Source organism: uncultured Pseudoteredinibacter sp., assembly GCF_947500695.1.
Taxonomy (GTDB): Bacteria; Pseudomonadota; Gammaproteobacteria; order Pseudomonadales; family Cellvibrionaceae; genus Pseudoteredinibacter.
The window spans coordinates 345454-403124 of record NZ_CANMSS010000004.1 but is presented as its reverse complement, the minus strand read 5'-3'; the positions used below and the strand labels follow the sequence as shown (position 1 = coordinate 403124).

The 57671-nt window shown below is 44.0% G+C and carries 48 protein-coding genes (1 of these 48 running past the window's edge); 19 read left to right on the top strand and 29 right to left on the bottom strand.

Features of this window, described 5'->3' with window-relative positions; all coding sequences use genetic code 11:
* The 3 genes from Q1A08_RS10510 to Q1A08_RS10500 form a co-directional block, all read right to left on the bottom strand.
* Window positions 1-1350 carry the 5' portion of a sensor domain-containing diguanylate cyclase gene (locus Q1A08_RS10510; protein ID WP_299772573.1) on the bottom strand. 219 nt of this gene lie to the left of the window's left edge, so the window shows 1350 of its 1569 coding nt (coding positions 1-1350); its start codon is at window positions 1348-1350; its stop codon lies off the left edge, out of view.
* Window positions 1351-1755: 405 nt separating this feature from the next.
* Window positions 1756-3135, bottom strand: coding sequence for a hypothetical protein (locus tag Q1A08_RS10505; RefSeq protein ID WP_299772571.1), 1380 nt, complete (start codon window positions 3133-3135; stop codon window positions 1756-1758).
* A gap of 2354 nt (window positions 3136-5489) precedes the next feature.
* Window positions 5490-5693: a hypothetical protein gene (locus Q1A08_RS10500; RefSeq protein WP_299772569.1), complete on the bottom strand. Its 204-nt coding sequence runs from the start codon at window positions 5691-5693 to the stop codon at window positions 5490-5492.
* Between the two features lie 535 nt (window positions 5694-6228).
* On the opposite strand from Q1A08_RS10500, the gene Q1A08_RS10495 reads away from it, so the two are divergent.
* Window positions 6229-8682 carry a hypothetical protein gene (locus Q1A08_RS10495; protein ID WP_299772568.1) on the top strand — a complete coding sequence of 818 codons (2454 nt, stop codon included), beginning with the start codon at window positions 6229-6231 and terminating at the stop codon, window positions 8680-8682.
* A gap of 864 nt (window positions 8683-9546) precedes the next feature.
* Entirely contained in the window at window positions 9547-10113 is a 567-nt protein-coding gene (locus Q1A08_RS10490; protein ID WP_299772566.1) for a hypothetical protein, read from the top strand.
* Here the strand turns inward: Q1A08_RS10490 and Q1A08_RS10485 are convergent.
* Both Q1A08_RS10485 and Q1A08_RS10480 read right to left on the bottom strand, forming a co-directional pair.
* Window positions 10110-10484 (bottom strand): hypothetical protein, encoded by a 375-nt coding sequence (locus Q1A08_RS10485; RefSeq protein ID WP_299772564.1) that lies wholly within the window; start codon window positions 10482-10484, stop codon window positions 10110-10112. The two genes, Q1A08_RS10490 and Q1A08_RS10485, sit on opposite strands and share 4 nt — an antisense overlap.
* 53 nt (window positions 10485-10537) lie before the next feature.
* Window positions 10538-10921, bottom strand: coding sequence for a hypothetical protein (locus Q1A08_RS10480; protein WP_299772562.1), 384 nt, complete (start codon window positions 10919-10921; stop codon window positions 10538-10540).
* A gap of 67 nt (window positions 10922-10988) precedes the next feature.
* On the opposite strand from Q1A08_RS10480, the gene Q1A08_RS10475 reads away from it, so the two are divergent.
* Window positions 10989-11222 carry a hypothetical protein gene (locus tag Q1A08_RS10475; RefSeq protein WP_299772560.1) on the top strand — a complete coding sequence of 78 codons (234 nt, stop codon included), beginning with the start codon at window positions 10989-10991 and terminating at the stop codon, window positions 11220-11222.
* Window positions 11223-11399: 177 nt separating this feature from the next.
* On the opposite strand, the gene Q1A08_RS10470 is transcribed toward Q1A08_RS10475, so the two are convergent.
* On the bottom strand, window positions 11400-12044 hold the full coding sequence (locus Q1A08_RS10470; protein WP_299772559.1) for a hypothetical protein: 645 nt from the start codon (window positions 12042-12044) through the stop codon (window positions 11400-11402).
* A gap of 1101 nt (window positions 12045-13145) precedes the next feature.
* On the opposite strand from Q1A08_RS10470, the gene Q1A08_RS10465 reads away from it, so the two are divergent.
* The 5 genes from Q1A08_RS10465 to Q1A08_RS10445 all read left to right on the top strand — a co-directional run bounded on the left by Q1A08_RS10465 (window position 13146) and on the right by Q1A08_RS10445 (window position 18855).
* Window positions 13146-14021 carry a hypothetical protein gene (locus Q1A08_RS10465; RefSeq protein ID WP_299772557.1) on the top strand — a complete coding sequence of 292 codons (876 nt, stop codon included), beginning with the start codon at window positions 13146-13148 and terminating at the stop codon, window positions 14019-14021.
* A 522-nt stretch (window positions 14022-14543) separates the two neighbouring features.
* Window positions 14544-15632, top strand: coding sequence for a formylglycine-generating enzyme family protein (locus Q1A08_RS10460; protein WP_299772555.1), 1089 nt, complete (start codon window positions 14544-14546; stop codon window positions 15630-15632).
* Between the two features lie 9 nt (window positions 15633-15641).
* Window positions 15642-16469, top strand: a complete 828-nt coding sequence (locus tag Q1A08_RS10455; protein ID WP_299772553.1) for a hypothetical protein — start codon at window positions 15642-15644, stop codon at window positions 16467-16469.
* A 713-nt stretch (window positions 16470-17182) separates the two neighbouring features.
* Window positions 17183-17602, top strand: coding sequence for a hypothetical protein (locus Q1A08_RS10450; RefSeq protein WP_299772551.1), 420 nt, complete (start codon window positions 17183-17185; stop codon window positions 17600-17602).
* Window positions 17603-17754: 152 nt separating this feature from the next.
* Window positions 17755-18855 (top strand): AI-2E family transporter, encoded by a 1101-nt coding sequence (locus Q1A08_RS10445; RefSeq protein WP_299772549.1) that lies wholly within the window; start codon window positions 17755-17757, stop codon window positions 18853-18855.
* Here Q1A08_RS10445 and Q1A08_RS10440 read toward each other — a convergent pair whose 3' ends face one another.
* Entirely contained in the window at window positions 18856-19416 is a 561-nt protein-coding gene (locus tag Q1A08_RS10440) for a TMEM175 family protein (protein ID WP_299772547.1), read from the bottom strand.
* 76 nt (window positions 19417-19492) lie between these two features.
* The gene (locus tag Q1A08_RS10435; protein WP_299772545.1) at window positions 19493-20560 is read right to left on the bottom strand and encodes an AraC family transcriptional regulator; all 1068 of its coding nucleotides are present in this window, start codon (window positions 20558-20560) and stop codon (window positions 19493-19495) included.
* Window positions 20561-20639: 79 nt separating this feature from the next.
* On the opposite strand from Q1A08_RS10435, the gene Q1A08_RS10430 reads away from it, so the two are divergent.
* Window positions 20640-22427, top strand: a complete 1788-nt coding sequence (locus Q1A08_RS10430; protein ID WP_299772543.1) for an acyl-CoA dehydrogenase C-terminal domain-containing protein — start codon at window positions 20640-20642, stop codon at window positions 22425-22427.
* A gap of 96 nt (window positions 22428-22523) precedes the next feature.
* On the opposite strand, the gene Q1A08_RS10425 is transcribed toward Q1A08_RS10430, so the two are convergent.
* Genes Q1A08_RS10425 through Q1A08_RS21505 form a run of 3 tightly spaced genes read right to left on the bottom strand, consistent with a single transcriptional unit; the run spans window position 22524 to window position 25265 of the window.
* Window positions 22524-23912, bottom strand: a complete 1389-nt coding sequence (locus Q1A08_RS10425) for a glycosyltransferase family 39 protein (RefSeq protein WP_299772541.1) — start codon at window positions 23910-23912, stop codon at window positions 22524-22526.
* A complete protein-coding gene (locus Q1A08_RS10420; protein ID WP_299772539.1) occupies window positions 23912-24919 on the bottom strand; it encodes a glycosyltransferase family 2 protein in 1008 nt (335 codons plus the stop codon). The genes Q1A08_RS10425 and Q1A08_RS10420 overlap by 1 nt, the downstream gene beginning before the upstream one ends.
* Window positions 24912-25265: a GtrA family protein gene (locus Q1A08_RS21505; RefSeq protein ID WP_363323523.1), complete on the bottom strand. Its 354-nt coding sequence runs from the start codon at window positions 25263-25265 to the stop codon at window positions 24912-24914. The genes Q1A08_RS10420 and Q1A08_RS21505 overlap by 8 nt, the downstream gene beginning before the upstream one ends.
* 216 nt (window positions 25266-25481) lie before the next feature.
* On the opposite strand from Q1A08_RS21505, the gene Q1A08_RS10415 reads away from it, so the two are divergent.
* From Q1A08_RS10415 to Q1A08_RS10395, 5 genes are all read left to right on the top strand, one after another.
* Complete coding sequence (locus Q1A08_RS10415) at window positions 25482-26162, top strand: response regulator transcription factor (RefSeq protein WP_299772537.1); 681 nt, start codon at window positions 25482-25484, stop codon at window positions 26160-26162.
* A gap of 238 nt (window positions 26163-26400) precedes the next feature.
* Window positions 26401-27378 (top strand): HAMP domain-containing sensor histidine kinase, encoded by a 978-nt coding sequence (locus tag Q1A08_RS10410; protein ID WP_299772536.1) that lies wholly within the window; start codon window positions 26401-26403, stop codon window positions 27376-27378.
* Between the two features lie 78 nt (window positions 27379-27456).
* On the top strand, window positions 27457-29256 hold the full coding sequence (locus tag Q1A08_RS10405) for a phosphoenolpyruvate carboxykinase (GTP) (RefSeq protein ID WP_299772534.1): 1800 nt from the start codon (window positions 27457-27459) through the stop codon (window positions 29254-29256).
* A 1-nt stretch (window position 29257) separates the two neighbouring features.
* Window positions 29258-29815: a cytochrome b gene (locus Q1A08_RS10400; protein WP_299772531.1), complete on the top strand. Its 558-nt coding sequence runs from the start codon at window positions 29258-29260 to the stop codon at window positions 29813-29815.
* Between the two features lie 15 nt (window positions 29816-29830).
* Window positions 29831-30301, top strand: coding sequence for a hypothetical protein (locus Q1A08_RS10395; protein WP_299772529.1), 471 nt, complete (start codon window positions 29831-29833; stop codon window positions 30299-30301).
* On the opposite strand, the gene Q1A08_RS10390 is transcribed toward Q1A08_RS10395, so the two are convergent.
* The 11 genes from Q1A08_RS10390 to Q1A08_RS10340 form a co-directional block, all read right to left on the bottom strand.
* The gene (locus Q1A08_RS10390) at window positions 30298-31458 is read right to left on the bottom strand and encodes an alpha/beta fold hydrolase (RefSeq protein ID WP_299772527.1); all 1161 of its coding nucleotides are present in this window, start codon (window positions 31456-31458) and stop codon (window positions 30298-30300) included. The genes Q1A08_RS10395 and Q1A08_RS10390 overlap by 4 nt on opposite strands.
* Window positions 31459-31540: 82 nt before the next feature.
* Complete coding sequence (locus tag Q1A08_RS10385) at window positions 31541-31939, bottom strand: DoxX family protein (protein WP_299772525.1); 399 nt, start codon at window positions 31937-31939, stop codon at window positions 31541-31543.
* 30 nt (window positions 31940-31969) lie between these two features.
* Entirely contained in the window at window positions 31970-32971 is a 1002-nt protein-coding gene (locus tag Q1A08_RS10380; RefSeq protein ID WP_299772523.1) for a YncE family protein, read from the bottom strand.
* A 2-nt stretch (window positions 32972-32973) separates the two neighbouring features.
* Complete coding sequence (locus tag Q1A08_RS10375; RefSeq protein WP_299772521.1) at window positions 32974-34056, bottom strand: L-dopachrome tautomerase-related protein; 1083 nt, start codon at window positions 34054-34056, stop codon at window positions 32974-32976.
* An 18-nt stretch (window positions 34057-34074) separates the two neighbouring features.
* Entirely contained in the window at window positions 34075-35037 is a 963-nt protein-coding gene (locus Q1A08_RS10370) for a tripartite tricarboxylate transporter substrate-binding protein (protein ID WP_299772519.1), read from the bottom strand.
* A 7-nt stretch (window positions 35038-35044) separates the two neighbouring features.
* A complete protein-coding gene (locus Q1A08_RS10365; RefSeq protein ID WP_299772517.1) occupies window positions 35045-36556 on the bottom strand; it encodes a hypothetical protein in 1512 nt (503 codons plus the stop codon).
* 57 nt (window positions 36557-36613) lie between these two features.
* Entirely contained in the window at window positions 36614-38809 is a 2196-nt protein-coding gene (locus Q1A08_RS10360; protein WP_299772515.1) for a TonB-dependent receptor, read from the bottom strand.
* Window positions 38810-39023: 214 nt separating this feature from the next.
* Window positions 39024-40400, bottom strand: a complete 1377-nt coding sequence (locus Q1A08_RS10355) for an MFS transporter (RefSeq protein WP_299772513.1) — start codon at window positions 40398-40400, stop codon at window positions 39024-39026.
* Window positions 40393-41226, bottom strand: coding sequence for a fumarylacetoacetate hydrolase family protein (locus Q1A08_RS10350; RefSeq protein ID WP_299772511.1), 834 nt, complete (start codon window positions 41224-41226; stop codon window positions 40393-40395). The genes Q1A08_RS10355 and Q1A08_RS10350 overlap by 8 nt, the downstream gene beginning before the upstream one ends.
* 9 nt (window positions 41227-41235) lie before the next feature.
* Complete coding sequence (locus tag Q1A08_RS10345; RefSeq protein WP_299772509.1) at window positions 41236-41826, bottom strand: hypothetical protein; 591 nt, start codon at window positions 41824-41826, stop codon at window positions 41236-41238.
* 50 nt (window positions 41827-41876) lie between these two features.
* The gene (locus tag Q1A08_RS10340) at window positions 41877-43079 is read right to left on the bottom strand and encodes a M24 family metallopeptidase (protein ID WP_299772507.1); all 1203 of its coding nucleotides are present in this window, start codon (window positions 43077-43079) and stop codon (window positions 41877-41879) included.
* Between the two features lie 207 nt (window positions 43080-43286).
* On the opposite strand from Q1A08_RS10340, the gene Q1A08_RS10335 reads away from it, so the two are divergent.
* Entirely contained in the window at window positions 43287-44234 is a 948-nt protein-coding gene (locus tag Q1A08_RS10335) for a D-2-hydroxyacid dehydrogenase (protein WP_299772505.1), read from the top strand.
* A gap of 32 nt (window positions 44235-44266) precedes the next feature.
* On the opposite strand, the gene Q1A08_RS10330 is transcribed toward Q1A08_RS10335, so the two are convergent.
* The 3 genes from Q1A08_RS10330 to Q1A08_RS10320 are packed head-to-tail and all read right to left on the bottom strand — an operon-like array spanning window position 44267 to window position 46434.
* Window positions 44267-45070, bottom strand: coding sequence for a metal-dependent hydrolase (locus Q1A08_RS10330; RefSeq protein WP_299772503.1), 804 nt, complete (start codon window positions 45068-45070; stop codon window positions 44267-44269).
* 10 nt (window positions 45071-45080) lie between these two features.
* A complete protein-coding gene (locus tag Q1A08_RS10325; protein ID WP_299772501.1) occupies window positions 45081-46031 on the bottom strand; it encodes an MBL fold metallo-hydrolase in 951 nt (316 codons plus the stop codon).
* 10 nt (window positions 46032-46041) lie between these two features.
* Window positions 46042-46434: a hypothetical protein gene (locus Q1A08_RS10320; RefSeq protein ID WP_299772499.1), complete on the bottom strand. Its 393-nt coding sequence runs from the start codon at window positions 46432-46434 to the stop codon at window positions 46042-46044.
* A 177-nt stretch (window positions 46435-46611) separates the two neighbouring features.
* Between Q1A08_RS10320 and Q1A08_RS10315 the strand changes: the two genes are divergently transcribed.
* Window positions 46612-47274: a response regulator transcription factor gene (locus tag Q1A08_RS10315; RefSeq protein ID WP_299772498.1), complete on the top strand. Its 663-nt coding sequence runs from the start codon at window positions 46612-46614 to the stop codon at window positions 47272-47274.
* A complete protein-coding gene (locus Q1A08_RS10310) occupies window positions 47264-48532 on the top strand; it encodes a HAMP domain-containing sensor histidine kinase (protein WP_299772496.1) in 1269 nt (422 codons plus the stop codon). Before Q1A08_RS10315 ends, Q1A08_RS10310 begins: the two co-directional genes overlap by 11 nt.
* Here the strand turns inward: Q1A08_RS10310 and Q1A08_RS10305 are convergent.
* The 4 genes from Q1A08_RS10305 to Q1A08_RS10290 all read right to left on the bottom strand — a co-directional run bounded on the left by Q1A08_RS10305 (window position 48518) and on the right by Q1A08_RS10290 (window position 54796).
* The gene (locus Q1A08_RS10305; RefSeq protein ID WP_299772612.1) at window positions 48518-49267 is read right to left on the bottom strand and encodes a class II aldolase/adducin family protein; all 750 of its coding nucleotides are present in this window, start codon (window positions 49265-49267) and stop codon (window positions 48518-48520) included. The genes Q1A08_RS10310 and Q1A08_RS10305 overlap by 15 nt on opposite strands.
* Window positions 49268-49326: 59 nt before the next feature.
* Window positions 49327-50949: a 2-oxo acid dehydrogenase subunit E2 gene (locus Q1A08_RS10300; protein WP_299772494.1), complete on the bottom strand. Its 1623-nt coding sequence runs from the start codon at window positions 50947-50949 to the stop codon at window positions 49327-49329.
* An 11-nt stretch (window positions 50950-50960) separates the two neighbouring features.
* Window positions 50961-53627, bottom strand: coding sequence for a pyruvate dehydrogenase (acetyl-transferring), homodimeric type (aceE, locus tag Q1A08_RS10295; protein ID WP_299772492.1), 2667 nt, complete (start codon window positions 53625-53627; stop codon window positions 50961-50963).
* A gap of 140 nt (window positions 53628-53767) precedes the next feature.
* Window positions 53768-54796, bottom strand: coding sequence for an AraC family transcriptional regulator (locus tag Q1A08_RS10290; protein ID WP_299772490.1), 1029 nt, complete (start codon window positions 54794-54796; stop codon window positions 53768-53770).
* 208 nt (window positions 54797-55004) lie between these two features.
* Here Q1A08_RS10290 and Q1A08_RS10285 point away from each other — a divergent pair, with 208 nt between their 5' ends.
* Window positions 55005-55445, top strand: a complete 441-nt coding sequence (locus tag Q1A08_RS10285; protein WP_299772488.1) for a nuclear transport factor 2 family protein — start codon at window positions 55005-55007, stop codon at window positions 55443-55445.
* A gap of 23 nt (window positions 55446-55468) precedes the next feature.
* Window positions 55469-57604 carry a malate synthase G gene (locus Q1A08_RS10280; protein ID WP_299772486.1) on the top strand — a complete coding sequence of 712 codons (2136 nt, stop codon included), beginning with the start codon at window positions 55469-55471 and terminating at the stop codon, window positions 57602-57604.
* Window positions 57605-57671 lie beyond the last annotated feature (67 nt).

Genomic DNA, 57671 nt, shown 5'->3' with positions numbered 1-57671 from the left:
CTTCACCACATCATCTTCATCTGAATCAATAAAAGCCAGTACAAACTCATCGCCACCCCAGCGAGAACAAATATCATCTTTTCTAACACCAGATTTCAAATTATTAGCGACGTGCTTAAGAATTTTGTCTCCGGAATCGTGTCCATATACATCGTTTATAGGTTTAAACCCGTCTAAATCCATCAACACCAATGAGAATTTTTCTCTTTTATCTATGAGCTTTTGTAACTTGACCTCAGCCGACTGACGATTTTCAAGACCCGTTAACTGGTCAAAATTTGCGAGCATATCAAGTTCCCGTATGCGTAACCTAGATTGTGTAATATCATGCATAGAAAACTGGTAATAATTGCGCCCATTGTCATCAACACTGCTTGAACACACTAAATAAACCCAGACATCATCAATATCATTTTGTGATAGGATTTTTAGCTCTCCATTAAAGGGGCCCTTACCAGCGATGACTTCGTGAATGTTCTTTATGAATTCTGTTTTCCCATCAAAAAGTTCACACATAAGGTCTCCATATCTTTCCTTCTTCGGCAAGCCTGCCTTAAACATAAGATGGTCAAAGGCAGGGTTTGCTAGAATAATGGAGCTACTTTCATCAATAAGAACTGTCGCAGCAGAAGAGTTTTCAAATATCATGCGAAATCTTCGCCCCAGCTGCTCCACTTCCTTTCTAAGTACAATTTCTCGATCAATTTGAGATTCCGCGCGGCTCAACAGAAAATTAGCATCCTCAGTTAACGTTCCCAATTCACTAAGCTTATGAAACTTTGGAGTACTAACCCGCTCTTTGGTACCGGGCTCGATTTTATGCAACTGGCGTTGAATATTGATGATCGGTTTAGCGATTACAATGTATGAAATGGCGGTTACCACGACAATTATCGTCACACTTATTATAAATATGATTAGAACATTTCTAGTTGCAATACTATTAGCGCGACTAAGGATGTAGTCATAATTTATAATAATGTCTACTTCACCAATCTTTTTTTCACCTTCAAATGGTGAAAAAACAGGAAATGAAACGGGCGATCTTTCCACATCAAAATCATCAGATGACACCCGGAAACTATCACTACTTAAGGATGCATCTCGAATGATCGCATTGCTGACCAAGCCATTTATCACTTCGTTGCCAAGTTCACTATCCTTTAAATATGCAGCGATTGACGCCGTAGGAGCCACTGTATTATTTAGCTCGCTCACCGATTCCAGCGCACGCGCCTGGGCCTCAGCATGACTAATTTTTAGAAAGACATAGATAGCAACCAGCCCAACGGAGAAAGCGGTAACCGTTGTTATAAAGACCAAGCGAGAAGTAATACTGCTACTGTTCATCAAATCTATACACGACTTTAAGTTCACTATTTAGGTATTGTTTATCTATATACGCAATCGCATCTGAATTTTCTGCGACGAAACTTGCTACCGCGGCAGAATCATTCAATTGAATTGGTGGGCGAGTTCTCCCTGTAAACCTTACGCGAGACCAATATGCATTTACCCTAGCCAAGGTCATCCCTGTTAGCCTCTCGTAGAACTTCTGCTTCAATCTTGTCACCCCATTATCGACAGGGTTCGCTCTACTTCCATCGGAATAGGCTCTATACCGCCCCATAAATAGGTCAATAACCTGAGATTTGTTCATTGAGTCCACCGTGTTCTTCTTGTTAACGATCACCACAATATCCGCGCGTAACGCAAACGGGAAAAGTAGTGCCATCAAGATACATAGTGATCTAATCAAAACGTAAACCCTAAGGTAACAAAAAGTGTATTTACGCTTTCCGCGCTTGAGTTACGCTGCTTCTGAAACCACAGGGTTCCGCCGGAGTCAGCTATCCTGGTATGATCTATTTGAACCTTTAACGCCATATTTTCTTTTAGGTCATAGCGCCAGCCTATAGAGAGTGTTGTTTGATCCGCCGCATAAGCTGTGAGGGAGTCATCAACCCCTTGGATTGCAAGTCCGTATGCGGCTTGCAGTTTAGCGAATTGCTCAGACAGCTCAGCGCCCACTAATGATGACTGACCCAGCGGGCTATTAGAATCAGAGAGCAGAGTGCTAACACCAGAGCTGTCAAATGTCTCCGGCTCAGTATTAATACTGGCCAGCACTGCGTAGAAAGTAGACTTTCCAACCATGTAAGTAGTACTGATAAATCCTGACTGGATGTCTGGCATTACCGCACTTTCAGATTCAATTTGAGAGACTTCTGCCGAAAGGCCAAATTGAAGCCAATGGTAACTAGCACTAATGGAACTATAGTCCCCACTTTTGCCGTCCATACTGACCTTATCAAGAGCGAGGCTGGAATCGTCCCATAGAACTCCATTGGGTAATAATTCTGGAATTGCAAAACCAAGGCCACGGTTAACGGCGGCGGCACCCACTTGATTGGCTCCGCTAGCGACATTATTGATCGCTGCCGCGATCGGGGCATAGGTTTTTGGGTTACTGCTGAATTCGAACAGAGTATGTTTGACAACAAACGACCAATTTAAGGTACTCCAATCAAAGGAGAGACCTCGAATATTTTTAGTCTTCACTACTTCCAAAAATTCGCCGAGCGACGCCTCACTTTGGCTTTTCCCGTAGAATATCCGTGTATGCGAGTTTCCGCCCAATAAGCGAGATGTATAAGTGAGATCCAAACCATCCAGGTTTCGGTGTGGAATAACTCCGTAAACTTCGTTTGGCGTCACAGCCCAGGGGTACGCAAAATTGATATCCCTGTACTCAGACAATGCAAACAAATCTAATGGTGTTCGTCCGGCGCGAACCTCCCATTGCGGAGTAATCTTATACTTGAAAAAAGCTTGAGACAGGTATTTATCAAAGTTCGTTTTTGTACGATCTTTAATAACTGCCTGAAAAGTCGAGGACAATTTATCGCTCGCGGTAACATCAATTTGCAAGCCCAAATTGGATATTGCTTTAAGATCCCAATCACCACCACCGACACCGTCGTTGTAACTTACATCGTTTCGATATTTGTAGGTGTCTGACGTAGAAGTGGTTACACCAATAACCCCAAAACCACTAAACTCGATCATCTCCTGGGCGTTGGTTACTTGTGTGAGTAAAAGCCCTAAGACAAAAAAATGCGGTAACTTAATCATAGGTCTCTACATAATTTTTGAGTTGGCAAAATCCACTCTAATTATAGACCTTCCATGATCACCAATAATTTAAAATTAATAGTTCATTGACATAGAATAAGTAATGATCGCATTGACTAAGTTACGTACTTTCTACATCGTCATTAATACTAATCCAGCAAGCATTTCTAAACCGTCATCTCACCATATAGCACAATAGTGAATATGTTATAGGCTTTTTATATACCACTCTATTAGACTTTCATATATTACTTACGTGATAGTCAATACCATATCTATTAGTGTTGTGCTTGATAAAAGCGGTATTAAACCTTCCCATAAATGCTATAAATACCACACTTATTAGAGCTTACAGCACCAGACAAGCACAAACACTCTGCTCACCTTGACCTTCATTTTTTACGAAGGAGCTGAGACTAAAATACAAGTTTCAGTAGCTTTATAATTTGTTAAAACCTGTCACTCATTGTCACGGGCTAACAACTCTATTCGATCTAAGTGATCATCGAACATATTAATTAAAAAGAGAATTCAACTCATTCGCACTTACCGCAAGATGGCCAGCCACCCTCCATGCCAAAAGCACTTGTTTTACTGAGTTTTTTGCGCTGTCAGAGACCCTAACAACACTTCGATTAGCGTCTTCAACAACGAAAGTAACACTTCGCTATAGTTGCCTTCGCTGGCCGCTTCAATTGCAGCATTTAAAGCCAATGACAACCTGCCCCGCCATACTAACGCTTATACCCAAACTCAATGACGTAGCCATACAATTCAGTTATCGGCGGCATTACTAATAGTTTAGATCAAAATTTGTATTTCTGGTATTTTTGACACTACATAATTCACAAGCGAACACTAAATATAAGTCGCAGAATGAAAGCAACAAGTTAAACATCGATATTTTAAGGAGTGACTTTTAGGCGATTGTTGACCAAGCCCTGAAATTAAAAACCATAACCAAAACAAATTGTCCGACTCATCGAACGGGATTAGATTTTATCTTGAAGATGCGTTACAACGAAAAACAGATCAACAAACAGGACACTTACTTATAAGCGCCAGCTAACACTAACAAAAGCAACTGGCGATCTATCATAGACAGGCTACCTAATTCTATCTACTGATTAGTTTGTACTAGAGTCAATCACAACCGATCCTTAAGGCGGAGAATTAGCTTGATTAGCACGCTAATTAAAAAACTCCGATCACGGCTAACCTAAGCAAACCAAAGTTGGGGACTTTTTCTTGGGAACAGCCGAAGTGCCGGCGAGTGTTTTAAAACATGATTCAAACTGAGCAGCAGCCACCATGAATACCTCGGGCTCTATATTTGGGCGCAGCAATATCGCTGCGGCCGGTAAAAGCTAGGAGATTGGCGTGCTGCTCAGATAGCGGCGCTAGGCCAATGAAGGTGGGTTTCCTTTATATTATTCACTCTAGATGGTACAAATTAACCCATATTATTTAGAATCAACGGTAATCCGACCGTTTAGCGGATAAAATGTAGACAGTCCAACATCTACACATATTAGCTCCCTACCCTCATCAATAAAGATCATTTCATCGTCGACAGAGACAATATTATCAAACAGGGTAATTGAGTAACGAAATTTAACCCCTACATACTTTTTATTTAACACCCTGGCTTTTCCCAACTCATAATTAGCAAGGCCATACTTACTGTATGCCTCTATCATACTAGCCCTGTATGTTTCAAAGTTGTATAGCGTCTTAAAACTCTCCCTCCTGCAATCATATATTGCTTTCCACTCATTCGATTTTACTCGGTCCAAAATGGCGGCCGCAAATTGCTGATACCTTTCAGTATCCGCACGAGCGGAAAGAGACAGAAAAAGAGACCAAAATAGCCCTATATAAATAATTCTCAACAAAATTACTCGTTATATATACTTCAGGGTTAAGTCATCAACCGAATTCCAGGGGAACAAACGGGGCACCCACCTATAACAACCACCCAATACTAACACAAGCAACTTACGATCAGGCATAGACAAGCTACCTAACTTTATCAACTGATTAGATTGTACTAGAGTCGAGCACAACTGGTCCTTAAGGCGGAGGACTAACTTGATTAGCACGATAATTGAAAAACTCCTCTCACGGCTAACCTAAGTAAACCAAAGTTGAGGGATTTTTTCCTGAGAGAACAAACGGGACACCCATCTATAATTATCACCCAGTGCGGCCACAAGCAACTGGCGATCGACCGTAGACAGCTTAGCTGAGCCTATCTACAGATCAGGTTGTATTAGAGTCGATCTCAATTGACCCTTAAGGTGCGAAATTAATTTGATGGCACGATAAGTTTGGAAAGTTCGCTCACAGACAAACTAAGCAAACCAAAGTCGGGGGTGCTTGATAACGGCTAAAACGCTGGCGAGCGTATTAAAGCGAAATTCAAACAGGGTAGCGGCTGTCATTATTTCATCAGACTCTATATCTAGACGCTGCATTATCGCAGGGCCAGTAAAACCCGGAGATTGGCCTAGCTCTTTACTAGCGGAGCTAAGCCACTGAAAGCGGGGGTCCTTCATATTTACTTTATATTTGATAGACAAGATGACTATTTAAAAAGTAATAGCCATCAGTTATATTGACACCTTCACCAAAACCTAGACAATGGGCAAAAACATAGTCCGCCCCATTCTCATAATTTGCAAACCGGAAAATGGAATTTTTATGTTAAGGATAATCGCTCTACTTTACTTGATCATATGTTCCAGCTATCTATCAGCTCAGAGTATAGACCCCAGTATTTTTTGTACAGCAAATGCTGATAAAATAGACAATGAGGATTGTAAGCATCTAGTTAACTTCGCCAACCATTTGTACAACGATAAAGACTACTCTCAAACTAGGTGGAAGGACGGAAACATAGATCGATGGCACGAAGTTACCTTAGAAGGAAAGAGGGTAGTTAGAATTACAGCTAATTTTCCGGAGGGTGATGAAAATAGTTGCTACATACGAGACGGCTTTCCTGAAAGCCTAACAAAACTTCAACACTTAAGATCTCTACTTCTGCCATCCTGTCAAATTAACGATGAATTCCCCGATGAATTCTATAACATGAAGCAACTTGAATCTTTAAACCTAGAAAATACGGGCATAACCGGAATTATAAATTCTAAGATTCAGAACTTATCTACTTTATCTCTTTTAAAGTGCAATGAATGCAAACTCCAGGGCCAAATCCCTCAAGAATTACTCTCTTTGCCTAATATTCAAGAGATTAATCTCAGCGGAAACCAACTCGAAGGTGCAATACCAGATTTACCAATTAGCGAAAACAAACTTGAGTTTCTTTTCCTAAACGACAACCTACTTTCAGGTTCGCTACCTAAAAATACCGGAAGCTTAAAAGGCTTAGAGCTAAAAAATAACAACCTAAGCGGAAACATAACAACTATATATAGCAGAGCAGCTAATACAGTTAAAAGTTTAAGTTGGGCAGACCTTTCGAATAACAATTTCAGCGGCGAACTTCCAAGAGACCTATTTAACCTAAGCTCCTTATCAAGGATAGATTTATCCAACAATTTGTTTGTCGGTACTATTCCAAATATATTAGCTGAAAACAGCAACCTCACTACAGTAACCCTGTCGAAGAATAAGCTCCAAGGAGAAGTTCCCAAAATCTTACTAGAAAGCCCTACCATTAGAAATTTACACCTAGACTCAAATGAACTTCAACATCTCCGAGATTTCAACCCAATACGTAGCGTAATGCGGGAGCTATATCTACATAGAAATAATTTTGAAGGATCCATCCCAAACAGCATTGGGGCATTGCCAAACCTAAGAATACTATTTTTAAATAACAATAAATTTACGGGTAGAATTCCAAAAAATTTTGGTAGCCTAACTCTTCTTTCCCATGTTGATTTATCTAATAATCGCCTAGGTGGGAAATTTCCAAACTCTCTTGCAAGCATACCCACACTGAGGGAGCTTGACATTAAGAACAACCTTTTTTTCGGAGAGTTGCCTGAAGACATAGGCGAATTTAACTTTCAAGAGCTGTCAATTTCTGGAAATCACTTCGCAGGAAAAATCCCACATTCTATATTTGAAAAAAAAATATACTTTACTCTTCGATTTAGAAACAATCACTTTGAATATAGCGATGAAGAAATAGATGAATTAGGAAGCTCAAATCTAAAATTTGTAGGAAAACCACAATGGCGCCTACCAAATCAATCCAACTCATATGCCACCATTGATCTTCCCCACCACCCAAGCCTTGAGTTTGTTCAAGGCCCGATTCAAGAAGGAATAGGCTCACAAATTCTTATTGTTCCCCACGCAGCAATAGACTTTTCAAACATCAGGGGCTGCTCTGGGACTCTGGAAGATTTCATATATATAATCCCTGAAGCCGAACTGGAATGTAGCATTCAAGTAGAGCCGCAGGCTTGCATCGATGACAGATGTGATATTATTCCCATTCTCGTTAACGGTGTTCCAAACAGTAATATCGAAAACCCAGCATTCAAGAAACAGCACAGCGGAGTAATGCACTTTCGAGGCTGGGTACCTAAACAAAGTCCCGAAACCCACCTTATAGACTGGCAGCGAAAACACAGTCTAATACTCGATGGACACAGGCAGCAGATCTCCACTGTGGTAAACCGCAAAGATGTAGAAGATGCAATGGGCACCCAAGAGCAGAGAGTAGTAGGCTGGGATTTACTGGTTAACATGGGGAATTTCGACAATACAAATCATAGCGCAGAATTAGTGATCGAGCCTGGCTACTCACTGGATAGTTCCGAGTTTTCCAGCTTTTCACCCAAAGATCGTAACGATAAAAACCTGTTTATTCGAGAAAGCGTCAGCGGTCTGTACATCGATAACTTCCCAGTCACGGGGCATCGCAGCGAGCTTGCGTTTGATGTGGCAGAGCAGAAATTTTCAATCGTTAATCAGTTTGATTCCACCGGTATTTCAATGCATTCGTCAAAAAAACACTACATCGAGGACACTGTTGAGTTACTTTCCTTTAATCTTGCCCCAGAAGTTAGCTTTCCACTTTTCAAAACTGAGAAACCGGTCGAGGGTAATTTAATTTCAGGTATCGTTTCATTTCGCGGCTGGCTCCCTTTTGGCGACAGAATGATGAACCATAGATATTATGAAGCTGACATAAATGGCGAAATAGAACTCGCCCTAAGCTTATCTGAAAGGATAGATGTAAGCGAAATAGCAAGACAGGAGACTCCTATATTACTAAGCGGCTGGAGTAGATTTTTTTATAGTGGCCAACTTGACAATGGACTACACAGATTCCGCTTATATAATCGAGGCTCCCTAGGCCAAAAATGGTTGATTTATGAAAGTACATTTGAATCATTTACTCCGGTAGATAACAATGGAAAACAAATGTACATCAGAAACAATGACGCGCGTCTAACTGTAAAGAATTTTCCCTTCAAAGGTAGCGAGATAGATATTCAGTTTAATCAAGCGGGTCAAAATTTCACTATGATTGGGCAACGTATCGACGGCAAGCCTGTACAGTAGAGCAATAAAAAGTACTCCTTAAGCAAAGTAGCTTCCAAAAACCACCTAGCCAGAAGAAATGACTTTAACAGGACTACAAGGACACCCACCCATAACCACCGCCTACGCCAACACAATCCAATTTTGATAAGGGAATTATTCTTATCTGCTGATAGGATTATTGTAGAGTTGAACTTAATTGATTCTTAAGGCGGGAATTAACTACATTGGCACGAAAGCTAGAAAACCCCGCACACAGCGAGCTTGAGCAATCCAAAGTTGGGAGATTTTTTCTTGAGAATGGCTAAGGCGCCGGCCAGAGTTTTAAAACGTGATTCGAACTGAGTCGCGACTATTACAAATTCATCCAGCCATATATTTAGGCGCAGCAATATCGCTGGGACCGGTAAAAGTCAGGTGAATGGCCTAGCGCTCAGATAGCGGCACAAGGCCAATGAAATGGATGTCCTTTATATTGAATATGAGGATGGCTGTCCTTGCTACCCCCGGATGTCACCCCTCCCAACTTTACTTTTGGGGTCGAGGGATTTGATCTGCAAGACTGGTTAAGCAAAAATTCCAGCTAGGAATAACAAAAGGCTCTATCACGAGGAAACAACGCCGCGTTTCAGCGGCATAGCTATAGTAAAACTGATATATTACGAACAGCTTCTTGTTTAGCTAGGAGTCACCAGATCTGAATCAGCAAGTGAGCTATAGTACAATTCTGGACATTCCAGTTTATAGGTTATAAAGGCTTTTTAACCGCCGCAATCCAAGTGATGTAACAAAAGGCTATATCATTGCGAACACCGAGCGAATTCGAGAACCGACGAACAAAGCATCAGAGTACATAATTGATCACTTCGCGGAGGAACGCCCAAAATGAAACTCAGTAAAAACTGCTTTTTAGGCCTATTGATCTGGCTGACTCATAGTTCAAGCGCATATTCCTTTGAAATTCCTGAAGAGGTTGTTGCTAAGGAAAACGAGGTTATCGAGATCTCAAGAAGCCACATTCAAAACAATAAAGACAACCTGGATTTGATTCTAAAATTATTCAACGACAACAAACGTCTTTACTCCATTTCACAAGATAGTGAAACGAGCATATCAGGCGAAGCCTTTGACAGCGAAATAAGAGCTAAACTCGTGCCTTTTAGATTCGACAATAAAAAGCTAGAAAACAACTTACTTAGCGCTCTTAGTAGCTTAAAAACAGTGAGCTTTAATAGAAAGGAAGGAAAAATACGGTCTTACGCTGGAAACGCCGAAGCAGGCAAGTACTTAATGGAATCGGCCCTTGTCTATCAAGACGGCAACAATATAAACGACATTCATTGCGAGAACCGGAGAAAGCAAGTAACTTTCAGAACGTGCCAAGTTTTTTTGTTTGGCGACTGGTATTTACATTTTTACTGGTCTGACCCAATTAGATTCAAGCCAAATTAACTATCTACACTCCGTATCACTGGCTCACTCTTCGAAATTATTTCGAGGCAAGCATCACAAGTCATCACAACAAAATGGCGGTACTCCTCCTTAGGTAAATGAGAGCCACTAAAATACCATTCTTTCAAGCCGGAATTCAAAACTTCAAATGTATGAGAGACGCCCAAACCTTTAACTGACATGTTTGAATAGCGAGCAAGAAACTCCTCATCAACCAAGACATAGAGGTTTACATCATTATCGACAGTAATTTCATATCTTTGACCCGCTTCATCTTCGACTTCATAGTAGGCATTGCCAGTATCCAATAATCGGCAGAAATAAAGTCGTTCGGCATTTAACAAATCGGTGTTCCAGGGGGTTAGCTGCATATTCCACCTAGTCTAGTTATGTATATTTACAAGATCGACCTCTAGACAACTGCTTATTCTGATCGCCTTTTACTATTTACATACGCCACACACTCTATTGACATCACCAAAATAAAGGCAGGCAGTAAAACCATCAAAGAAAAGAACCTTTTAGCAGGCATATGGTGTAATGCCCAAGCTTTAAATTCAAAATACATAAGCAGATCCACAACACATATCACTGCAAACAAACCCTGGTGTATGTAAGTGGCCCAGGGAATATCACAAAAGCGCTTGGCAAGAATGGCACTCACTATGGATGCCAAAGCCACGGCCGGTAATTTCAAGCTCCAACCTAGTTGAGCAGCATATACGGCCGCCAGCATTATCGGAAAAGTAGCCGCTGTGGCTCTTATCATTTCCATATAGTGCTTTGTGAAACTGATAGCTAACGGCATGTATCACTTCCTTTTACCGTTGTGGGTTGACAGGAGCCTCCCTCAATTCGCAAGCAAGATCTTTCATATGCTATATAACCGCGAATCAGCACTCACTAGTCGATTAAATAGGCTGGTAGCAGCTGAGGATGGTTTTGAAATTCTTCTATACAAGCCAAATGAACTGTTTGCGAAACGATTACAAAGCTCTGACTGGCCGAATCAAAACGTAAAGTCACGTCGCTTCCCGGACGAGGAAAATCCTCTACCAGAACATCATGATCATAAGACCTTACATAAAACTGTTCACGAAGTTCGTTAAGAGGAGTAAAAGATCGAAAGGTCGTCTCCTGCATCATATACTTATTATCAGGAAATATATCCGATCGAGTAACTAATCTAGCTCGATGCCAGCCATTTTTCAACATTCCGGAATAGCTCAACAGGCTCCACCCAAAGCCAGTGAAGGTGGAGGTCCTTAGTATTTAGCAACAGTCCATTAATCGCTGTAACCCCAAGGCGCTGCTGGTGGCGAAACCGCCTTAGTTAAATCAAAGTCCACTCTAAATTCACGTCCTTCACGGACCATGCGATAAGTGAACTTATCAGGGTAAATGAACATTTGCCAGGTATTGCCACTCGATTGCGGAATGCCATGCTTGGCAAATAACTCTTTTGAATATTGATCGGCAGGAAACGACTGCACGCGATCCCAGCCTCCATCAAGCGTATGCCCGCCATACATAGTCGATTCATCATAACTGCCATCAGCTTGGCGATGATCGTGTTTTAACGAAATACCAGAGCCCGTTTTGGTTAAAATCCAAGTACGTGAAGCATCATCACCTACGTGAAATGGAATCTGTAATTCACGTTCACTACAACGGCGAACATGCATGATTAATTTCTTGCCAGCAAAACCGCCGCCTTTAGCGTTGTCAACGGTAATTTTCCCCTGGTAAGCTTTGCCACAATGTGCTTTTAAATGCTCAAAATAAGCATCATGGGTTGCGATAGACACCTGTGGCGCAGGCAAAACCACGGATTTACCACTCGTGTTCTTTGAGCCCGCTGCATTCACAGCGACAGAACTACCAAGAGCAATAACAACAATAATTAAACTCGATACAATGGATATTCTCATAACAACTCTTAATCCTTTTGCTAAAATAAAAATAGCTCTGTCAAAAGAGCTATTGAAAATTAACGGCTACCAGTGATGGTTCACTGTGGCTGGGATGGATTTATAAGCAGACCAGCTTGAATGCCATCCCCCGTTAATGGGGTAGAGCCGTAAAAGCTTTGATTTGAACGTCTGTAAGGGCCATTTGGTTCTACTTTTCACTGAATTCAGATAGGTAGCACCAAATGTAGCACCAGATAGCACCAGGTGACAATTAATCTAGCTAAACCTTGCTGGAGCCAGAATAGTCTGTAGACCTTGATACTGCTGGACTAAGCGATGATATTGGAAGTTACTGAATGTTGAAGTGGTGCCCGGGGCCGGACTTGAATAGAACGCTATACAATTGATTTTAATGAACTTTTTCAAAGCCTATCAACCCAGTACCGTCATTAGTACCGACAGCCTTAGACGGCTGGAGAACAAGGCTCACTCTAATTGATCGAATTTTCCACACCAGGATAGTCGTTAATTTGAGGAGCCTGGTTTATTTCACGCTTGTACTTTCCCGGTAGATTCCAAACACTTGTGCCAGCTCCTTTTTAGTCGTCGAAGCATGACACACAACCGAATCATCTAAAATATACCCAGTCAATAACTTGCCTTGTAGTACCTATCCAACTATTTAGACGCCTTAACGCTCCTACCACGCTATCACCCTTCTGATAGATTTACTTCTTGAAACTACTACGCATGCAGAAACTACAAGTATCAACAGGTGATAAACGCATACTGAGTAAGAACCCTGATCAATAGCTAGAACCTTGTTGATAACGAAAGACCGTTATGCATTTAAAACACCCGTGAACGAATAAGTCACAATTATCAATGTAGGATGAAAATAACATTGCTATCACTAGGAATTTCACTGACCGATAGAAGTAGTCTTAGCTTCTGCAACAGTCAAAATTAATGGTTGAAACCACGGTGAAGCACTTGAGATTGCAATGGGAAGTAAAGCGCTCCACCACTTGGCAACACACTGCTGCTGGGTAGCTTGTTTCGGTGGATAGTATTGTCAAGGTGGATATTTGAATCATACATAGCAATAAAGAGAAGAAAATGAAGCTTAACGAGAAGACAGTAACAGTAGCGGTGATTGTCGCCGTTTTAATCAGCGCCTACGTGGTAGTGAATACCCGGCTAGGTGCTTACCTGATCATCGATGTCATTGGCAGTAGCGGCGACAGTGATCTAACCATTCCAAGTGCGGAAAGCGGCCCACTTCGAGTTAGCAGGCAGCTCGAACCTCTTGCTGAAATCGCAATGCCAAAAAAAATCGAACAGCCATCAGGAATCCAACATCGTGGCGACCGAATCTATATATCAACGGACCAAGCAGAGCTATTCATACTTGATGACAAGTTTAAAATTATCAATGATTCTGCAAGCCTTGTTGGCGGCCCTTTACTGTTCAAACAGGGTTCTCTAGAAGGTATCGAAGTGGTTGATAACTCAGTGCTAGCGATTGGAGAATTCGGCTCAATCAGAAAATGGAGTGGCTCAGGAGAGAACTGGCAACGCCAGGAAGATATAGCTCTACCCGCAAACATTCAAGACTTCGAATTTTCGGGAATTTCAATTACCAAGGATCGCCAGCTTGCCACATCGGAAGAAACTCCAGAACTAGTCGATGTTAAAAAAGGTGAAATCCACAAGATAAACTTTGGTAGCTTCATGAAACCAGGAGGAGACATATCCTCCCTATCGATTTCTGGTCTCGCGTACGAAAATGGTAAGTACTATGTGCTCACTGAAAATTACACCAGCATACTTGTATTAGATGCCAATAGCTTAGAGGTAATCGAAGTACTCGGTATTATTCCCACACAGGCTGCAGATCTATCAGTTAGAAATGGTCGTGCTTATATAGTTGTCGATCATAATTATGTTGATGAGCTTCCACCGGTGTACGTATACCAAGTTGACACCATCTAAAAATCGACTTGAATAAGCATAACTAGAATATATGTTTCTCTAGCTACAGCTAGCTTTCGAATGTGTAGATCATACAAGATTTAGATATTAGCCATCGATAGCTAGCTTTTTAAACAACCGATCACTAACTGTTACACATACTAAAGACACGAAATTTAAAGTTTTCAATCATGGCTCACACCGCCAGTATTTATGATGGCCTGACGCCAAACATGACAAGAAAGTAACCTTTATTGCCGTGCTTATTCTAAAGTCGCCAATTGAAAACTGGCATTAAACCAACCTAAACCCTTCGCGTACAATCTATTTTTTCTACATTCTTGAAAAGAGAAAAATTCTAGCCAATGATTCCAACGACTTAAACTATCACTCAAAGAAAAATTGATAAAGTCACATTAAAGTGTCATTGCAGGATACACAGTCTTCTCGGTCCCAATAATTCTCGGAAAATACACAATTAGTCCATAATCGCTGCAAGCTTTAGCAATAGACTCTAAACCTCACAAGCCAAGAGGACTTCTAATGCTATCATCATTTCTATTGTGCATTTCGCTATTTGGCAATGATCATTCATTGCTCAGTAAAACTATAAAGGGCAGGCCCGACAACCTATCCAAAGTATCAGGACACAAGAGTATCTCACTTATCCAGGTTCCAGGAGACGATAATATAGATAACTTCTATATGTCTGAAACCGAAATTAGCAACTCACAATACTTGGAGTTTTTAAACTCGGCGATCTCAACAAATGACATCTATTACAGTGAGGCCGATGAAATGGTCTATACACATTCAGGGGAGCAAATGCTGAATTTGGGTGGGCATAGAGTTATCAAGGATCATGATGGAGATGGAATATTCACACTTGATGAAATGGAAAACCCATTAAATCGCTCCTATATATCTTTCAATGCTGATACCAATCGATTTCAAATAGTCGATCCTAAAACAGTAGACTGGAATCAGTATTTTGATAAGTCCGTATATCCAGATGTCGTGGACACAATTAACGACTGGGCCGAGCTTAATTCTGAAAAATCGGGATTTGTAGGTAATGGTGATCAAGATTTAGAGCTACCAACCATTGAAGAAATCAAAGAATGGCCAGTAACACATATCCGTTACTTTGGCGCAAAGGCATTTGCGGATTATTATGGTTACGAACTCCCCACAATGGCTCAATGGTTTTACGCCGGTAAAGGAGGCCAAGAGTTCGAATACGCAACATCCGACGGCAACATATCTGAATCAAGTGCCTGGTACAACACCGAGGCCGTCAATCCTCCGTTTCCCATACACAAAGGGCATGCGCAACCGGTTCGCTCACTGAATCCAAACCCCTACGGTTTATACAATTTGGGGGGTAATGTATGGGAGTGGGTACAGGATTGGCATAACCCACAGGACGATACATATTTTCTGGATAGCAACATAAGCGATCTACGAATAGACACAAACTCCCCTCTTTCTCAGGACAACCAACTCAAAAAAGGACTGCTTGGCGGCTCATTCAATTACTTCCCCAGAATCATGGCTACCGATTGGAAGCACAGCGCCTATGTAAACGCAGGTAACGACCACTTTGGTTTCAGAATAGTATTAAATAAGTAGGAGAAAATAATGAAAAATCTAATAGTATTAGCGACTTGTGCATTTGCCATACCCTTAATGACTGAAGCGGCTAGTAATACTGAAGGGAAGCTAGAAAACCCTGGGCCAAGTGTTAGTTCTGGCATTGACGTGATCAGCGGCTGGAAGTGCGGCACTGAAAGCATCACAGTAAGCATAGACGGCCATGATCTGGGCAAGGCCGGAATTGGGACGAACAGGGAGGACACACTTGATGTATGTGGCCATACAGCTACTGGGTTTTCTCTATTGTATAATTACGCTTTATTAGAAGAAGGTGAACACAAAATAGATGTGTATTCGGACGGAGAGCTTTGGCACACATCAACTTTTTTTACATCTAGAGTATCGGATACCGATTTCGTAAGAGACCTATCGCACGGAGAAACACTATTTGATTTCCCACTCGCCGGTCAAACCACATCGATATCTTGGTCCGAGGAGAAACAGAACTTTGTTACAGACAACACTACAACTAGCACGAGCAAAAACACCGATGCAATACAAGACAGCCTATCAATGCCTTTCTCGACAGTCGCCAAATTAGGGAGCACTTCGCAGTTCAGCTCTACGACAGTACAGCTCAATGACGAAGACCTGGCAATCGTTGTTGAAGATTCTAACAGCTCTCCGATATGCAGCTACCAAGGTGAATACACTTTAAATTTCAGTAGCATTGAAACCAATGGCACATTTGACTGCAAAGGATCCACAGGTTCCTACACAGGAACAGTCACACTAGGCACTTCAGATGAAACTATCCTAATCTACATAAATCATGACGACAATGACACAGCCATTTATATTGGAGCTAGATAGCAGAATCAAAAAGCAACCACAGCCCCCTATTTTGTAACGCTACGACCAGGCCCTTTTCCAAGGGCCATTTTTATCAAAGGGTCTATGCGAGATATCCTCCAGAAAACCTATGCGGTAAAATACGGGACAAGTGGAGTAAACGTCAGACTACCGCTCAGGCACATCCAGTCGCTTAGCGAAAGTTGCAATACTGAACACCTCGGAATAATATAGATGGCCTACACATTCAGTGTTCACTTTATAGAGCGCTAGCGTTTAAACACATACCTCCGGACACTGTAGCTGCAACAAATTACCGCTTCTTCCACCCACTCAGTGTGCAGTACTCAATGCTTTGAAATAATGACTTATAAGACTAGATGAGATACTTAAGATGAAATGTACTTAACCATCAGCCATTAACCTCAGAAAGTCACACCAATTCAAGATCAAATCGCCGGCCTAAGAGAGTTGGGACATACAAACCACCAAGTAGTCCCCTATCTCCTCTGCAAATTCAAAACCTTCTCCTATGGCCTCTAGAATACAACCTCAAGATGTCACGCTATACACCAACTTCGCAACAATGCTTCTAACGCCACCCCAAAAAATATACTGCTGCCCATATCGATTCCGGAATTCGATAAAAAACGATCAAGTCACAACTACAAGATTATGCTTGTAGCCTCAATTAAACAGATCGAAACGCCGTAGAGTCAGGTAAAGTTTTTGCAATGAATAAAGAAAGCTCGCAAGACAGAGGTAGTAACGATGACGAGCCGGAATCACTATCCAGCTTGCTAATCGACATTGAGAACACCATCGTCAAAAAAGTCATTACCTACGCTTTTAAGTCGGCAAAATTAGAGATTCACAACCATATATCAGCCTATCTAGATCATGGAGTAGAGCTGATCACAAAAATGGTCTATCTATTAATAACGGTCATTATTATCTTAATAGCGAGTCTTTTTCTTAGCACCGCAATAGCTCATTGGCTGAACTCCATCTTCCAAGACGACTACGTTGGCTACCTAATAGTTGCGACAGCCTACCTAATATCAACATTCTTCCTCAAGATCACGCTCCACCGCCTAATTCAAAGGTACCTATTGTCAAAATCGATAATACGCAGGGACAAGAGCAAGCTATAGCCATGAACGAAGCCCTGATTGAAGCTCTTACAGTCTTAAGCTTGCTTTTCCTCCTTGCAATAGGCTCGGAACATATAGGCAACCTAGCCACAGCAATAGCGTTCTTTATCTTAAAACTAGCTTTAACCTAATATACGAACTGGATAACACCTATGAATCAAGATGCAAAAAATATCGCTACTGGCATAGTAATAGCCAGCGCGTTTATTACAGGCTGTGTTGCCGCACTCTATCTAATTAGCGAAGTAGTTTCTGTTATTTTCTACGTGCTAGCATCTTTGGCATTAGCGATCGCAGCTCGACCAGTAAACAATTGGTTCAAACAAGCCCTTAAAATGCCTAACTCACTATCATCGTTAGTCACAATAGCTGTGTTCACAAGCTTTTTAATCGTATTACTTTTGTCAATAATCCCAGAAATAGCCGAACAAGAGGAGGGGTTTGCTAGACAAAACTGGCTAACCATAAGCCAGGGCCTTCAGCAGCTTATCGAGATTTTAGATAGGTACCTAGAAAATATCTCTATAACTGTTCTCAAAGACGTTTCGGCAAAAGACCTTGCCGCCTCGGTCGTCACAGCAGACACTTTGAGCAGCTTCTTTGGCACTGGCCTATCTATAATTGAGAACATAGGAATTAGTAGTTTCTGTATTTTGTTCATTCTTTTCTTTCTGCTACAGGACGATGACATAATTCATCAGTGTTTTTACACCTTAATTCCAGAATCACGCCATAAAAAGACGCTTGCGACACTCAGAAGGATTGATAACTTTCTTTCTAAGTACGTTATTGGGTTACTCATACAGTTAGCCATAATATGCTCACTGTATACAGTAACCCTGTTACTTATTGGCGTGAAAGGTGCGCTTGCCATTGCAGCTCTATGTGCATTGTTAAACTTGGCCCCGTATATCGGCCCCCTAATCAGCGCAGTGATTATATTTACCCTTACTTATGGCAATTTTGCCGCCCAAGCAGCGGCTAATGAGGCATTGACATATGGGCTATACGCACTCGGTGGCTTTGTAATCACACAGTTGATTGATAATGTATTCAGCCAACCGATTATTTTCTCAAAAACCAGCTCTTCACACCCCCTAGAGGTATTCTTAGTCATGCTGATCCTGGGAACCTGGTTCGGCGTTATAGGAATGATCTTTGCGATACCCATTTACACTATCTTAAAAATAGTCGCCAAAGAGCTCTACCCTGATAACAGAGTTGTCAGCGCTCTCACAAAAACAATGAATTAATCAATCTTCTCGCGAATATTTAACGGGTGAGAACCATAAAAATAGAACCAAGGCGTACATAGCACAAGCTACATAGGTATTTGAGTAAGAAATAATCATGGCGAACAGATAAATGAGCAGAGAGACTATCGCCTTGCGAGGGGCAAAGCCAATTAAGGTGGTCGAACCGCCACTCACTTCTGCGATAGAGAGATGCAATAACATAAATGATATTGCGCTCATTGCAAGTACGAGGCCGTAGAACAGCACTGGAATGAAAGCCTCGTGACTTTGCCCCAACCACGCTGTCGACACAGGCACAAGCGACAACCAAAACAGAAAGTGAAGGTTTGACCACAATACCCAGCCTTTTACCTCAGCTACGCACTGAAAGAGATGATGGTGATGATTCCAATAGCTGCCAACATATATAAAACTCACCAAATACGAGAGAAACTGTGGGAGAACCCCATGCAAAGATTCAAGAGTATAGTGTTCAGGAGGCTCAATCTCCAATACCATAATGGTTATGATGATGGCTAAAACACCATCACTGAATGCCTCCAAGCGGGATGAACTCATACAACGACGCCTCAAAAAATGGCTGAGCTTACCCACTGAGGCGTGACCTGTTCGTGACTTAGCGACCTAAAAGACGCTATTTTGGGGCAAAAGGTTTTCTCGATTGAAACCTTAATGGGGTAAGGCCTGTCCAAGACTTAAATGCTCGGACAAAATTACTCACCTCTGCGAACCCGACAGCATCAGAAACTTGCTCTACAGAATAAGTCCCCTTAGCCAAATAATAGATAGCAGCCTCTCTACGCACTTGATTCTTCATTGACTGAAAACTAGTGCCCTCTTCGCGCAACCTTCGCCTTAATGTTTGAGCGCTAATACCGAGGCGGCGAGCAACTAACTCTTGATCAGGAATCCTCTGCTCACCTAAAAGGCAGTCTTCTAGGTACTCTTGTACCCCCCTCAAAAAATGCCCCGGAGCAAACTTGGGAAAAAACAAATCCCTAGGTGCACTACGCAAATATCGCTTCACCGAACTTGCTGTTTGCACAACATCACCGGACAATGAAGAAAGCTCAAAACAAACGGTATTTTTAGTCTGATTAAACATGACCGGAGAGTTATAGTATAGGTATGCATACTCTGGCGTATATTCAGGCGGTGCGAAAGCCAATCTCACCACAGTAGGCTTGACGGCCTTATTTCCCAGCCAGCTCATAACACGAATAATTGCAGAAAGGTGAAAGTCGACTGTCCCCCTGTCCAGCATGGATGCCGAAGACTTGGAAACCATATTACACTCTACAAACTCTCCCCTTCTGACGAATTCAAACTGAACCTCTTCCGTCATGACACTAAGGTAATCAAGCAGTACTGAAAGAGCATCTATTAACCCTCGCTCCCTAACAACCGCATTTAACATTAACCGGAAATATCCCAAGGGAACAGGGTGAGCAAATCGACCATGCTGTTCATCTTTTAGCTCTTTTCGAACTCGGTTCAACAGACGCGCAACATTTTCAAACGGAATTCGAGAACCTGGTCGTTGCCAATCCCCTACGGGTATTCCTGACTTCTCCAACAGAATCGGCATGTCCAAGATCTCTGAAGCTGAAGCTAAATAACTCTTAATTAGCCCAGTATCTATTGTTAAGCGACGGACCTTTGAAAAACTTCTGGAAGTAGGAAAATGATTATTATCTGTCATATTTTGACCTAGTAACACCTAGTAAAGCTAAAGAAAATGAACACACATTTATTTGATCATTTTAGCTCAGGAAAACATTATGTCCGACTATAAAGCTCCAATTCAAGACATTCATTTTTTATTATACGAAGCTTTCGGAATCGACCACTTCTGGAGCAAGCAGCCGCAATTAAACGAATTAATAGACAAGGACACTGCTAACGCCATACTAGAAGAAGGCGCTAAATTCCTAGAGCAAGAAGTGGCTCCCCTCAATAGAAAAGTTGACGAATATGGTGCCTACTGGTCGGATGGAAAAGTCTACGCCCCAAAAGACTTTACAGAGACCTACAAAGCATTTTGTGATGGCGGCTGGAATGCCTTGGGAGGACCGACTGAGTTTGGCGGACTTGGAATGCCGAAAACACTGACTGCCTCCATAGAAGAAATCACTCAAGGCGCCAGCATGGCATTTGGACTCATACCAATGCTTACTGCTGGAGCTTGCCTTGCACTGAAATCTCACGGAAGTCAAAGTTTGCAAGACAAGTACCTGCCACATCTATATTCTGGAAAATGGAGTGGCGCCATGGATTTAACCGAACCTCATGCCGGCACAGACCTTGGACTGATCCACACTAAGGCCATTAAAAATCAAGATAACTCATACCGTATTACAGGCAATAAGATATTTATCACATGGGGTGATCATCAGCTAAGCGAGAACATAGTCCACCTTGTCTTGGCAAAAACCCCCGATGCCCCCGCAGGAGCCAAAGGCATATCCCTCTTCTTAGTACCCAAGTTTCTCGTCAAGGACAACGGAAGCCTAGGTGAGCAAAACGGCGTTAGCTGCGGCTCTATTGAGAAAAAAATGGGTATTAAAGGATCGGCAACCTGCGTAATGAATTTTGACTGCGCTCAGGGTTGGTTAATTGGAGAAGAAAACCAAGGTCTTTCTTGCATGTTTACCATGATGAACTATGAACGACTAGCCGTTGGAATCCAGTCTCTAGCTGTTGCTGAACGCTCCTACCAAAACGCCCTAACATATGCCAGAGAACGTCGCCAAGGAAGAAGCCCTAGCGGTGCACAGTCCCCAAATTCAGCTGCCGACTCACTATTGGTCCACCCTGATGTGCGGCGAATGCTCCTTGATATGAAAGTCCACACAGAAGGTGCTCGAGCGCTGTCTATATATATCGCAAAATTGCTTGATATCGCAAAATATGAAAAAGACAGCCATGAACTTCACAAGGCAAACGACCTCATTGCACTATTAACCCCGGTAGCTAAGGCCTTTGTTTCGGACAAGGCATTCAATACCTGTGTACTCGGACAACAAATCTTAGGTGGTCACGGTTACGTGAGAGAATGGGGGCAGGAACAACTCGTCCGCGATGTACGAATTACACAGATATATGAAGGGGCAAACGGCATTCAGGCTATGGACCTACTTGGGCGTAAAGTTGTGAACAGCAACGGTGAGCTTCTAAATAGGTTTACAGAGGAAGTTAGAGAGTTTCTAAAAGAAAATGGCCACAAGGTGGCGATGAACAAGCTTACAAGGCCTTTAACAAAGTCTATAAGCAAACTAGCGGACAGCGCGGATAAAGTGATGGAAGGACAAAAGGAAGATGCAACAATGATCGGAGCTTCTGCCAACCACTTCCTAAACCAATTTGGACTAACGGCACTAGCTTATATGTGGGCAAAAATGGCAGTTTCAGCAAGCGAATCACAAAACCCATATGATGATTTCTATCAAGGAAAGATCAATTCCGCGCAATACTTCTTTGATCAACACCTACCCTATATCGACTACCATCACACTGCTATTAGTTCTGCAAAACAGTCCGTAATGCGATTCAATGACAATCAATTCTGACCGTTTCCCCCAAGCAATTTAGCTTGGGGGAAATATATACCGCGTTACAAACAAGGCACATCAAAGAGAGCTTCCACACCTTCGCTAAGGCAACGCTCAGTCAATGTTCGTACCACTACAGCGATACACATTGGTCTTATCTAATTCAAACATGCTTATACAACCCACAAGGGAAGAAGCTACTTTATCTAAATCTCTCGACAATACCGCCAAATAAAAAGGTGTTTGCACCCCAATAAGCTGCTCAGTTGAAATCGTTTTAGTGCTCCCCCGTGAATAGAACTCGGACGAATACACTCGACGATTTAGGTAGTACAAGTCACCCTTCGGAAAACTATCCATCTCTCTGATTACGTTTTTCTGGCTTTTCCAAGTTTCAAAAGCACTGCCCTCGAGCACAAACCCCAATAAAAGCACCGGCACAAAGAACGATGTCAAACCCATGGCTATATACCTTTTACGTTGCTCGAAATACGGCAATAGACAAGCAGATAACGCCAGAGAGAAAAGAGGTATAACCGGCAAGACATAAGTCCAAAGTATATTCTTAGAAAACGTAAAGAAGAGAGGCAAAAACCCTATATAAACCACACAAAACCCTAATAATGCTGACCCCTTGAATTTCGATTTTAATGCCGAGAATAAGAATGGAACCCAAACAATCCAGGGCATAGTCGCTGCAAGTAAATAAACCCAAATTGTCCCAACGGTACGCGCATGAGCATTCCCATAGAGATCGCCATTCCAACCGCTAACAACATACCTGTTCCAATGCTCTCCTATAAAGAAGTACTCTAGAAAACCTGGAGTCTTTAACTCCGCAATGACATACCAAGGTACAGAGACAATCAAAAATACCCCAACCCCCCTCAACCATGGTATGGCGCCAAGCCTCGCCCAATATCCCAAATATGCAACCCACAACAGTGCTGGAACACCAAAAATCACTAGGATCAACGGCCCTTTTGCCAACATTCCAAGGCCCAGTCCCAAAAAGCCAAACAATCCCAATATTCGATCGCCGTGAACCATGGACCTCCAGAATCCATAGACAGCAAGAAGTAAGGAGAAGGCAAGTGCAGGGTCCGTCAACACAGACCCTGAAACAATAAAGCCTATCCCACAGCTTGAGTATATAATGGCCGAAAGCAAACCATATCGAAGCCCTAACTCTTCCCTTCCCCAGCGAATCAAAATTATGCAAGAGAGAATATGAAACAAAAACGACGGGAACCTAACAGCAAATTCATTTGCTCCAAACACCTTTATTGACAAGGCTTGAGTCCAAAATGACAACGGAGGTTTACCCCAAAATGGAACGCCGTAGTCAAACATTGGGGTGACCCAGTCGTTAAGTTCAACCATCTTTCTGGCCATTTCGCCATAGCGGGCCTCTGACGTATCCATAAGTGGATACATACCCAAAATCATAAATCGTACAAACAAAACAGAAATCAAAATCGACCAAAGTACGCGCATTGACATCAGCATTCACCAACCACGCCATGCTTGGGCATATCCGCCTGTATCGTAGATTTCTCACTGTAGGTCCTGGCATGATCCTCTACCACTGTGGACACAAAGTACTGCGGCCTCCCTTTCACCTCATCAAACACGACCCCGACATATTCACCAACAATACCTAACCCGACGGCCACACCACTGATCAGCATACAGGCCGCGTACCCTATACTCCCTTCACCAACAAGCAAAGAAGCGAGCCAAAGGAGAAAGCAAGTTACAAACGCCGCTGACGCAACATAGCTAAACCAGCGAATGGGCTTTCTTGAAACAGACATGGCACTTTCAATTGCTAAGTCTGCTAAGCTGAAAAAACCCCATTTTGACTCCCCTGCAAAACGAACATCTCGCTCATACTCAACTTCTACGCAATTAAAACCTACCCAGCTAACGAGGGACTTAAAACTTCTCGAATTTTCCCGAAGTTCCCGATAGGCGGCTAGAGCTTCTTTTCCTATTAGCCTGAAATCACTAACCTCGCTAGGGTAGTGAAGTCGTGCATTCAATTTTGACACCAGCCAGTAAAAACACATTGCGGTATAGCGCTTAAAGAAGCCATCACCTCTCCGGCTACTTCGCTTCATATTGACGATATCGTAACCCCGCTCCCACGCCGATATCATCTCTGGGACTAATTCTGGTGGGTCTTGTAAATCAGCGTCTATAAAAATAACCGCCTCCCCTTTGGCCACGTCCAACCCTGCACACATGGCGGCCTCTTTCCCAAAATTGCGACTAAGCCTTACGCCTACCACGTCGTGCTCAACACAAAAATCGTCAATTATCTTGAAGGTATCGTCCCGACTTCCATCATCTACATAGATAATCTCACAGCGACGTACCAGACCATTACGAACATCCGTTAATCGTCGGTGAAATTCCGGAAGTACCTCTGACTCATTGAAACAAGGCACAATAATACTAATTTTAATGGACTGCTGAACCGGAAAAATATTTACACCATTATTCATAACTATACGACCAACATAGGTTTACAAAAAATCCAAATAAAAAAACAAAGAACGTAGAAAAAAGCTGTATGGAAAATGGAAAATCAGGAAAATTTCCCAGTCCAACCAACATAATGACTGCGTTGATTACATTGTTCAGTAACGCAACAATGAAAAATCGACACTTGCTTAGCCTCCTCCCATCTTTACTGGGGAACGTGTAGTTAGCATTCAACCAGTACGACAGAAGTGAACCGAGAAAGGCGCCTAGCACGCTTGCATTAAAAGCATCCGACCACATCAACACTAAACAAAACACAGCATAATGGAGTGAAGTAGCGACCAATCCGCTACCACCATAAGCCATTAACTTTACGAGCATAATCTCTCCACTTTGATGCGAATCATACACATCCATTTGTGAACTGTTCGTCACTTAAAGGGCAAGGCCTGGCTTGGAACTTACTGAGCTATACAGCTGTCTCAGCCCTGTCATTGACCACAGCCAGTAGACACAAGGACACTTGAACAGCGCTTAAGCAATGACTAGACTAGACTTTGAAACACTTAGGTACTATCTGTTATGACGATAAGAGCACTGTTAATAGAAGATGACTCCGCACTAGCCGAGACTCTCTCAGACTATTTAACGGAAGTTGGGTTTGATATCGACTTTGCCTATACAGGCACACAGGCCCTAAACGTTCTTCGCACGCACCGTTTTGACGTTATTATTTTGGATGTTCAAATGCCGTCGCTTGATGGCCTAAGTACCTGCCGAGCCATTAGAGACAAACTTCACCTAGAGACTCCAGTCCTATTCTTAACCGCAAGAGACACCCTAGAAGACAAACTTGCCGGATTTAATGCCGGAGGCGACGACTACTTAGTCAAGCCTTTTGAGCCAGAGGAATTGTCTGCTCGACTTCACGCACTGAATGCCCGCCCTAAACTGCCAGGAAAGGCTCACCACGAACTTGATGGGCTCATCGTGGACCACCAACTACGCAGGGCAATTAGAGACGGCCATGTAATCGAGTTGCATGATATTCACTTTCGACTTTTGTCGATATTGGCCAATGAAGCACCCAAGATGGTCAGTAAATTCGACCTCGAAGAACGACTATGGCAAGGCAATCCTCCAAGCCGCGACGCACTAAGAACGCACATCTATCGCCTAAGAGCTGCATTGGACAAGCCCTTCAAAAATGAACTAATCAAAACCATTCATGGAAAGGGGTATCGCCTTGCCATTCCAAATTAAGTCGCTTTTCCATAGGACACTTCTGACGCTTATTCCTTTTTTGCTAGCAGTAACAACCCTATATAGCGTTCTTGTAAGCATTGCAATAACAAGCACAGAAGATCACATTGCGAAGCAATATCTAGAACGAGAAAGATCGGCACTGAGCAGTCGACCACAGTCAATTCCTTCGCAACAACACCAACTCCCGAGCACTAGCTACCTAAAAAGCTACCTCACTGGCGACTCAGATCTTCCGGTGAGCTACCAAAATTATGGCCTCGGCTATCATGAACTTGAAGACTCTGGCAGGCATTTACTCGTCGCGACAATCCCTGAGTCAGAGCAAATTGTTTACTTGGAACTAAAAGAAAGTGCTTTTAGCTCATTGGACAAAAATGAGGGGATCATTCACAGCGCCCTGCTTGTCGTAGCAGGCCTCGTCATTATTACCGGCTTAATCCCTGCGATCATTACCGCTCGGCTAATCAGCCAACCCATTAGCGACCTAGCGAAGGAAACTCAAGAGGACTGGCATTCAGGAAAAGAACTTTCCAACTCTCAACGCCTCGACGAAGTCGGAACCCTGAGCCGCGCATTGCAAACCCTCTTACAGCGGCAAACTGACTTACTTGAACGAGAGAAACATTTTACAAGACACGCTAGTCACGAAATGCGAACCCCCATAGCTGTTATACGCAACGCCCTTGCGGTGGTTAAATTGCCTAACTGCGACGGTGAAAAAATGAACCGGAACATTCACCACATAGGAGAAGCCTGCACAGATCTAGATCTCATCGTTAGCACCTTTCTAATGCTTGGCCGTCAAAATAGCCCTAACAGCGCACAAAAAGCCCAGGTACCCCTCCTAAAGGTCGTTGATGCAGCACTGAAACGCAGTCAACAGCTGGTTAAGGCAAAGGAGATGACTACCAGTATGTCAGGCAATACCGATATTCAGATACATTCAAACGAAGCTCTACTACAAGTTGCCATAAATAATCTCATTCGCAATGCAGCAAATCATGGAAGTAAGGAAATCGCCATTTGCTTCTCGAAGAGCCGGATAGATATAAGCAACCCCATAGACACCAACGTTCCCGCGCGAACTGGTTATGGCTTTGGCATCGAAATTGTACAACGAATATGTCAAGTTGAAGGATGGACATTTACAAGCCAGAACTCTCAAAGCCGCTTCCAGTCAAGCATCGAGTTCAACCCCAACAATGTCACCTAAAGCCAACAATTTGGCGGGCTTTCATTATCTAAGATCGACTCCAATATATAAGATCAAGCATTTGCCGGACAGAAGCCCATGCTTGATATTGAAAACCAACACATCCGTGAATGGATAGAGTCGATCGTTAATCTTTGTACGCCTTCTGACGTACACTTGTGCACGGGCACGAATGATGAATACAAAACGCTTTGCCAGGACCTGGTAGACAAAGAGGTTTTTATTCAACTAAACCCGGAGCGTCGCCCAAATTCCTACCTTTGTCGATCAGACCCAAGGGACGTCGCTCGAGTAGAAGACCGAACTTATATTTGCACTGAATTCGAAGAGCAATCTGGCCCGACCAATAACTGGGCTGAGCCACAAACCATGAAATCGGTCATGCAAGCATTGTATGCTGGATGCATGGCGGGCAGAACACTATACATCATCCCGTTCTGCATGGGGTCACCCAACTCCGACATGGCCCAATATGGTATTCAGCTCACAGATTCCGCTTACGCTGTTGTAAACATGCATTTAATGGCCCGGGTTTCCAGCAGCTTTCTTAAAAAAATTGAAACTGATTCTTTTATCAAATGCCTCCATTCAGTAGGCGCCCCTCTGGGGCCAGAGGACAAAGATAGCAAGTGGCCCTGTGATCCCGACAATCGCTACATCAGTCATTTTCCAGCGACCTTAGAAGTCTGGTCCTATGGCAGCGGATACGGTGGCAACGCTCTACTTGGCAAAAAATGTGTGGCGCTACGCCTAGCGTCCAAAATGGGATTCGACCAAGGTTGGATGGCAGAACACATGATGCTACTGCAAGTCACTTCTCCAGACGGTCGTCCCCTCAACGTAGCCGGAGCATTCCCCAGTGCTTGCGGAAAAACCAACTTAGCAATGATTCAAGCACCTAACGACATGCCAGGCTGGCAAGCCAACACCATTGGCGATGACATCGCTTGGATCAGCCCTGGAGCCGATGGCAAGCTTTACGCTGTAAACCCTGAAACAGGTTACTTTGGGGTTGCACCAGGCACCTCTGAAGAAACCAACCCAATCGCGATGCGCACAATTGCAAGCGATACAATTTTCACTAACGTAGCTCTAACTGAAGATGGCGACGTATGGTGGGAAGGGTTAAGCCCCACTCCTCCAGACAAGCTTATTGACTGGCAAGGCAACGCCTGGACCCCGTCAAGTGGGAAAAAAGCTGCTCACCCAAACGCACGGTTTACCGTGTCGGCTAGGCAATGTCCTACCGCCAAAAGCAGCGCCTCGATTGAAGAAGGCATAGCTTTAGATGCCATTCTGTTTGGAGGCCGAAGCTCAACAACCATCCCTCTTATAACAGAAAGCCGAAGCTGGTCAGAAGGCGTATACATGGGAGCTACTATTGGCTCAGAAGCAACTGCCGCCTCAGACAATCAAGCAGCGGTACGACGGGACCCAATGGCCATGCTCCCATTTTGCGGCTACAACATTGGTGACTACTGGTCGCACTGGCTAAGCGTAGAGAAAAAACTCGTCTCTCCACCCAAAATCTATAGAGTAAATTGGTTTAAAAAAGATGAATTAGGTAACTTTCTATGGCCTGGTTTCAACGCAAACATGAAAATCATCAAATGGATCTTCGAGCGCAAATACCAATCAGATAAGTCTACAAATAGCGGCCTTGGTATTCACCCTCAAATGAGCTCGCTCAACGGAGGGTCTAGCCCCATCACCCCTGAGCAATACCGAAAATTGTTCGAACTCAACGCTGCTGAATGGACAGTAGAGCTTAATGACCAGTATGAGTACTTTAAGGGTCTTGGAATCAATATCCCTCAACAAATAACAGATCACCTATCCAGTAATATTCATTTCATAAATAAACTAAGTGGAGCCTGATATGACCTCAAGAATATATAATAACGAACATCAGTATGGAGGCCTTTCCAGATTTTACCATTGGACGATGGCCATCCTGTTCATTGGCATGATGGCGTGCGGCCTTATAATGGTAACACTTGACAATGGGACGGTTCGAGACGCTACTTACATGCTGCATAAAACCGTCGGGATAACAATATTACTACTTGGCATATTTCGTTTAGTCTGGATTCGCCATTCGAAAACACCAAAACCGGATGAGTCTCTGGAAACCTGGGAAAAATTACTTGCGAAATGGGGGCACCGAGTTCTTTATATCGTGCTACTAGGTATGCCGATTAGCGGACTTGGAATGGTCTATTTCTTTGGTAATGTTATTGAATATATAGTGCCACTCAATGAAGTCGGAGAACCAAGCTTCCCTACGGTATTAGTATTCGCTTACCTGCACAAATTCATTCTCCCCCCTGCAGTTTATATTGTGGTCACTCTTCATATTATTGGCGTCATCAAACATGTGATAGTGGATAAAAAGCCCGAGACGCTCACCCGAATGATTGGCAAAATTGAACGATAACTAGGAGGAATTTTTATGTGGTACGTATTACTTTCAATAGCTCTAGCAGTATATCTAGGCTTCTTAACACACAAAAAATACAAAGATAAAACCGCCACTACTTGCGTTTCAGCCTCCTCATTGATTATGGCAGGGTTATTGTGCTATCCAATCATGGGCGTGACTACAGGTTTATCTAGCGCTAAAGACGATGGGCAATTTGAGGGATTTATCGGTGGAATTAACCACGAAGGTCTGTTGTTTAAGACGCAAGAGATGGAGCTGTATCGCAAAGTAGAAAACTGGGCAGAAGTTCTAAAATCCAAGGAATCAGGAGAAGACCATAAGCATGAAATCCGGGTATCTCTAGCAAACGAGATTATTCAGGAAAAAGCGCACGGCCTCATAGGCAAACGAGTCGTTGTAGAATACCGTTATTGGCCTATTCCCGTGCTAACTCAAAGTGGCACTTCTTATGAAGTAACCAATATCACTCTAGCGCCTTAATCCACAACGGCATTATTATTTATCATAACTTGATCTAATAATGCCGTTAACTCTTGAAAGTACGGATTCCAAGTTAATCTAGCATGACCAACGCCATCAAGCTGATATCCCCACGAGCCATACCACATGGACTCACCCTGATTGCAGGCCTTTTCAATCTCAGCCGCCTGGCCATTATTGCAGATAGTCATTTCACCACCTTGACCGTAGTAAAAATTATCTTTATTGAAAAGTAATCCCATGTGAGAGCCGGATGAAATCCTCAACTCAGGTAAATTCATATCAAAGCAGCTTATATCGCTCTCGTTACATCCCCTAGACTGATAAAACAAGTGATTATTAGAGTTTTCAAAACGCTTCAAGAAAACACTCTTTGCATAATCAACGTCTATCACCGAGTCATTTTGGCTCAGCGCCATAAAAACTGGTTTAGAGTAATTTGATGAATCGAGGTAATCCATTACCGCTAAAGAGGAATTGTAGTAACTTTCAGCAGCATCTAGGGGAAGTGAATCATAACGAACCTTATTGATTTCAGGATCCTTATCAGCCCAATCCATAAAGAGATTTGCAATGCCCGCCCACTTGACCAATGGCGATCCAGGCTGGAATGCTGGAGAAAATAGTAGCAAACCCTCAACCTTAGGATTTTTATAAGCTTGCTCCGTTACTAAGTTTGCGCCGGTAGAAAATCCACCCAGCCACACCTGATCAAAATCTTGGAGTGCTTGCTTCACATGATGTTGAACCTGAGAGCGCCACAACTCGAAACTGACGCCGAGTAAATCTCCTGCTCTACTCCCGTGTCCCGCTAGAAGTACTGTACGCACATGATACCCTTTATGCGTCAGGTGTTTGGCAATATCTATAAAAGAAAAGGGAGAATCTCCAAGTCCGTGGACCAATAATACCAATCCGCCGTTTGAACGTTCTGGCTTCCATTCTCTCGGAGCATTAAGAGATACCTCTTGCTCGTGAGCTGCCATTTTAAAATGTCTATTTTCTGACAACCATGACCTTGTATCTAATACATGTTTCTCAAAGCTTTCTTGATTAAAATCAAACCTAGATTCAGAAGGTATATAACTGGGATCAATACTAGTCGCGCCACAAGCAATTAACGAAAAGCTAGCATAGAATAAAGACACTTTCTTCATGCAACACATTTCCTATAAGAAATAAAAAAAGGGCAGCGGAGCTGCCCAAAGACTATATCGCTATGATATATAGTACGGAACTTTAATATTGTGAAGTCTCACCAACTTCAAATCTTCGCACCAGTTGAAAATAGGCCAGCATGCCGCCAACTATAGCCAAATTCTTCAAGGTTTGTACGAAATGAAAGGTGTTCAGTTTACCTTCAAGGATGATATCCGCATGAAAAATAGGTGTCGCAACTAAAACAAACGCGATCCAAACCAACATGACCTCCTTAACCCAACGATTCATTAGCACAAGAATCGTTCCCACAATTTTCATTGCTATGGTTAAAACAGCAACCAACCACGGCAGAGGAATACCATTATTAGTAATCTGATTAATTGCATCTTGAAAATTAAAAATCTGATAAACGCCCGTAGGTAGCCAAATGCAGCAAATCAACCATCGAACACACAAATCAATATTTTTATCACTCATTACTTTTTCTCACTATCTATCTGGTAAATACTATCTAATTATTTCCATATCATCAGGTCGAGCAGGTGTAACGATACTCCCCACTCGATAACTCTTTGAAAATGGTATGAGCGATATCTCTGATGCACGTATATGAGAGACCAACCAACCATTGTCATGAGTCAATATGCTTGCAGGCGTTGAGAGAGCTCGATCATTCAACTCACCGTCGCTTGCAACAAGAGGTAGCTGGGTTTTTCTAACTCTAGCCTTTGTTCTTCGACTGTACACGTCTACAGCACCCTCATGAACGCAGGAAGTTAGAACTTGCTTGTCTTGAGGGTCAATAGCCAAGCGCAAGGGAGACTTACAACTGCTAATCGTCGCTTTAATATCCAATGACGAGGTATCAAAGACATCGATAGTATTACTCGTTCGATTAGCCACCCAAAGCTCTCCGGATTGAACAGAAAGCGCTACACCTTCACTGCCCTTACCGGATGCAGAATGTGTTGAAATCAACTGGTGAGTAGACTGATCAATAACATGAACTGCGTTAAGACTTCGATTGCTTACATAAACTCTACCCAGCGAGTTATCAGCGACTAACATGTGTGCGCCTTTTGCCTTAAGATCAACAGCGTTCAGCTTTCCGCTTTCTACGATAAACTCATAGACAAAACCTCGCTCCTCATCTGTAATCCACAGGCCATTAAGGCCCCAACTCAGTCCATGAGGTTGAGCGCCCTTTGGCAATGGGATAACCTTTTGACTTAGACCGTCGAGAGACACCAGCAGAAGTGCCTCTCCCGGATTACCTGAAGAGTCTTTGTACTTCGAAAGCACTAGGTGTTTTGCATCAGGCGAAATACCTAGCTCATGATACTCCCCATCCAGAGGTAGATGATCAACCAGACGCCCCGACCCCAAATCATAAAAGCTGAGCTGGTTAACCGAACGACTCACAACCGCCAACGTATCGCTCAACACTAGAGACGGCATCGCAACCAAAACCTGGAGAAGGACAATCCTTAACACAGCGACATAACTCATACCTAGTCCAATTTATAGCGATAAACTGAAAATGGCATCTTCGCTTGCGATTTCCCGCCGTGAAACTTGCCTAACAAACGAATCTGAGGACAAGGGACGTAAAGGTAGCCCTCATGAATTGTCATCGCATCAGGCCATAAAAGTCGATCATCTTGTACAACCGTTGACATCTGACCCTGTAAATCTAATTTAGTCACAGCATTTTTCTGTACATCACCCAAATACATATTCCCTACACTGTCTCTGGTCACGCCACCTACAGTTGTAGATTTAGCAAACACCTCGACACGCTCTCCTAATTCTCGATCACTCAACGTGCTATTACGAAGCGCTGCAGTCTCAATGCTGTACATGATTGGTCCACCAGTCGCCTGATAAAACAATCGACTTCCATCCGGACTGAGCTCAATGTCATTTACTTGCAGCATATGAGTTTTGAACGGTTGACCGAGAAAATAAGAAACAACGTCCGGGTGGGCTCGGGTGGAATAGTGCTGATCAAGAACTTTACGAGCAAGGCCAGACTCTAGATCCAGTACGATGATTGATCCAGCGCCGAATTCAGATAAGTAAGCCAAACCTCTGCTTAAATCCACCCTGACATCATTCAGCTTTGCCTTTCCCTCTAGCAAAGAAGGGAAGCGGTAGACCTTTTCAACTTTGTCTGTCTCGACATTAATTTTTACCAATTTCTGTGAGTTCTCAAGAGTTGGCCCAAAAAAAGGAGCACCATAGTCCACAACCCAGAGCCCATCATTACCATCGAAATGGACGGCGTTCACATTAACAAATCGATTTTCTGGATCGCTCTTGGAAAACTTGTTCCATTTCCCACCTGGGTATGGCAACAAACTGCCGTCTTTCTTACGTTCGACAACACTCGGAGAGGGCTGACTAGGCTCCAGCCACTGAGGCATACTGTAAAAGACACGCCCCTTGGAAGTAATCGCAACGCCGTTAATGGGGGTTTCCGATGTGGAAAACACTTCAAGTTTTTCAGCATAAGCGAATTTTGATAAAAACGGTAAAAATAGACCAAGCAGGACATACCGCCTAAACCCATAAAGTGTAACACTCGATTTCATTTCGTATTTCCTATTTTATTAGTAGAGTTTTTTAATTGAATCTGCCATGCTCAATGCTTGTTTATCCAAAATCTGTTTCAACTCATCACCAGATTTAAAGTCGTAGACCCACCTATTTTTGGACACAACACTCTTCCAGTCGTCACTCTTGTACATTTCTTTAAGTGTATCCCTAAGCAGCTCCAAAGGCTCTTCGTCGATATCTTTTGAAACCATGAAAAGTCGATAATTTACAAATTCAAAATCTATACCCTGATCTCGAAGTGATTTGGTATCTACGCCTTTTATTGTTGACTTAGAAGAATGACCGATAATATTCATTTCCCCCCTATCCAAATAAGGTAAGCCTATTGAAAGTCCGTAGGCCACTACATCAATCTCGCCGGCAGCCAAGGCTTTGACCATTTGCTTAGGACGTACGACTTTGTATTCAATTTGACTCAATGGGATTCCTGCGCCCAAGAAAACGCTGGCCGTGAGAATCTCACTCTGCCGTCCGACTCCACCACCTACTCGAATAGGGCGCTTTTTGGCGAGTTCCATCAATGATTTGAAATCACTAATAGGCGACTTTGGAGATACAAACCACGCAAAATAGTCACCGCCAACGGCTGCCACCGGCTGAAAACTTTCGTAACCAGGACTGCGGCCCTTGAGTTGGTTAACGACAACTGAAGATGAATGAGCAAGCACACGTGAAGGCTTATTCGCTTCTAGGACATAGCGCTGAGCCTTGAGGCTCGCGTCACCAGGCATATTGGTATAAACAACATTTTTTAAAAGGCCCAGATCATAAAGCGTCTGTCCGCTGCTACGAGCGAGGTTATCCCAACCGCCTCCCGGCTTAGATGGAATGACAAACTCAATCGTTTGCAAACTTTCCTCATGATCATGATCATGATCATGATCATGTGAGTATACATCGAGTGGTACCAGTGTCGACAAAGCTATCATTAGTACAAAGCGAAGCGATTTTTTCATAAAAACCTCATTGAGAACTGTAAAATTTGGCCGCCTCAGGATGAACATCCATAAGGCTTAATCCAGGAAATTCAGACATAGAGTTGACATTTAATGGCTGACCATCTTTAAAATAGAAGTCACGCATCCCGACGTTAGGCAATTTTTTCCAAGCAGCAGAGTCTTCACCCATGGTTACTAGGGTGTCTCGCACGATATGATCGGGTGTACTAGACCACGCAAACAAAGCTGACTGTAAAGTAAGCACCTGAATACTCTTGCGAGGTGTATTTACGATCCCCGCCACTGAATCCTTTGGAAGTATCGACGTCGGCATTGGAAAATTGGCGGAATAAGAGCCTTTGTTTTGTTGAGGTAAAGGCACCCAATAGACAGATTCTTTTTCAAACAAATCAGGAAACATCACTCTATAACTATCGCGCCTTAGATCTACAATGGGCAGGTAGATCGCGTCAACCGTCTTATCTCTGAGCAGCTTTGGCAACCCGGAAAATGAGGAGCTAATAAGTTCTACATCACCTTCTACAAGATTCCATTTATCCTTTAATGCCGCCTCCGCGAAAAGCCTTAGCGTACTTGGACGACTGACAACCCCAACACGCTTACCTTTCAACGACTCCGAGTCAGTAATCGAAGGGTCCAAAGTTAGCATGCCATAGCCCCACTTAAGCGTGTTGGCGACAAATTTCAAATCTTCACTTTTTTTAGAGTAAGAGTGCCACTTAGGACCCTTACCATTTTTCACAAGGCTAAAGTCCACTGAGGTGATATGCACTAAATCACCTTTTCTATCATCTAGCGGTTTTTCCAGGAGGGCCTCTAAGCGCTCAGGGAGATTACCCTCAACAGTAGTGGTTTCATATCCCTTACCTTTAAGCACTTTTGCAACAGCATCCTCTGGCTGGGTCCATTCAGAGTGAAACGTCACCTTCTTGTGCCTAGATATATTTTGAGGGGACAGTTTTTCAAAAAGTCGTATTTTATTTAGGTAAGCAAACTTAGTCGCGATATGACAGCCCATACAACTTTGTCTGGTAGCTTCTAGCTCTGAGTAAATCTTGTCATACTCTCCGCTATCGAACGCAGAAGCCATGTTATGAAACTGAGAATCCAAAAACATTGCATCCGCATATGGCTTAAACCTAGGTCTTGCCATAGAGCCATAAAGCATCAAACGTGCGATAGTTTGTAATTGGTGACGAGCATAGTGAATATTACGGTCTTCTACGGCTTGATACATTAGCTCAAACCTTTCACCAACTTCCCACATGGGGTAAGACATCCCCCCTAGGTAACTCTCCGCCCTTTTTAACGCAATTTTTGTACTCGGGGCCTCGGACATCCAGCGGCGATCAGACTTCCACTGATAAGGTGTTGGACCATTCGGGACTCGCCAAGGCTTTTCGATTTCACCACGCATGTCCCGTTGTTCAAAACCCTTCTCACCGCTATTTTCTTCTGACACTTGCGCAAGTGACAGCACTGGGACCAAAAAAATCCCTAAAAACCAACAACGCATTCTTTGCCTCATTCAGACTGATTAATATAGATACAGGGGGCCTGAGCCCCCAATAAATCAAAACTGATAATCTGCACTAACACCATAAGTTCTAGGTGGTCCATACAAAACTGGACCGCCAATATCACCCGGCGTACCAAACGGCATTGCATGGGTTATGTACTCATCATCAAGCGCATTTCGGACATATGCGGAGATTTTCAAATTCTCATCTGAACTTGTCCAACTGCTTGTTAAGTTGAGAAGTTTTGCATCTCCTCTATAACGAAACGGATCAGCTTCGTTAACTTCTTCCTGCCATGCACCACCTCGAAAGTTATACATCGCAATGAAGTTAAGGTATCCACCATCGCTTAAAGGAACGGAGTAATCTGCGGACAACATATAAGTTTTCTTTGGCGCTCCGGATGGCTCATTTCCAATTACGGAAGGATCCTCTGACTTGGTGATGGTATTCCTCATGAACGCGAAGTTCGCAGCGAGCTTTAGATTGTCAGTTGCAAGATAAGTCAACTCCCCTTCGACACCCTTATGCTCGGTCTCTCCGGTATTGTCTATGATTTGAGTAGCCAATCCGGGGTTAAAGACTTCCACCTGTCGATCGGAATAAACCATATAGAAAACAGATAGATTCGTTCTCATTCTGTTATCCAGCCAGTCACTCTTGAGACCTAGCTCATAACTATCAATGAACTCTTCATTAAATGGCGTACGTAAAGCCGTGGCTGTTTCAGCATCGGTATTAAACCCTCCCGGCTTATGCCCTCGGTTATAGCTGGCATATACAGACTTATCATCGTCGATGGTATAGGTATAACTCAAACCACCAGTGACAGCAGACCATGTTTCTGAAGCATCGACCAAACCACCCAGATCGTTATTGTTATAATTGATATCTTTTTTATCTCGACTATAGCGAAGGCCTGCTGTGACGTTATGCTTTTCAGTGAAGTCATATCCGTACTCAGCAAAAAACGCAAACGAATCGGTAGTTGTGTCGCCCGTACTTAACAGCACCGCAATCGGACCAGACCCGACGCCATTTATGTCAGTATGCAAACCACGCTCCTCATGACGATCGACTGACTCGGTCATGTAGTATGCGCCTAGCAACCAATTAAAATTATCCCCTCCAGACGACAAACGAAATTCTTGGGATTTTTGTACAGCGTCATCTGTCAGGTCATTGTGCAACAAATCATAAGTTTCGTTTCCACTACCAGCTTCGTACGTGGGCCAAAGAGATCCGGATTGATCCACCTCTGTCTTGCGATAGGCGCTAATAGACTTCAACTCCACATCTCCAAACGCCCAACTAAGCTCTCCAGAAAAAGCCGAAATCTTACGGTCCAGTCCCGTATCATCGACCAGATACGTTTCACGGATATCACCACTAATTGGTAAAGCGCCTGGGGTACTGAATGGACCAACTTTTGGTTGATATGCGTCTGGCCCCACATTAACTCGGGCGGCTACACCATCACGATCTGTTACCCGCTCAGCTCGCAGTAATAATTCTGCATCCTCATTTAAGTCAAAAAGTAGCTGACCTCTAACACTCAAATTAGACTCTGAATCCACATCATTGCCGGTTAGTAAATTGGTTGTATAGCCGTCCCGTGCAGATCGCGAAAACGCAACACGCCCCAACACTGAGTCGGACAGAGCGGAATTAAACATCCCTTCCACTTCCCACTGGCCATAATTTCCAAAACCTGCAGAAATGCGTCCTTCTGTTTCCTCATTCGGGCGATTGGTAATAACCTGAACGGCACCAGCTGCTGCGTTTTTCCCAAAAACCGTTCCCTGAGGCCCCCTAAGAACTTCTATTCGGTCAATATCATAGTACTTAACACTTTGACTGGTTAAGCGAGCGATATATACACCATCGACATAAAAAGCAACTGAAGAATCACCACTCAAAGACTCGCTGGATGATTGAACACCACGAATAGAAAACGCCGGTTGAGTCTTGTTTAATTGAACATTAGTGGCCCCAGGCGTGCTATCAAAAAGCGAGTCGGCATTAAATACACCTGCAGCTTTCAAGTCCGAGCCATTGAGAGCAGAGACAGAGATAGGAACATCTTGAATACTCTCGGCTCTCTTTCGAGCCGTTACAACCACTTCCTCTAACGAGGTGGCCTGTTGCGCTAAAACATTAGATGCACCTAAGGTGCAAAGAGCCGACGTAACGGCTGCGGCAAGGGGGACAAACTTAAATCGTTGGTAGTCGTTATTATGTAAACTCACGTTTTCAATCCTCATGGTTTGGCTATCGTTATTGGCATTATTAGTTCGCTATTCCTACAGAACTTAACTTAGACTACTCCTTCAGTGTGGTTATTACTTGCTCTACCACGCCACATCCTAGACCTTATGTGTCACTCAAAATCAAAAAAAGCCCCATGGTTATCCCATGGGGCAAACACAGGGATCGCGGGTCCCGTACCACAACCGCAAAAGGCTAACTGCCCTTTCGCTCCTTTAGAAGCCTCGCAATGTCTTGCTGCTCTTCACGGTTCAATGAGAACCGAGAAATAAGATAGGCAGCCAACATAAAAAATATAAAAGTATTGCCACAAAATATGCCCCGGATTGCCAACAAAGTGCCTTCGCTTTGCACCTCATTTGGTACAAACCCCGACGCACTGATTAGCGCCCCTGAAATCAAGGCAATCAAACCATGTCCAAATTTAGAGGAAAACTTCCAACTCGCAGAGTAGACATCAGCTTTCCTGACACCAGTTTTATATTCATCATAATCCACCGTATCGGTCAGAATAGACATACCAAGTGCATTGCCACAGCCAAAGCAAAACCCTGCTATAGCCAGCAATCCACCATAAAGATAGTAATCACCTTCACCGACAAAGAATATAAGACCTGTGGACACCCCTGTGATCGCTATAGCCCAGGACCAAACCCGACTTTTACCGAATTTTGCAGACAGAGAAACCCAAAACGGTATGCCAACTAGACCACTTGCAATGTAAATGGTTAGGAACAATGCAATAAGGTCCTGTCGCCCAACAACATAATGGGTAAAATATGAAGACAATAACCCTATAGTCCCGAATCCCATCGTATCTACGAACCAAACAAACAATACCAAACGTGCATGTGGGTTTTTAAACACATCTTTAAAGGCGGAGAAGTTTTTTCTTGGCTCAACTTGACTACCACTAAGGCTCGCCTGCCCCTCTCGCTGAAAGACAACTGGTATCATCATGATAACGACAGCCAGAGGAATCAGCCCCAAGGTAACAACTTCTGTAGCTGCTCGCTGATCCTCTGCGGAACTTAGAACCTTGATTGCAAACAAAGAGCACAGAATTCCACAGACCCAACCAATTTGACGCATGCCAAAGATACGGCTCCGCTCATCATACGAACGACTCAAGCCCTGCCCCAAGGCTACATGAGGGATATCATAGGCCGTATCAGATGTGTAATAGGCAATCAAAAGAACTGCCACCCAGATCACCAATGCCTGGCTGGACAAAAACAATGGCGGATTCCAAAGTAGATAGAACGTCAAAGCAAGCGCCGGGATTGAACCAAGCATCCACACTCGACATCGCCCCATGCGCGCCTTAGTTCGATAACACATCAAGCCAACAGCTGGATCGGAGATGGCATCCCATATACGAGACGCACCAAAGATCAACCCCATTACAGCTGGCGCAATCAACAGGACATCCGTAGCGAACTTCATAAAATACAGCTGCACCATAAAATGCAGACACGCCAGCCCAAAAATGGGAGGGCCGTATGTTAACGCTGTCTTCAGCGGTAATGGCTCATCAGCCTCTAAAGCCTGACCACGTTGCGCACTATTCATTGATAACCTCATTTCTCAAGACGCCAAGCTCACTGATCGACACTTCCACAACATCGCCGGCGGCCATAAACACTTGAGGATCTCTTTTATGACCAACACCACCTGGGGTTCCACTGCTAATTGCATCACCCGGCTTCAGCTCAGTGAAGCGCGAAAGGTAGCTAATCAGAAACGGGAAGCTAAAATATACCGACCCAGTAGAACTTGACTGCATTAGCTCACCATTGAGGCGCGTTTCTAGATGCAAGGAAGCCGGATCTCCGACCTCGTCCGCCGTCACGATATAAGGCCCAACAGATGACGAGTTATCGAAGTTCTTACCCTGCAGAACACCATCTCTTTTTTGCCAGTCCCTAATGGAACCATCGTTTAAAATTGTATATCCAGCAACATGCGACAACGCATCACCTTCGTCTATACACTTGCCGGGCTTACCAATCACCGCAACCAGCTCGCCCTCAAAATCAAAGGAGTCTGATATCGATGGTTTAACGATAGGTTGCTCAGCCCCCACAAGGGATGCTTCACCCTTCATAAAGAAATAGGGATACTCATCCTTAGGATGATTAACCTCCTCCGCATGAGAGACGTAATTCCAGCCTAAAGCAAAAAGGCGTCCCCGCCCCCCAGGGAGGGAGGGCAGGATGACAACATCATCAACAGAACAAGTCGCTTTTTTCGACTCCAAAATTGCACTGCCCCGCACAAGACAGTCCTGCAGCAATGCCTCGAAGGAGCTGTACAACTTGGACAACTCAAAGACCACTGAACCACTCAAAACACCAAATGATTCATGATCGTTTCTCAAAAACCTGACCAGCTTCATCTACACACCTTAAATTTTCACCAATTCGCGCTGAGGAACACCAGATCGAAAACGACCTACAAATTCTTCAGGGTCAACCTCGATACCCGAAGGGTCAGCCTTAAAGGCATCAGACTGAAGATAAGCAACAAACTCCTCTTTGTCGTCGAAATTAGGAGCTGTAAACTCCACCACATTCATATCAGGATCAAGATAATAAAAGCTCGTACTCTGCCCATGATTGGAAACTCGATGCGGATGGATCCCTAAATCTCTAAGATGCTCATAGCGATCAAACAGTTCAGGCAAAGTCGCCTGCCCATAACGCACATGGTTAACGCCCGGATCATTAGTCGGCTTCGCTGCTAAATCAGGAATATCAAAAATGGCAAATATCTGCCCAAATGGAAACTCATCATCGAACAACATAAAACACGCTCGAACTTCTGCTGCCCTAACCTGACGATTGCCATCACCGTAGCGAGTCACAACAGTTCCCTCTTTGGGAACATTCTCTAGGAACCATTCACCATCCATCACTTTTTGGTACCAGTCTTTCAACTCCTCATACCTTGAAGTCTGCAAGACCAATTCTGTCAACCTGGGTTTTGGAATACTCATACTACTCTCCATTAATTTCAGATATTTTTGAGCCTAAAATTCATCGCACTTCAAACCACAAAAATTGTTTTCTCTGTTTTGTGTATTCTTTCGAGACGACCAGAGTCTCCACAAATGTAATTATCAGACATGCCGACCATCACATTTCCATTGACAGAAAACGGATGGCAAGCCAGATTCATACCTACCGACAGCCCCATAGTTTCTCCAGCAATAAAATGGGGCCGCTCCACCATGCTGTAGCCTTGACCATGAAGAAAAAATCGTCGCTGCGGCTCTCGACCATTCAAAACCAGATGCTGACTAAATTCTTCGCACGCTTCTAGCACATCACTCTTCAAGTCCAACTGATCAATAAAGCTATCCCTAGCCTGGTTAAAAAAGATCAGCTCATCCACCATCTCGGGAGCGACATCCCCCAACACAAATTGACGCCCCAACTCAGCAAAGTAGCCTTCAGGGCCATTCATCTCGATAAGCACGAATACATGATCGCCAGATGACAACTTTCGAGTCATCACGCTGCGATGCTCTTTTAAGACCATCCTTTCATCAGCCGCACCGGACCCGACAAGAACATGACCAGATGTTGACCCAAGACGCTCCATCAGGTTTGTCGCCGTCAAAGCGATCTCAAACTCATAGACTCCCGAACAAATCATAGACCCTAGTTCTGCCATAACTTCATCCTGAATACGAGCTGCACGACGAGTAGCCTCCAACTCCTCCGGAGACTTCACACTCATAAGGACTTCAAACATGGAGGTCATATCAAAGTGGTCATGCCATGGACCCTGAACGTCTACGTTACTCAACTTCCACATAAGCTCCCCGGAGCCAATAACACCAAGATTGCTCGCACCTACGGACTTAACTGTCTCTGCAACAGACTCCAGTAAACATTTCTCTGAAAAGCTCACACCAGGCCGATAAGGCTCGGTTACTAACAACTCGACGCCCCGGTGTACGCCACTGACTGAAAAATCCAAAGGGCGACGGCCGCCCGCCATACCAGTCCTTACAACTCGCATAGCGCCATGGAGAGAAAACACGACAACATCCGCAATACCATTCTTAGGTGGAACCCCGGTAACATAGCGAACATAACCACCGTACTGCTCAGTACTTGCCGAAATAATAAGAGTGTCTACATCCACTGCGATCATTAGCTTTCGCAACGCACTCCACCTCCTCTCGAGCTCAGCAATCGACACACTCGCAAGCTGCCACTCTTCAGGAACAAATCTTTCCACAAATCCTCCTAGAACAAGTTCAGAAACACACTATAGCTCCCAGCGACCAGTAGGTATTGACTACCGCTGACGCTCCATTAGCCAAGAGTGACAACACTAAACCACGCACTGTCGCGATAAGATAAGTCCGCGACAGTAGACAACAATCGACTTATGTGACAAAACAGTAAAATCTAAAATCGAAAATCTCACCCTACGGAAAACCCAATGTTTGAAAAAATTCACATTTACCGCCCTTTTATCCCAGAAATCATTCCCCACCTAGACAACGCCCTAAAAGGAAAGGAAGTCATCTACTGGCACACACCAAAAGAGTTCGAAGAAGGTCTAGACGAAAGCGTAGAAATTCTTTTCTGCCATCGTCCGCCCCGCAATCTTTGGCACAAAGCTCCCAATTTAAAACTCATTCATGTTTTCACAACCGGCGTTGACGCCATACTTCCTGCAAGCGACCTTCCCGAAAACGTGATTATCGCCAACAATCAAGGCCTCACCATCCCCCAAATGCCAGAGTTTGCGATCGCCATGGTGATGGCACATATGAAAGGCATACCAAAACTTATCGATCAACAAAAACGCAACGAGTTTCTTCCGTTTTCACACAGAGTCATTTCCGGAAAAACATTGGCAATAATCGGCTTAGGCGTTATCGGCTCAGAGATTGCCGTTAGAGCCAAAGCGCTTGGAATGAGAGTCATAGGCACTAAACGTCAAGTTGCCGACATTAGCGGTGTTGACAAAGTCTATCCAAGCAGCGACCTCTTTGAGGTCCTTAGTCAGGCAGATGCAACCATTGTCATCACACCTCTAACCCCAGAAACCGAGAATATGTTTAACTCTGAAGCATTCTCAAAAATGAAAACAGGCAGTATTTTTATCGATATATCCCGAGGAGGCGTCACCGCCCCAGAAGCCCTAATGGAAGCGCTTAACAGCGGGCATGTTGCCGGCGCCTCACTCGATGTTTTTCGACCGGAGCCACTCCCAAAAGAAAGTCCACTATGGAACACTAAAGGGTTAATCATTAGTCCGCACATGGCGGGGCTCGCTCACGAAAATGTAACCCAAGTTGCCTACTGGATGGCTGACAATGTCGATCGACTCGAAAGAGGCCTTCCTCTAGAAAGGGTCGTCCCCATCAACAAGGGCTACTGAAATTGAGCTGGCAAAAGCCAGCTCGCAACTACCTAAGGGCGGTAAGTATCGCCCGGCTCTAAAACAACCAACTTCGACTTAGTTTTACCCAAGGCAGCTTTGAACTGCTTCGGTGTACCAGCCAAAATAGGAAACGTACCGTAGTGCATCGGGATCACAACCTTTGGCTTCAACAAAGCATTCACGGCATACGCGGCGTGCTTAGGGTCCATTGTGAAATGACCCCCGATCGGTAATAGCGCCAAATCCGGGCTGTAATATCCACCAATAAACACCATATCAGCGAAAACGCCGGTATCCCCTGCATGGTAAATCTTATAGCCATCTTCCAACTCGATAATATACCCTGCCGGCTCACCACCAGGGTGATTCTCAACAACTCCGTTGTGAGGGTGCTCGAAGCTAGAGCTATGCTCAGCTCGCACCATAGTAATTTTAATACCAGCACCAATCGGCTCAAGAGTTGCTCCCTTGTTAAACCGAATTAGCTTACCCTCTGGAACAATCTTCAATGTCTCCAAAGTTGTACCCAAATCCGCATTAAGCGCAATCTTTGCGCCGGTCATACGAGATATTTCCAGTGTGTCACCAAAGTGATCTTTATGCCCATGGGTTACCAAAATAAGATCAACTTTCCCCAACCCCTTTAAATCCCTGACATCTTTAGGCGCCTTGGGGTTATGTGTAATAAAAGGGTCAATCAGAATGACTTTCCCTGAGTTTGTTTTAATTTGATACCCTGCCTGACCTAGCCAGCGCAATTCAGCAGCACCGACCACCACGGAAGACACCGAACACAAAACCAAACAAAATGCAGAAAAACATTTCTTAAACATCGTTTTACTCCTATTTCGATTGACGCAAATCACTAACAGTAGGCTTATCGCCGCTTAATGAAATCTTCATGAGATCGTGACCCACCATGAGCGGACCCGAGTAGGTTTCGCGCGCCTGGTCAACCAGCTCCTGCTCTGATATATCAATGGCAATAATATGATTAAACACGCCAAGGCTTGGCTTTACTCTTGAAAACACTCGACCAACATCTACAGGCAAAGTATGATGATCTAGAATTGTCTGAAAGGAAGGACGCTTTTTGAGGTATGCGTCGGAGACCTGGGAAACCTCGTGAATAACAACATCACACCCACGAGAGTGCTTTATCAAGTTTTCAGAATATCGCGTATCACCGGAAAAAACAGCGCACTTACCACCATACTCAAACTTATAACCAAACGCTGGTTTAATATCGGCGTGATCAACCAAAAAAGCAGTGATCTTCAACCCGCCATCAGAGACCAGCACCCTATCACTACTATATTCGGTGACATTTACTTCCAATCCAGTTGTTGCATACTTAGTATCGACTTCAGATCGGTAGTAAACGTCCTTGTCATAAGCTGAGCGAAGCCCCTGCATTAAGCCTTTCGTTCCCGGAGGCCCATATATATCAAAAACAGAGTTGCGCCCATACAACCACCCTGTCATATAAACATCAGATAAACCCATCAAATGATCAGAATGAAGATGCGTAAGAAAAACACCATCCAAAGATGGTAACAACTGCCTAGGGTTACCCACTTGGCTCATTCGAATGGCGGCGCCTCGACCTGCGTCCACCAGAAATGTTTTCCCTGCGACCTTAACTAAATTGCTCGAGCTAAATCGATCCACATGAATCCCAGGGGAACCACTCCCTAGTAAAATAACTTCAAAACCCTTATCGGGATCTTTGGCAGCGTTTACCTGGGTAAAAAACATAGCGAGTAATGCAAACACGCCTAGCGACTTCTTCATACTTTCTCCTTTAGGATTTGTTCGTCATAAAGACTGGACGGGCTATAAGCGCCCCAGCCAGAGGAAAAGCTGCCATTAAAATATGGATCAACTCAGCCCTCCAATGAGGCGCACCAAGCTCAGGTAAAAAAGGCGTTCCGATCCAAAACGGCGCGTAGTGGCCAACGAGCAAGATCATCACTACAACCCATGTCGTAGGAGTTCTTGACGGAGGGCCCGCAAAGTAAATATACAAAACCGAAACCATAACTGCGACGCCGCCAATAGATTCGTGAAGTGCGTGTCGCCAAGTATCATTGACTACTGCACCTGATGTCGCCATTAGCAAATAGGCCTCATCGCCAACACGACTGAAAGTCCTACTCAGGTCAGCCAAGCCAATCAGAAATCCTAACATCGTCATGATTCGCCCAATGTTCAATTTCAAAGCGTTTTGCTGTAACATATTTATTATCGTTAGAGATTCACCAAACTACTCTAAACTCAACAAGGTAAAAAAAAGGAAAAAAAAACAGGAAAAGAAGGAGTTTTTTCAAAACAGAGAATACTGTTTGGTTATAAGCAAAGATGAAGATATAACATGAAGATACTACTAGTTGAGGACAACACCAATCTAGCAGGCTCTATTATTGACTGGATGTCAATGAATTCTGTAACTATGGATTACGCTTTTGACGGCCAATCAGCAATAAACCTAGCATCCCACAACAATTACGACTTAATTATATTGGACATCAATCTACCAGACCTAGATGGATTCGATGTTTGCAAATCCCTACGTCAACAGCACAACCGAACACCAATTATCTTTTTAACAGCCCGGGATTCGATCGAAGACATAGAGATGGGGTTCGAGTCCGGTGCCCACGACTACCTAATAAAACCATTTCAGATCCGGGAACTTTATGCTCGAGCCAAATCCCTTGCAAAAAGATATGAAAATCAATTATCGACCATAAACATTGGGGATCTTTCAGTTGATTTCGTTGAAGAAACTGCGACCCGGAAAGGCACGCCATTAAAGCTTAATAACCACTGCTGGAAACTTCTCTCCTTACTAGCCAAAAAGCATCCGCAGATCGTAAGCAAGTCAGAACTTGAAGCCGAATTATGGGGTGAATCTCCCCCTCAAACCGATTCACTAAAAACTACGATTTATCAGCTCCGAAAAGTGGTCGACAAACCTTTTGACCACCCGGTAATAAAGACTGTTCCAAGAAGAGGCCTATCGATTGAGACATAATTCAAGCCCGACTCAAAGTCTTCGATTTCTGGTTTCTGCCACCATTCTCGGAGTCTGCACAATTCAGATCATAGTGTATTCGATACTGGCCGTGATCTTCTTCCATAAATCAGAAGACGAAGCTTTCCGAAGCATCTTACAGGCCGCCTCAAACGAAATTTTGGCCAACAACACCATTGACACTCACTATCAAGATTCATATGGCGGATTAGTCGGAGTATATAAAGACCCTTCCAACCTACCCACAGACCTAAGAGAGCACTCAGAGTTCGATGAGCGATCAAAAGATATAAAAGAGTATCGAACGTCAGGAAACAACTATTTTGTATCAACAATAGAACACAAGGGAACACTTTATACCCTCGTCTTCACTCAGGGTAAGAATAGCTACCTTGAAGATAGAATAGGAGACGTTCTAGCGATATCCGCTGGAATAACGATATTCATAACACTGATTTTTTGTGCAAAATTAGTCGATAGAATTCTCCAGCCAGCCTATAAGCTTAATCAGTACTCTAAGCAAATTTTCTTCGACGAAAGCCCAAGAATTAAGCTCGATGAATTCCCTAAAGATGAGCTAGGCGAGGTAGCTGCCACACTAACAAGCATCGCCCAAGAAGTAAAAAAACTTCAAGAAAAGGAACGTTTTTTTTTACAGAGTGCAAGCCATGAGCTGAGAACCCCTATTAGTGTCATTGGTGCATCTCTGGATTTAGCAGAGCTATCTATAGAGGAGTCAAATCTAGATAAAATTGAAGACTCTATTTCTAGGATACGCCATGCATATCACGACATGAACGCCCTTATATCAACACTTCTATGGATGCAAAGGCATGAAAACTACCAAGAACCTAAAGTCACATACAGTATCTTTACACTTGCAGAGCAGGCAATTAAAGACAATGAATACCTACGAGCTGACAAAGAGTTAAACATTGAACTCTCGGGCCCTAAAGCACTCCGCCACAAGATTCCAATAAGTCAAACGCGTATGGTACTAAACAACCTCATCCGAAATGCGATTACGAATACTCGCAAAGGAACGATCAACATTGAAGTACTAGAGCAAGGTTTTCGCATCTCTGACACAGGCTGTGGTTATAAGCCTAAGTCAGAGTCACCAAGCCCCGGACTAGGCTTGCGCCTAATTGAACGAATTATTTATTCACTCGGGTGGGTAATGGACGTTCACTCTGAGCACCTAAAGGGAACGCGCGTAACCGTTAGCTGGCCTCACCCTACCTCACATGACATCTAATTTGTGTTTCCAATATTCCCAGGCACGGTCGCGAGAGTCAGGTGCGAAAAGTATTTTTCTGAGTTTCGATATTTCTGTCTCAGACAGTGACTTCACTTTCCCTAACGCTAGCGATTGACTCAACATCAATGCATTTCGTTGTAAGTAAATCGAAGTCATAACAACTTCTCTAATACCCGCACCGACAACGGTGCAACCATGCCCCCGAAGGAGAGCAACGGTAGCATCCCCCATACTTTTGGCGAAATCCCGCCCTTTCTCTGCGCTATTCACAAACGGCAAGTAGTCTTTAGGATCCCACGTTGGTATTTTGCTCCCTATCGTGGCAGCAACCAAGACAACAGGCCTCATGGGCGTATTGGTAACCGTATATGGAATGATAGCGTCAGAGTGGTGATGACAAACGGCCATTACGTCAGGCCGACTTTGATATAGCTCAGAATGAATATATCGCTCACGAAAACTCACCCTTTCACTCTGGTGTAGAGGCTCACCCAGTTTGTCGTATACAGCCAAATCGTCCAAAGTGACAAGTTCAGGGCTTTTGGAATAGGACATGATGAAAGCCCCTGGCCCACTTGGAACCCTAAAACTTATGTGGCCAAACGCATCAAACACACCCTGGTTAGAAAGAATTTTGTTTGCAATAATTAATTCTGACTTTAACCCATCGATTAACGAAGTATCTGAATAGGCTATTGGTGATCGAATGAACGCCAAACTACCCACCCCCATTAAGAATTTTCTTCTATCCATACGTTTTTCTCCAAAGCTACTCGCTATCAACCTTCTTTTTAGAACCCAACACCTAAACGTACCGGGTCTTCCACTAGCCGTTTAAATGTGGCGAGAAAGCGAGCCGCATCAGCACCATTAATGACACGATGATCTATCCCCATGGAAACGGGCATACGAAGCCGCGGAACAAAAGCATCTCCACTCCATTGAGGCTCCATAGAGCCAGCTGCAACACCCAAGATAGCGACCTCAGGCCAATTCACCATTGGCTTGATACCACTTACTCCTAAGCCCCCCAGATTCGATAGAGTTATTCCAGATCCTTGCATATCAGACAAGGCTAGCTTTCCATTAACCGCCTTCTCGCTCAGAAGGCTTATATCAGCGGCTATCTCAAGAACATTTTTTTGGTCGGCCGATTTAATTACCGGTACCACTAACCCTCGAGGCGTATCAACTGCGATCCCAATATTGATATAATCACGATAAATCAGTTCTCCAGCTTCCTCGTCATAACATGCGTTAAATAATGGAAACTCTCTTATTGTTTGCGCCATTGCCTTACAAAGAAACGCCGTAATTGTCAGCGGACATCCTCGTTGTAGTGCATCAGCTTTCAAACGCTTCCTGTGGCGCTCCAACTCCGTAATATCTAACTTTTGATCAGCCCAAGCATGAGGTACCTGACTCCAACTGCGATCCATATTTGCCGATGTAGCCTGGGCAATCTTCGATAAGCCAACTCTATGAGTCGGACCAAATTGAGACACATCCGGTAGAGCAATGGATTTAGCAATTGATTTAGCCTCTGACTGCACTTCCGCCGTTGAGCTATTTCTCACATAGGACTTTACATCAGCTACGGTTATTCGCCCGCGGCTTCCTGTCCCACTCACCGAACCCAAATCAACACCCAATTCGCGGGCAAACCTCCTCGTAGAAGGACCTGCCTTGACGCCTACTAGAGAGGAAACTTCAGTCTTTAGAAAAGAGCTGCTACTCGCAGACGGTTTAACTTCTGCTTTCGTGACTCTTTCAACATCTGGCGATTTCGGCATCGTCTCCTTAACTTTAGAGGCACTGCTGCTAGTATTTTCAACTTCTATACAAACATAAGGAGTACCACTTCTAGCCTCGTCCCCCGACGACAACAATAGCTCGATGACTCGACCAGTATGCTCTGAGGGGACCTCAACGACCACCTTATCTGTTTCAACTTCCAGGATGACATCACCTTCACAAACGTGACTACCTGGCGATACGTGAATGCCCCCCACAATCCCTTTCACATCACCATCACCGAGAGAAGGCAATACACATTCGAGACTTACATGTTGAGCTCCAGCTCCTTCACTTTCTTCTACTGCAGTATTTTCTTCTTGGAAAACCTCTTCTGTCTCGACTTTCTCAGAGCTTGGCTCTGCACCATCTTCAGAATTATCAGATGTTGTGATTTCGAGCATATCTTGGCCCGCCTGAACATTATCTCCACTATTAAGCAGTAATGCTTTGATAACACCAGAACTACCACAGGGCACCTCAACAACTACTTTGTCAGTTTCAACCTCAAACGCAATTGTATCTTCATCAACTAAATCCCCAACTGAAACAAAAATGCTGCCAACTACACCCGAAACATCTCCATCACCTAGAGTCGGGATTTGAATTATATTACTCATATCCTTTCTCCCTAGCGCACCATCGGATCAATCTTATCGGCATCGACATTTAAGTCACCAGACTGCTCCAGCAGTACCTCTGAGGAAATAGCTCCACTTCTATGCATAAGAGAAAGCGCAGCATGTACAACATAGTCAGAACTAACCTCAAAAAAATCTCGAAGAGATTCTCTCGACTCACTCAAACCAAATCCGTCAGTGCCTAAAACAGCATAGTGCTTTGGCATCCAGCGACTTATGCTTTCTGCAAGCGACTCCATATAGTCTGTTACAGAGACGCACACACCGCTCTCTCCTTCCATCAGCGCCTCTAAGTGGCAAATCTTTTTCTCTGATGTAGGGTGAAGTCGATTGAAACGCTCTGCGGCCTGCCCCTCTCTATACAATTCAATAAAGCTTGTCACACTCCATATGGTGACGGTATACCCTAGCGTTTCAAGCTTATCTCTTGCATTCAAGGCTTGCTGCATGATCGACCCGCTGGACAACAAATTCACATCCGATGACTGCTTCGAAGTTCGATAGTATTGATACATCCCCTTCACAATCCCATCATCGATCCCATCTCCATCAGGCCGCTCTGGCATCTCATAATTTTCGTTATACAGAGTCAAATAGTAAAAGACGTTTTTCTCGTCCTCATACATTTCTTTGATGCCATGTTTAACAATGACTTCCACTTCGTATGCAAAAGCTGGATCATAACTTCGCAAGTTAGGGAAGGCAGAGGCCATCACCGGCGAATGACCATCTTGGTGCTGGATCCCCTCGCCATTCAGAGTTGTCCTCCCTGCGGTCCCCCCCAGCAGAAAACCTCGACAAAGCATATCAGCGCAATGCCACATCATATCCGCGATGCGTTGTGGGCCAAAAATGGAATAGAAGATATAAAAAGGTATTGTTGGAATACCATGTACAGCGTAAGCTGTTCCAGCAGCAAGAAAGGAACCCATAGCCCCAACTTCACAGATTCCTTCCTGTAAAAGCTGTCCATTTTCCACCTCTCTATAAGGCGTCAGTGATTTAGCATCGACAGGGGTATACTTTTGCCCATCTACTGAATAAATACCTGCGGACTTGAACAGGCCTTCCATACCAAAGGTACGCGCTTCGTCAGGTACAATAGGTACGATGAGCTCGCCTACACTCTTATCTTTCATCAGCTTTGCGATGGTCCTAACCATTGCCGTTGTAGTAGACATGGCTCGACCATTAGTACCCGCAGCGAACTGATTGAAAGCATCTATGGATTGCACATCAAGCTTTTCACAATTGACAGATCGATTTGGCATAAAGCCGCCCAAAGCCTCACGCCTCATTTGCACATATTTGACTTCCGGACTGTCGCTACTCGGCCGGTAAAAATCAGCACGAGCAACAGCCTCCGCATCCAATGGAATACTATATGCACGAGCCAAAAATTGGCGATCATCCTCATTGAGCACTTTCTTTTGATGCGCAGTATTACTCCCTTGAGCAATGTAGCCCATCCCATCCCCTTTGATGGTTTTAACAATGATCACTGTTGGGCCGCCTTGATACTCAGAAGCAGCCTTGTATGCAGAATACATCTTCTTGTGGTCATGTCCGCCACGGATCAGCAAATCGAACTCTTCATCTGAGACACCCTTAAACATATCTTGAAGATTAGGATCACCAGCGATCCACTCTGCTTTTCGCTCCGCCACATCCAAAGTAGACAAACGCTGGTATTCACCATCCAAACAGCTAGCCATACGACGCTGCAAGGCCCCTGAATAATCCACTTTCAGAAACCGATCCCACTCAGCTCCCCAAATAACTTTAATAATATTCCAACCAGCCCCACGATAACTGCGCTCAAACTCCTGGATAACCTTACCATTACCCCTTACCGGTCCATCCAATCGCTGTAAGTTACAGTTCACCACAAAGACCAAATTATCCAATCGTTCGCGCACAGGTGTGTTAATCATCCCCAAGACCTCGGGCTCATCGGACTCTCCATCACCAATAAAACACCAAACTTTACCCCCGTTTTTTGGTTTTAACCCACGCGCCTCTAGGTACTTAACGAAGCGAGCTTGGTAAATAGCTGTTGGAACACCCAAACCCATTGAGCCGTTAGGAACTTCCCAGAAGTCCGGTATAGACCTTGGATGAGAATACGAACATAAACCCCCAGGTAATAATTCGCGCCGATAAGCCAACAGACGCTCATCATCAAACCTTCCCTCCAAGTGAGCTCGTGCATAGGTACCAGGAGCCGTAGTCCCCTGTAGCAAAACCATATCGCCGCCATATTCTGAAGTACGAGAACGAAAGATATGGTGAAACCCAACCTCCATCATGGTTGCAGCTGAGGCATAACTCGCAATATGCCCACCAGCGGCTTTGCCACTATCGGCCCCTTTGACAACCATCGCCATTGCATTCCACTTAAGTATGTTCTCAATGCGCTTTTCCAGAGCAATATCCCCGGGATAAGGCAAATCACGTTGCGGCGGTATGGTATTTTGATAAGGGGTATTGAGTGCATACTGACTGGAAACATTGGAAGCATCCAGAGTTGGCCACACTTTAGCCAAGACGCCTTGCACGCCCTCCACTCCAAACTCTTCTATAATATAACGCAAAGAGTCTTCCCACTCTTGTGCATTAGATTGGACATCGTCCAGGAACTGCTGTGAATCGCTCATCGGCCACCTTCTCAACTTATCGTTCAATCACCAGCAAAACTGGGTATTGCTCACGAACAAAAGAGAAATGGTATCCGATGATGACAATTATCTATCGGCGCTAGACGACAGTAGCTTGACCACTGCTGACAACCGGACCGCTAACTCAAGCGATCTTGCCGATATTCCCTCCGAAATTCACCAGGCGGCTGCCCCATCCAACGCTTGAATGCACGATCAAAGGTACTCGCCTCAGTAAACCCAAGAAGATGAGCGATTTCAGTCACCGAAACATCAGTAGCCCGCAGGTATGAAACTGCGAGCCGCCGCCGGACCCCATCCAGAATCACATGAAATGAAGTACCAGCATTTGCCAAACGACGCTGCAATGTTCGCACACTCACATGTAAGTAATCAGCCGCCGCATTAACATCAGCCTCGCCCAGTTCTAAATTCTGCTCAATAAAACGACGCAAAGTCCGAACAAGCTCATGCTCCAACAATTCATCCATCTGCTGACGAGCCAACTGCTCATGAACAACGCTCAACTGGAAATTTGCATGCTCAGAAGGTAAGTCCATTGAGCTCGCTGGAATGCGAATTCGATTACCCGCCTGGGAAAACTTCACATCACAGCCAAACAATCTTCGATATTCGTCCCCACCACCTCGACACGAATGAGAAAAGCTAACATGCTGAGGCAGCAACTCCCCATCGACAACCCAATTGAATAACTTGAAAAATATTAAAACCTTACACTCGACCTGGTGAGGAGTATCTTCTCTCGATACATCCCAGTAGATGTCGACATAATTTCCCACTTCCTGCACCCGAACTTGCAAAGCAGTCCAATGCAACTCCTGATAGCTTATAAATCTGCGCAAGCCCTCACCAAAAGTCTCGCAGCTGAGCAATAGATAACAGACCACACCAAACGCCTTTGGCTCAACAGTTTCAGCGACACGCAGACCAACTAAATCATCATCAACAACACTTGATAGTTTTTCCCAAAACCTAACAGTTTGGCCATGATCAATAATCCCCCCCTCTGTGAGAATATCTTCAGGAGAAACACCTACAGACTCATACAAGCTACGCCAATCAATCCCTAATGTCTCAAAACCACGAACCAACATTCGAATATATGAAGTTTCCGTCCTTTGATTCAACCCAACAACATCGTTTGACATAACAGCACACAAATATCAGTAATCGTTACAAGAATCCTACCACAAAATAATTACTTACCCCACACATCAACCAAAGCCGTCACCTTAGGCCAACAAGCTGTCAGACAAACACCATTGATCTAGCGGCCTTTTTGCTACATTTGCGTCCTTGGCACCAGCAAGATGCTCCGTGACCAAGAAACCTAATCACTCGAGAGGAAAAAATACAGTGAGCAATGACCAAACTACCATTGATAAGTGGGAATGCGCTCAAGTCGCTATCAAATTCATGAGGCATTTAGACAACTCTGAGTACCAAGAAATGGCATCAATGATGGCTCCAGACGGAAACTGGATTCGTCGTGATGGGAATGTCATCAAAGGCCCTGACGGCCTTTTGAATGTGATGGGCAATCGACCAACAAATATCTTTGTAAGACACTTAATCACAAATACGGAAGTTCAACTATTATCAGAAACTGAAGCACACTGTGAATCTTATGTATGTGTTTACAGACATGACTTTGATGAGAACTTTGAAAACGTAGCACCTCTAGGTGATATAGAACTCATTGCGACATACCACGACAAACTGGTGAAAATAGACAATGAATGGAAAATTCAAGAAAAATACTTAGGCCCTTCCATTTTTGAACGTCCCAAAGTCTAACTACCAACAAAAAATAAAAGAATATGACCGAATACAAACCGACCTACACGATAAAAGTACATCATGCACTTTCTGATTTCATCGAAAATGAAGTCATCCCCAAAAGTGAAATCGATAGTGACAGATTTTGGGCCGGCTTGTCTTCGCTCATAGAAACACATACCAAGCATATAGTACGATGCCTAGACACAAGAAAACGACATGAAATCTCGATGCGAGACCTGTTTCGTCAACGCCCGCTACCGACTCCGCAAGCTCAACTGGATTACTTTAGTCGTTCTGGGTTCTATGAATCGGAGGTAGATGACTTTTCTATCACACCTCAGCATGTAGACCCTGAGTTCACTATACCGGCCCCACAACTCGTCGTCCCACTCATTAACGCAAGGTTTGCACTAAATGCTGCAAATGGTCGTTGGCAAAGCCTTAAGAACATTTTGGCAAACAGCGATATTATTAATAACCCCAGCACAAACGGCTCACCCGAAACGACAAATGAAAAGATATATTCATTCATAACTACTCATCTAGACAAAATTGCCCCACTTAAGGGGTTCAAGTCACATCGTGACGTTAAAGAGTACCAAATCATAGACCAGCAGCTTATTGCTGTAGACAAATCCGGGGAGCGTACTAAGCTCTGCGAACACACTCTGTTCACAGGCTTCGATGGGTCGCCAGGGTCTCCCTCCAAGATCGTTCTAGAGAAAAACAAACTCAAGCTGATCATCGAGCTGCAAGAATCCAGTGAGATGCTTATCAACGATGTTCTAGTCGAGTCAGCAACTACTGTCATTATGGACTGTGAAGATTCGGTGGCCGCGGTCGACAGCGAAGATAAGGTTAAAATCTATAGGAACTGGCTCGGTTTAATGAATGGCACACTGCAAGAAACTGTCAAGAGAAATGGCTCCGAGCACACTCGAAAACTCGTACCAGATATTAGCATCAAAGATCCAAGCAACCTGCCAATTACCCTAAAAGCCAGAAGCCTAATGTTGCTGCGCACAACCGGCTTACACATGACAAGCCCAGCTATACTAAACAGTAAGGGACAGGAAGTTTGCGAACTTCTGATCGATGCCTACATCGCAACATGTATATCTCGAACCAACGAAACCACAATAACCACATTCAAGAATTCTGAAAATTGTGCGACTTACCTCGTATGCCCGAAGCTTCACGGCTCCATAGAAGCCCAAATATGCAATGATATTTATACCGACATCGAACGATATTTAGGACTACCTCATCTAAGCATCAAAGTGGGAATGATGGATGAAGAAAAACGAACCAGCCTGAATCTCAAGAATTGTATTTACAGCTTCAAAGATCGAATTGTATTTATCAACACAGGGTTCCTAGACCGAACCGGAGACGAGATCCACACTACAAGTCATGCTGGGCCAGTAGTTCTCAAATCACAAATGAAAAGTTCTACGTGGCTTAAAACCTATGAAGAGCGAAATGTCCACACCGCTCTTCGTTGTGGTTTTTTAGGTACAGCTCAAATTGGCAAAGGAATGTGGGCCCAACCCGATGCGCTAAGATCACTATGGGAGGAAAAGTGGGAACAAATTGAATCGGGAGCCAGCACCGCCTGGGTTCCCTCTCCCAAAGCTGCAGCAATACACGCCCTGCACTACCACCTTTACGACGCGATTGAACATCAAATCGCCCATTTAAAACGAAGCCCTTCATCTGCCCAGAACCTCTGTCACCTGCCACTCGCAAACCCCGACACTCTTACCAAGGACGAAATAAACTTTGAACTCAGGAATAACTTACAAGGAATCTTGGGCTATGTTGTCAGATGGGTACACCACGGTCTAGGTTGCTCCAAAGTGCCCGACCTAATGGGTATTGAGCTGATGGAAGATAAAGCAACGTTACGAATTTCATGCCAACATATCGCCAACTGGTCACTCCACAAGGTCATTAGTGAAGCACAAATACTAGAAGAGTTCGACCATATGGCCAAATTAGTAGACGAACAAAACCAACACACACCGGGCTATATTCCCTTAACAAGTGATGGAAAGGCTTCACTTGCTTATAAAGCGGCCTGGGCTCTAATAAAAGAAGCTTCTACCACCACCAATGGCTACACAGAAGAAGTTCTCCACAAATTCAGAAAGAGAGCGAAGAGCCAAGACTGAAAAGATTTGGGCACCCCAAGTGACGATTAAGTCACAAACCGGCAGTTAAACTTAACGATAATCAATA

Excerpts from the sequence above, each read along its gene's own strand:
- Q1A08_RS10505 (WP_299772571.1), bottom strand. The coding sequence starts at position 3,135 with ATGATTAAGTTACCGCATTTTTTTGTCTTAGGGCTTTTACTCACACAA.
- Q1A08_RS10500 (WP_299772569.1), bottom strand. The coding sequence starts at position 5,693 with ATGAAGGACCCCCGCTTTCAGTGGCTTAGCTCCGCTAGTAAAGAGCTA.
- Q1A08_RS10495 (WP_299772568.1), top strand. The coding sequence starts at position 6,229 with ATGAAGCAACTTGAATCTTTAAACCTAGAAAATACGGGCATAACCGGA.
- Q1A08_RS10490 (WP_299772566.1), top strand. The coding sequence starts at position 9,547 with ATGAAACTCAGTAAAAACTGCTTTTTAGGCCTATTGATCTGGCTGACT.
- Q1A08_RS10485 (WP_299772564.1), bottom strand. The coding sequence starts at position 10,484 with ATGCAGCTAACCCCCTGGAACACCGATTTGTTAAATGCCGAACGACTT.
- Q1A08_RS10480 (WP_299772562.1), bottom strand. The coding sequence starts at position 10,921 with ATGCCGTTAGCTATCAGTTTCACAAAGCACTATATGGAAATGATAAGA.
- Q1A08_RS10475 (WP_299772560.1), top strand. The coding sequence starts at position 10,989 with ATGCTATATAACCGCGAATCAGCACTCACTAGTCGATTAAATAGGCTG.
- Q1A08_RS10470 (WP_299772559.1), bottom strand. The coding sequence starts at position 12,044 with ATGAGAATATCCATTGTATCGAGTTTAATTATTGTTGTTATTGCTCTT.
- Q1A08_RS10465 (WP_299772557.1), top strand. The coding sequence starts at position 13,146 with ATGAAGCTTAACGAGAAGACAGTAACAGTAGCGGTGATTGTCGCCGTT.
- Q1A08_RS10460 (WP_299772555.1), top strand. The coding sequence starts at position 14,544 with ATGCTATCATCATTTCTATTGTGCATTTCGCTATTTGGCAATGATCAT.
- Q1A08_RS10455 (WP_299772553.1), top strand. The coding sequence starts at position 15,642 with ATGAAAAATCTAATAGTATTAGCGACTTGTGCATTTGCCATACCCTTA.
- Q1A08_RS10450 (WP_299772551.1), top strand. The coding sequence starts at position 17,183 with ATGAATAAAGAAAGCTCGCAAGACAGAGGTAGTAACGATGACGAGCCG.
- Q1A08_RS10445 (WP_299772549.1), top strand. The coding sequence starts at position 17,755 with ATGAATCAAGATGCAAAAAATATCGCTACTGGCATAGTAATAGCCAGC.
- Q1A08_RS10440 (WP_299772547.1), bottom strand. The coding sequence starts at position 19,416 with ATGAGTTCATCCCGCTTGGAGGCATTCAGTGATGGTGTTTTAGCCATC.
- Q1A08_RS10435 (WP_299772545.1), bottom strand. The coding sequence starts at position 20,560 with ATGACAGATAATAATCATTTTCCTACTTCCAGAAGTTTTTCAAAGGTC.
- Q1A08_RS10430 (WP_299772543.1), top strand. The coding sequence starts at position 20,640 with ATGTCCGACTATAAAGCTCCAATTCAAGACATTCATTTTTTATTATAC.
- Q1A08_RS10425 (WP_299772541.1), bottom strand. The coding sequence starts at position 23,912 with ATGTCAATGCGCGTACTTTGGTCGATTTTGATTTCTGTTTTGTTTGTA.
- Q1A08_RS10420 (WP_299772539.1), bottom strand. The coding sequence starts at position 24,919 with ATGAATAATGGTGTAAATATTTTTCCGGTTCAGCAGTCCATTAAAATT.
- Q1A08_RS21505 (WP_363323523.1), bottom strand. The coding sequence starts at position 25,265 with ATGGCTTATGGTGGTAGCGGATTGGTCGCTACTTCACTCCATTATGCT.
- Q1A08_RS10415 (WP_299772537.1), top strand. The coding sequence starts at position 25,482 with ATGACGATAAGAGCACTGTTAATAGAAGATGACTCCGCACTAGCCGAG.
- Q1A08_RS10405 (WP_299772534.1), top strand. The coding sequence starts at position 27,457 with ATGCTTGATATTGAAAACCAACACATCCGTGAATGGATAGAGTCGATC.
- Q1A08_RS10400 (WP_299772531.1), top strand. The coding sequence starts at position 29,258 with ATGACCTCAAGAATATATAATAACGAACATCAGTATGGAGGCCTTTCC.
- Q1A08_RS10395 (WP_299772529.1), top strand. The coding sequence starts at position 29,831 with ATGTGGTACGTATTACTTTCAATAGCTCTAGCAGTATATCTAGGCTTC.
- Q1A08_RS10390 (WP_299772527.1), bottom strand. The coding sequence starts at position 31,458 with ATGAAGAAAGTGTCTTTATTCTATGCTAGCTTTTCGTTAATTGCTTGT.
- Q1A08_RS10385 (WP_299772525.1), bottom strand. The coding sequence starts at position 31,939 with ATGAGTGATAAAAATATTGATTTGTGTGTTCGATGGTTGATTTGCTGC.
- Q1A08_RS10380 (WP_299772523.1), bottom strand. The coding sequence starts at position 32,971 with ATGAGTTATGTCGCTGTGTTAAGGATTGTCCTTCTCCAGGTTTTGGTT.
- Q1A08_RS10375 (WP_299772521.1), bottom strand. The coding sequence starts at position 34,056 with ATGAAATCGAGTGTTACACTTTATGGGTTTAGGCGGTATGTCCTGCTT.
- Q1A08_RS10370 (WP_299772519.1), bottom strand. The coding sequence starts at position 35,037 with ATGAAAAAATCGCTTCGCTTTGTACTAATGATAGCTTTGTCGACACTG.
- Q1A08_RS10365 (WP_299772517.1), bottom strand. The coding sequence starts at position 36,556 with ATGCGTTGTTGGTTTTTAGGGATTTTTTTGGTCCCAGTGCTGTCACTT.
- Q1A08_RS10355 (WP_299772513.1), bottom strand. The coding sequence starts at position 40,400 with ATGAATAGTGCGCAACGTGGTCAGGCTTTAGAGGCTGATGAGCCATTA.
- Q1A08_RS10350 (WP_299772511.1), bottom strand. The coding sequence starts at position 41,226 with ATGAAGCTGGTCAGGTTTTTGAGAAACGATCATGAATCATTTGGTGTT.
- Q1A08_RS10345 (WP_299772509.1), bottom strand. The coding sequence starts at position 41,826 with ATGAGTATTCCAAAACCCAGGTTGACAGAATTGGTCTTGCAGACTTCA.
- Q1A08_RS10335 (WP_299772505.1), top strand. The coding sequence starts at position 43,287 with ATGTTTGAAAAAATTCACATTTACCGCCCTTTTATCCCAGAAATCATT.
- Q1A08_RS10330 (WP_299772503.1), bottom strand. The coding sequence starts at position 45,070 with ATGTTTAAGAAATGTTTTTCTGCATTTTGTTTGGTTTTGTGTTCGGTG.
- Q1A08_RS10325 (WP_299772501.1), bottom strand. The coding sequence starts at position 46,031 with ATGAAGAAGTCGCTAGGCGTGTTTGCATTACTCGCTATGTTTTTTACC.
- Q1A08_RS10320 (WP_299772499.1), bottom strand. The coding sequence starts at position 46,434 with ATGACGATGTTAGGATTTCTGATTGGCTTGGCTGACCTGAGTAGGACT.
- Q1A08_RS10315 (WP_299772498.1), top strand. The coding sequence starts at position 46,612 with ATGAAGATACTACTAGTTGAGGACAACACCAATCTAGCAGGCTCTATT.
- Q1A08_RS10305 (WP_299772612.1), bottom strand. The coding sequence starts at position 49,267 with ATGGGGGTGGGTAGTTTGGCGTTCATTCGATCACCAATAGCCTATTCA.
- Q1A08_RS10300 (WP_299772494.1), bottom strand. The coding sequence starts at position 50,949 with ATGAGTAATATAATTCAAATCCCGACTCTAGGTGATGGAGATGTTTCG.
- aceE (WP_299772492.1), bottom strand. The coding sequence starts at position 53,627 with ATGAGCGATTCACAGCAGTTCCTGGACGATGTCCAATCTAATGCACAA.
- Q1A08_RS10290 (WP_299772490.1), bottom strand. The coding sequence starts at position 54,796 with ATGTCAAACGATGTTGTTGGGTTGAATCAAAGGACGGAAACTTCATAT.
- Q1A08_RS10280 (WP_299772486.1), top strand. The coding sequence starts at position 55,469 with ATGACCGAATACAAACCGACCTACACGATAAAAGTACATCATGCACTT.